Origin of the sequence: Pseudomonas pseudonitroreducens, assembly GCF_021603645.1 — a bacterium.
Lineage (GTDB): Bacteria > Pseudomonadota > Gammaproteobacteria > Pseudomonadales > Pseudomonadaceae > Pseudomonas > Pseudomonas pseudonitroreducens.
In genome coordinates this window covers 1-57671 of the sequence record NZ_BQHJ01000015.1, presented here as the reverse complement: position 1 = coordinate 57671, position 57671 = coordinate 1, and the positions used below count along the sequence as shown (strand labels likewise).

The following is a 57671-nucleotide window of genomic DNA, read 5'->3' as shown; positions in this document are numbered from 1 at the left end:
CTGCGGGCGCCTGCAGCGCTTGTGCCGGAGCGGACGGGGCGCGGTCAAGCGACGCGGCGCTGGCAAGCACGCCGATGTCGCCCACAAGCCGCCGGCACTTCAAACCTGCGCGGCTTCCCTCTACAGTCTGGCGACCCGCCAACGGCGACAACGGTGATCCATGGACAGGTTTCAGGAAATGACAGTGCTGCTGGCCGTGGCCGAAGCCGGCAGCCTCGCCGCCGGCGCCAGGCAACTGGGCCTGTCGCCGCCCAGCGTGACCCGCGCCATCGCCGCGCTGGAACAACGCCTGGGCACCCTGCTGCTGGCCCGCAGCACACGCAGCGTGCGGCTGACCGAAGCCGGCCAGCGCTACGTCGAGGACTGCCGGCGCATCCTGCAGGAGCTCGAGGACGCCGAGGAACTGGCCTCCGGCAGCGCCCTGCGCCCGCGGGGCAACCTGACGGTGACCGCGCCGGTACTGTTCGGCGAGCTGTACCTGATCCCGCTGATCGCCAGCTACCTGGACTCCCACGCCGCGGTGACGGTCAACGCGCTGCTGGTCGACCGCATGGTGCACATGCTCGACGAGGGTATCGACGTCGCCGTACGCATCGGCCAGTTGCCCGAGGGCAGCCTGAGCGCGCTGAAGGTCGGCGAAATCCGCCCGGTGGTCTGCGCCGCCCCCGCCTTCCTCAAGCGCCACGGCCGCCCGCAGCACCCCAATGATCTGCTCGACGCACCCGTGGTGATGGCCGCCACCAGCGTGCTGCTCACCGACTGGCAGTTCACCACCGCCGACGGGTCGTTGACCCTGCGCCCACCGTCGCGCTTCGTGGTCAGCTCGAACAATGCGGCCATCCACGCCGCGCGTCTGGGCGGGGGCTTCACCCGGGTGCTCTCGTACCAGGCGGCCGAAGCCGTGGCACGCGGCGAGCTGGAGATCGTCCTGGAAGAGTTTTCCACGGCGCCGCTGCCGATCCACCTGCTCTACCAGGACGGTGCAAGGCTGCCGGCAAAGGTTCGCAGCTTCGTCGAGCACTGCGCCGAACGCCTGCGTGCCGACCCGGCGCTGCAAGCCGCGAAGCCGTGAGTCGCTACCGGGAAATGCAGGCGTTCGACGCCGTGGCGCGCGCTGGCAGCCTTGCGGCGGGCGCGCAGTGCCTGGAGCTGTCCACGGCAACGGTGATGCGTCTGGTGGCCACGCTGGAGTCGCGTCTGCAGTGCGAGCTGCTGCTGCGCGGCCCGCGGGGAATCGGGTTGAGCCCGCGTGGCGAAGCGTTCGCCGCCAGTTGCCGGCAGATTCTCCAGGACATCGAGGACACAGAGAGCTCGCTCGGCGGCCTGCAGGCGCACCCGGCCGGACAGCTGAACCTCTCGCTGCCATTGCTGATGGCCGACCGTATCTTCGCCCCCATCGCGCTGGACTACCTGGCCGCCTTTCCTGAGGTGCGCCTGGTCAGCCGGCACCGGGAAGACCTGCCGCGCCTGCTCGAAGACGGCATCGACGTCGCTCTGGTGATAGGCGCCCTGCCCGACTCCTCCGGCTTCGCCCTGCCAGTGGGCACGGTGCGGCCACTGATCTGCGCAGCACCGGAATACCTCGCGCGCCATGGCGTGCCACAGGCCCCGGAAGACCTCAAGGCACACCACATCATCGCTCCCGGCAGCCTGGGAGCGATCAGCGAGTGGCGCTTTCGTCACCAGGGCGCGGCGCGCTCGGTGCGCCTGGCCCCGCGACTTGCGTGCAGCACCACCCCCGCGGCGATCCGCGCCGCCAGCCTCGGGCTCGGGCTGACCCGCTGCATGAGCCACGAGGCGCATGCCGAACTGAGCAGCGGACAGCTGCAGGTCGTGCTGCAGGACTACGCCGCACCCGCCCTGCCGGTGCAGCTGATCTACCGCGAAGGCCGCCGCGCGGCGGCGCGCGTGCGCACCTTCCTCGACTTCGCGGTGCCGCGCTTGCGGGCGCATCCGGCGTTGCGCGGGTAAGTCGTCCAAAACCTGAAACACCGTCGCTCGGTCCGTCGCAGGCATGGCCAGCTCCTACAGGCAGGCCCGCCGCACCCATGTAGGAGCAACTGTCTTCTTCAGGTCAGTCCGTGCCAGCGTCTTCCCCTCACCCCAGCCCTCTCCCAGGGGGAGAGGGAGCCGCCCGTGCCGGCGGACGACAAGGTGTCATCCTGCACCGAACAGTCCCCTCTCCCCCTGGGAGAGGGCTGGGGTGAGGGTTGATCCGAGTACAGGGCTGTCGGGTAGGAGCGGGCCACGCCCGCGATCCGCCGGCAAGGCCGGCGCTTCCATTTCGCGCGAACCCGACCGGCACTCGACCGCCCCTTCGATTCTTCCGCATTCTGAAACGCTGGATTGTCCGCCCTGGTGATTCTGCGCGCCGGCCATCGGGCGCAGCATTCACCCATCAGCTCGAGCAAGCCGCCACGGAGCGACTCGCGCTGCCACCCCAACCCAGCCAAGGAGTCACCGTCATGTCCCACACCATCAAACTGTTCCGCCACCCGCTGTCCGGCCACGCCCATCGCATCGAGCTGATGCTCGCGCTGCTGCAGCTGCCCGCCGAACTGATCGATGTCGACCTTGCCAAGGGCGCGCACAAGCACCCGGACTTCCTCGCCCTGAACAGCTTCGGCCAGGTGCCGGTGATCGATGACGAAGGCATCATCGTCGCCGACTCCAACGCCATCCTCGTCTACCTGGCGAAAAAATACGGCAACGGCCGCTGGCTGCCGGAAGACCCGTTGGGCGCCGCCCGCGTGCAGCGCTGGCTGTCGGTGGCTGCCGGGCAGGTGGCGTTCGGCCCCGCCGCCGCGCGGCTGGTCACGGTGTTCGGCGCGGCCTTCAACGCCCAGGAAGTCATCACCCGTGCCCACGCGCTGTTCCAGGTGATGGAGCTGGAACTGGCCAGAACGCCGTTCCTGGCCGGCCACGAGGCGACCATCGCCGACGTGTCCAACTACTCCTACATCTCCCACGCACCGGAGGGCAACGTGTCCCTGCAGGAGTACCCGAACCTGCGCGCCTGGCTGGCCCGCGTAGAAGCCCTGCCCGGCTTCGTGCCGATGCAGCGCACCGCCATCGGCCTGCAAGCCTGATGCAACCCTCGCCGCCGGGCTGACCCGGCGGCACCTTCTGCGAGGTGCCCGTCATGTTCCAGTTGCCCAAACACCGCAACTCCCCCTGGCACGCCGGCGAGAAGGCGATCCAGCAGCGTGTCGGCGTGGCCGAACGCATGGAGGTGCATGGCCAGAAAGTCATCCGCGACTACATGCCCGACCAGCACCGCGAGTTCTACCAGCAACTGCCGTTCATCATCGTCGGCGCCGTGGATGAGCAGGGCCGGCCCTGGGCGACCCTGCTCGAAGGTGCGGAAGGCTTCATCACCTCGCCCGATCCGAAAAGCCTTCTGCTGGAGACCGTGCCCGACAATCAGGACCCCACCGCCAGTGGCCTGCAAGCCGGCAAGGCCATCGGCCTGCTGGGCATCGAACTGCACACCCGCCGGCGCAACCGCATGAATGGCGTCCTCCGCGAGGTCGACGGCGGCCTGCTGACGGTGGCCGTCGAGCACTCCTTCGGCAACTGCCCGCAGTACATCCAGAAACGCGACTGGAGCCGCGACGAACAGCGCTATAGCCAGCGTGCCCCACGCGAGGACTTCGCCTTGCTGAACGAGGAGCTGGCCGCCATCGTCCGCAACGCCGATACCTTCTTCGTCGCCAGCTACGTGCAGCATGAGGATGGCCAGCGCTCGGTGGACGTCTCCCACCGCGGCGGCCGCCCTGGCTTCGTGCGGGTCGAGGGCAACCGCCTGACCATCCCCGACTACGCCGGCAACCTGCACTTCAACACCCTCGGCAACCTGCAGGCCAACCCGCAGGCCGGGCTGCTCTTCGTCGACTTCGCCAGCGGCGACGTGCTGCAAATCCACGGCCGCAGCGAAATCCTCTTCGACAGCCCGCTGCTGAGCGCCTTCGAGGGCGCCGAGCGCCTGTGGACGCTGGACGTCGAGCACGCCGTGCTGCGCCGCAGCGCCCTGGCGCTGCGCTGGAGCTTCCGCGAGTACTCGCCCACCAGCCTGATGACCGGCACCTGGACCGAGGCCGAGGCCAAGCTGCGGGAACGCGAGCAGCGCCAGCACTGGCAGGACTGGCAAGTGCTGCGCGTGGAGCAGGAAAGCGCGGACATTCGCTCGTTCTACCTACAACCGCCGGCCGGCGCCGCCGTGAATTTCGCGCCGGGCCAGCATCTGCCGGTACGCCTGGTAGTCGGCGAACAGGCGCTGATCCGCACCTACAGCCTGTCCAGCGCGCCGTCGGACGGCGAACTGCGCATCAGCGTGAAGACCCAGGGCCCGGCGTCCCGTCATCTGCATGAGCAGGTGGGTGTCGGAGACCATCTGCAGGTCCGCGCGCCCATGGGCAGCTTCACCCTGAACAGCGACAGCGCGCGCCCGGTCGTGCTGATCGGCGCGGGCGTCGGCATCACCCCGCTACTCTCGATGCTGCGTGAACTGGCGGCCGGCGCGGTGCGGCGCGTGCATCTGTTCCAGTCCGCACGGACGCTGGACCAGTTGCCGTTCCAGCGGGAAATCACCGAACTGCGCCAGCGCACGCCGCAACTGCAGGTCCACCGCGCGCTCAGCCGCCCCGAAGCGCAAGCCGTGCTCGGCCGCGACTTCGAACAGGTCGGGCGCCTGGACATCGAGGCGCTCAAGGCGCGGCTGCCGCTGGACGATTACGACTTCTATGTTTGCGGCCCCGGGGAGTTCACCCAGGCGATCTACGATGGCCTGCGCGGCCTGAACATTGCCGACGCGCGCATCCACGCCGAGACCTTCGGCCCCTCGACGCTCAAGCGCCGGGGCGACAGTCAGGCACCCGCGCTGGTGCAACCGCCCGCCGCCACCGAGCCGGTGCCGGTGTACTTCGCCGGCTCGGCCAAGGAAGCCCGCTGGAAACCCGACAGCGGCAGCCTGCTGGAGCTGGCCGAAGCGCGCGGACTGTCGCCCGACTTCAGCTGCCGCGGCGGCTCCTGCGGCACCTGCCGGACGAAGATCGTCAGCGGCCAGGTGCACTACCCCAACCCGCCGGCGGAACTGCCCGAAGCCGGCAGCGCACTGATCTGCTGCGCCATCCCGGCGCAGGACGAAAACGGCGTGCAACCGCTGGTGCTGGACCTTTAGGGAGGCGAGTCGACGATGAACACACTGAACTCATTCGAGAGTGGCAGCGCGCGCTTTCCGCGTTGGCACGAGGAGTTCGCCGAATCGGCCGAAACCGGTTTCTGCGGGCCCAGCGAGGCGGAGGTGGGCTTCCTGCTGCCGCAGCTGATCTCGACGCCGGGCTGCCCATCACGCTCGCGCGCCGTGGAATTCGGCGCGGCGCTGGTGCGTTGGTTCAAACGCATCCGATAGGCGCTGTTCGCGAGCAAGCTCGCTCCTACAGGCTGGGCTCGGGTTCAATTGCAGGAGCGAGCTTGCTCGCGAACTGAACCCCCACTCGCGCCAAATTACAACCGCGCAGGGCGGATAACCCGGAACGGGTTATCCGCCGATGCCATAACGACGAATAACGCTGGCGCGTTATGCATCCTACGGAACTGTCCAACAACCAACAGCGACGCATGAGGGAACACAAACGTAGGATGGGTGGAGCGCAGCGATACCCATCAATCCGTGCCTGCGATACAGCATGGGTATCGCAGGCTCCACCCATCCTACGTGTGCATTTCCCGAAGGATTTGGGAGCTCGGGATCACTCGTCTTCCCGCGCCGGAATCCACCACTCCTCGCCACGCACCGTGCGGATGTACTCCGGCCAACGGAAGCGGTGCGGGACCTTGAAGTCCTTCGGCAGCAACGGCGCCTGCCACTGTTCGCCGCCGATGCCGCCGCCGGTGCGCCGGTTGAACTCAGCAGTCGCCTCGGCCAGCAGATCGGCATCGGTGAACAGCTCGATCAAGGTGCTGCCGATGGTCTTCGACGCCACGTCGATCATCGGGTCGATGGTTTCGCGTATGCCGCCCAGGGCGTTGGACACCCAGTCCGGATAGGTGAAGCCGGCCGGCGCGCTGAGCATCGGCCGGGCCACGTAGAGGCGCACGGTCGGGCAGTGCCAGGTGTATTCCGGGTAGTCGTCGGAGGTCAGGTACTTCTGCCAGGCCGGCATCTGCAGGCGCATCTGCCGCTCGCATTCCTGCGGCTCGATCAGTGCCTGAGTAGCCGGCAGGAAGGGCTCGTCCATGGGATCGAGGCCGAGGTTCGCCTGGATTTCCCGCGCCACGGCGATGGCCTTTTCGCCCCAGGTCGGCGCGCCGATGGCGGCAAGGTTGTCGTAGCAGGCCTGCGCCAGCGCATGGTTGGCCAACCCGCCGCGGGATTTGCAGACCCAGGTCTTCTTCCACTGGCAGCCGGTGGCCATGGCCGCGGCGGCGGCGTTGTTGTCCATCACCGTGGAGATGGTCTCGGCCTGCTCGATGGAGTCGCAGCGCAGCAGGTACTGGATCTGCGAGATGTGCGGCGGCAGGTTGTCGGCGGTGGCCTGGCCGGCGGTGAGGATGGCCTCGTTGAAGCTCCACAGCCCGGTGAACGGCAGCGTGGAGCGGCGCAGGCTTTCGTTCAGCGTGTAGAAGTGCACCAGCGCATCGTTGGCGCCCGGCGCGCGAGCCGCGAGGTGGTTCTGCGGAATCGGGCTGTAGCGGTCGGCGGCAATCCAGTTCTGCGGGTCTTCGCAGGTGAAGGTGTAGATGTACGAGTAGGCGATGCCGCAGTGCGTGTCCCAGGTGGTGGTGTTGTTCAGCGGCAGCATGTAGGTGGGGTGGAAGCTGACGGCGGCGTCGAGGTCGTCGTAGTAGCCCTTGGCGGCGTGCACCGGCTTGGAGGCGCGGAGCTTTTCCGCCGGCTCGCCGAAGAACCTGATGGTGCCCTGGATGCCGAATTCCAGCATCGCCGCCTTGGCCGCCAGCACGCCGCCCAGGGCGCTGATGCCCAGCGCGGAATGCGGGTCGGTATGGCCCGGCGCGTACTTCGACAGCCCCTCGCGCGGCATCGGCCTGGTCGCCGCCGCCTGGCAGTTGCCGGGCACCGCATCGTATTCGGCATAGGTGGCGAGGATGGGCCCTTCGCCATTGCTGAAGGAGGCGACGAAGGCGGTGGGCATGCCGCCACTGCCCTCTTCCACCGTGAAGCCTTCGCGGCGCAGTAATTCCACGTACCAGGCGCAGGACTTGTACTCGCGGAAGGCCGGCTCGGCGAAATGCCAGATCACCTGGTGCCAGTCGGACAGCTGCTGGCGGTGCTCGTCGATCCACTGCTGGACGTAGGCCTTGAATTTCGACATGGCGGCTTCCTCATCGTTGCCTGTTGTTGTTGTCGTGTGGCCTAGTATTGGTGAAGCGGAATTTGCAACAAGCGCAGTATTTCGCCACCCCATGTCCGGTTAGTTTCACCAATACAATTTCACCAATAGAGCTTCACCCATCGAGAATTGGACCGCCCATGCACTTTCCTTCGATGACCGCCCTGCGCGCGCTGGATGCCGTGGCCCGGCTGGGCAGCGTGTCCGCCGCCGCCACGGAGCTGAACCTCACCCGCAGCGCTGTCAGCCACCGCATCGCCACGCTGGAGGAACGCCTGGGCTTCGCCCTGACCGAACGTACCGGGCGCGGCATCCGCCTGACCTATCGGGGCGAGAGGTATGCGCGCGACGTGCAGCGCATCCTCGCGGAGGTGCAACTGGCCGGCAGCAGCTTCGACGAGCAGCAGATCAGCGGGCCGCTGTGCGTGAGTTGCAACCCCGGCTTCGCCACCTACTGGCTGTGCCAGCACCTGGGCGATTTCCTCGCGCAATACCCGCAGGTGCAGTTGCACGTGGTGACGCCGCGCGTGCCGCAGGACACCAGCGCCAGTGACGCCGACCTGTTCATCGCCTATGGCAGCGGCGACTGGCCGAACCAGACCGTGGAGCAACTGGTCGCCCTGCACTTCTTCCCGGTGTGCAGCCCGCGCCTGATCCACTCGCGCGGCGGCCTTACGCAGCCGGCGGACCTGGCCCACTACACGCTGCTGCACATGAATGATTTCGCCGATTGGCGCCTGTGGCTCGGCGCGGTGGGCGCGAGCGCCATCGATCACCGCTCCGGCGTGCTGTTCGCCGACGCGCCCTGCACCATCGCCGCGTGCATTGCCGCCCAGGGCGTGGCCATCGGCGACAACCTGCTCAGTGGCGATGCCCTGGCGCGCGGCCTGCTGGTGCGCCCATTCGACATCACCATCCAGTCCAGCCGGGGCTACTTCCTGGTGACCGACCCGGTGAAGGCCGAGCGCCCGGTGGTGAAGGCCTTCAGCCAATGGCTCAAGGCCCGTGTCGCCGCCACCACGCAGAGCGCCAGCGACCTCAGCCGGCCGCCGCTGGCGATCCCCGATGAGGCGCGCTGAGCGTCAGGCGATGCGCCGCAGCCCTTTGCGCGCCTTGCCGGAGCGGGTGTAGCGGAACAGGTCCTTGGGATCGTTGTCCTCGTCCTCGCTCCACGGCACCAGGTCGATGCGCTCGCCGAGGTCCAGGCGGCTGGCCTGTTCGTTCACGTAGCGCAGTGCCGAGTAGTCTTCCAGGGCGAAGCCGACCGAGTCGAAGATGGTCACCTGCTCGGCGCTGTCACGCCCGCCGACCTGGCCGGCCAGTACCCGCCACAGGTCGGTTACCGGGAAGTCCGCCGGCATCTGCTGGATCTCGCCCTCGACGCGCGATTGCGGTTCGTACTCGACAAACACCTTGCCGGCGCGCAGGACGTCGGCGTGCAGCTCGGTCTTGCCCGGGCAGTCACCACCCACGCCGTTGATGTGCATGCCCGGCTCGATCATCTCCGGGGTGAGGATGGTCGCGTAGGACTTGTCGGCGGTCACCGTGGTGACGATGTCGGCGCCGCGCACCGCTTCGGCGGTGGAGCCGGCGCGGATGATCTTCAGGTTGGGGAAGTCCGCCAGGTTGCGGATCAGTTTTTCAGTGGCCTGCGGGTCGATGTCGAAGACGGCGATTTCCTCGATGCCCAGGTGGTGATGGAAGGCCAACGCCTGGAATTCACTCTGCGCGCCGTTGCCGATCAGCGCCATGCGTCGCGAGTCCGGACGCGCCAGTGCGCGGGCGGCCATCAGCGAAGTAGCGCAGGTGCGCAGCGCGGTGGCCACGGTGAGTTCGGAGAGCAGCACCGGATAGCCCGTCTCGACATCGGCCAGCACGCCGAAGGCCATGACGGTGAACAGCCCGCGCTGGGTGTTCTGCGGGTGGCCATTGACGTACTTGAAGGCATAGCGGGCGGTGTCGGACACCGGCATCAGTTCGATGACACCGATCTCGGAGTGGTTGGCGACGCGGGCGGATTTGTCGAAGGACTCCCAGCGCACGAAGTCCTGAGCGATGGTGTCGGCGAGTTCGCCGATGAAGCGGGCGACACCGATCTGCTGGACCAGTTGGGACATCGTGGGGACGTCGACGAAGCGGGTCATGGTGGGACCTCCGTTTGTTGTGATTGGCGTCTTCTGATTGGACTGCAGCCCGCCTCCGCCGTGTCTCGAACAGCGGGCACAACAAGGTTGCAGAGGCCCTGGAACAGGTCTGCACGTCAGAGAGGGGCAAGACGATTTTCCCACTCGTCGTGGCGAAAACCCGGCTGTAATACGGGCCCGCGCCGGCCGATCCGGCTGTATTGGCGAGCGGCAACAGCCGATTCGGCTGTGCGTCTAGCAGCCCTCGACAGGCCGATATTGCACGCGGGAAACCCAAGGAACTGGCGCCGCCGGAGGGGCGCCAAAGAGCTAGCTGACGGATTCCTTGATGGTCGTCAGCTCGGGATGGGCGACCAGCTTGTCGATGTGCAGGCTCTCGTCGTTGAGCCAGGTTTCGGTCAGCGCGCGGTAGTGCTCCATGTCCCGGCAGCGCATGCGCACGCTGTAGTCGAAGGTCCCGCTGATCAGCTGGCAGTGCAGCACTTCCGGGCAGGCGATGACGCGGGCCTCGAAGGCCTTCTGCGCGCTGCGGCCGCTCTGGTTCGACAGTGCGACCAGTACCAGCAGCGAGAGCCCGGCGGAAATCTTCTGCTCGTCGATGACGGCGCCGTAGCCACGGATGATGCCGTGTCGCTCCAGCTTGCGGACGCGCTCCTGGCAGGGGCGCGGGGTGAGGTGCACGAGGGCGGATAGCTTGCCGTAGGTGATGCGGCCCTGGTGACGGAGGATGCGGATGATCTCCTCGTCGATGCGGTCCAGGGTGAAGGGGCTGTCCTGATCTTTCCTGCTCATGATGCTTCGCGATGATTGGTCAGTCGTGCCGGCTTCCCTGCCCCGGCGAAAGCAGTCGGTGGAAACACTGCCCGCCACCGACCCGGATCTTTATGGGGCACGCCCCGCCGTCTGTCAAAGTGCGCCGTGACGTCTGCGACAGCACGGCGCACCCGGTCAGATTTCCCGCGCCAGCTCGCTGCCGTTGCCACGTCCGCTGAGCACCGCGAGGTACACCAGGCCGATGGCGATCCAGCCCACCCCCAGCTCCTGCGCTTCACGGCTCATGCTGAACAGCACGTAGGCGATGATCACCAGACCGACCAGCGGGAACACCAGGTGGCGCAGCACCCGGCCGCTCTTCTGGCGAATGAAGTAGTGGTTGATCACCGCGATGTGCAGCAGGCAGAAACCGGTCAGCGCGCCAAAGTTGACCAGCGAGGTGAGCACGTCCGGCGAGTCGAGGAAATAGATGCCGATGCCCAGCGACAACACGCCCACCAGGTACAGGCTGATGTGCGGGGTCTGGTACTTCGGATGCACCTTCGCCAGCACGCGCGGCAGCTTGCCGTCGCGGGCCATGGAGTACAGCAGACGGGAAACCGCAGCCTGCGAGGTGATCGACACGGTCACGCCCCAGGCCAGCGCAGTGGCCACCGCGGTCAGCGTCGACAGCCAGCTGCCGCCGGCCGCTTCGGCGATCTCGTAGAAGGCGGTGTCCGCCGACTTGAAGGTCATGCCGGCGGCAAGGTCGGTGGCCAGCCAGGTCTGCACGATGAAGATGGCGCCCATGACGAACAGCGCGATCAGCGAGGCGCGGCCAATCTGCTTGGCCGGATCGCCCTTGACCTCTTCGGCGAGGGTGGAGATCGCGTCGAAGCCGAGGAACGACAGCACCGCGATGGACACCGCCTTCATCACCAGGCCGAGGTTGAAATGCTCCGGTTGCAACAGCGGTTCCAGGGTCAGCCGGCCGTTGCCCATGCCACCCTCCAGCGCCTGGTAACCAACCACCAGGAAGATCGCCAGGACCACCAGTTCGGCGATCAGGAACAGCAGGTTGAAGCGTGCCGCCAGGGTGATGCCGCGCAGGTTGATGAGCGTGGCGGACACCAGGAAGATCAGCATGAAAGCAAGCTTGGGAATCGCCGGGAACAGGTGGTTCAGCGCCAGCGCGCTGAACACGTAGAGCAGCGGCGGGATCAGCAGGTAGTCCAGCAGCAGGACCCAGCCGGCGATGAAGCCGACATTGGGGTGGATGCCGCGCTGGGCGTAGGAGTACACCGAGCCGGCGATGGGAAACGCGCGGGACATCGCGCCGTAGCTGAGCGCGGTGAAGAGCATCGCCACCATGCCCACCAGATACGCCATCGGCACCATGCCGTGGGCATCCGCGTGGACCCAGCCGTAAACGCCGAAGGGCGCGATCGGGATCATGAAGATCATCCCGTAGATCACCAGGTCGCCGAGCGTCAGGCTGCGGCGGAGTTGTTGCTTGTATCCGAACTGTTCGATAGCCACGGGGCACTTCCTCTGGGAACGGCAGCTGTAAGGGTTCGGCGCTCATGCGCTGAATTGTTGTTGTTTTCAGAACCTGCCCGGCCGCTGCAGCACGCTTGCCATCAAATGGCCGGCCGGGCTTGGGTCCTCAGAGCCTGCCTACTACCTCGCGAGCTAGCGCCGTAGCAGGCGAAAAGCGCCCGAAGAGCGGGATTTACGAACCGTAAATGAGCATCTGAGGGCGCTTATCAACGCCCTGCGGCCGACGCGCAGCAGGTCGTAAACAGGCTCTCAGAGCCAGGGAGCCAGGCGTGTCGCCCAGGCTTCCACCCCTTGCGGGGTCCGCAGTCCGTCATTGCGGATTTCGATCAGCACGGCGTCCACGCCGCGTTCGTCGCCATGTACCGGGACGGTCATGTCCTCCAGCGGGTCGATCACATAGGGCTGGTTGGCGCCGATCTCTTCGCCGCTCTCCCGCAGCCCCGCCACCATGCGCTGGGCATAGGCTTCGGCCTTGGCGTAGAGCACCCCGGCGACCCACGGGCGAGGCTCGCCGCGATAGCTCGGGGTGAAGCTGTGCACACCCACCAGGCGAGTCGGCCGGGCGGCGGCCAGGCGCTCATCGAGCAGCGCAGTCAGCTGCTGGTGGAACGGCTCGAACAGCCGCGCCACCCTCTCCTGCCGGGCCGCCGCGCTCAGGTTGCAGTTGCCGGGAATCGGATAGATCTCGCTGTGCTCGGGAATCGCATCGGGCGCCGACAGCGGCCGGTTGAGGTCGATCAGCAGACGCGAGTAGTTGGCCACCAGCAGCGTGGCGTCCAGGCGCGCCGACAGCTCGCGGGCCAGCTCCAGCGCACCGATGTCCCAGGCGATGTGCTCGGCGGCCGCCGCGTCGTCCAGGCCCAGTTGCGCCAGCTCCTCGGGGATGTAGCGGCTGGCGTGCTCGCAGACCAGCAGCACCGGGCTCTTGCCCTGCGGGTTGACGATCTCGAACGGCGGGCGCCGGTAAAGGCCGGATTCAGTAGAACTTTGCATAGGATTCACAGAGTTGTTCTTCGCTGAGTTCACGGGTCAGGGCCAGTTCCTGGCGCTTCATGGCGACGTAGGTCTGCAGCAGGGCTGGCGGCAGCTGCGCGCAGAGTTCGCCATCGGCCAGCAGCAGGCGCTGGGCCTCCTCCAGCGAACCGGGCAGGGACTTGATGCCCAGTTCCTCGCGCTGCGCATCGCTGAGGCTGTGCGGATCGACATCGGTGACCGCCGACAGCGGCAGCTCCTGCTGCATGCCCAGGCGCCCGGCGATCAGCACCGCGGCCATGGCCAGGTGCGGGCTGGCGGTGGCGTCCATCGGGCGGAATTCCAGGTTGAACTGGCGCGCCTTGGGCTTGCCGCCGATCTCCACCACCGGGCAGATGCGCAGCGCCGCTTCGCGGTTGCGCAGCCCCAGGCAGGCATAGGCGGCGCTCCAGTGGTGCGGTTTCAGCCGCAGGTAGGACACCGCCGTCGGCGCGGTCAGCGCGCACAGTGCCGGCAGGTGGCGCAGCACGCCGGCGGCCCAGTGTTCAGCGAGCCTGGACAGATTGCTCGGCGCGGCCTCGTCATAGAACACCGGCGTGCCATCCAGGCGTTGCAGGCTCAGGTGCAGGTGCACGCCGTTGGTCACGGCGCCGGGCGCCAGCAGCGGCGTGAAGCTGCTGCGCCAGCCGAACTGGCGGGCGATCTCACGGGTGACTTCGCGGACGTTCACCGCGCGGTCCGCCGCAGCAACGCCCTGGGTCGGCCGGCAGGTGACCTCGTACTGGTTGCGGCCGTACTCGGGCAGGAACATTTCCGGCTCGGCGCCGATCTGCTCCAGCGCGCTCATCAGCCAACCGCCGAAGTTGCCGGTCTGCCGCTGCGCCTGCAGGGAAAAGGCGGCGGCATGCTCGTCCGGCAGGCCGAGCAGGTTGAATTCGTGTTCGAAGGCGGCGGTGACCTGCAGGCCCAGTTCGCGGTAACGGGCGATCTCTTCGCGCAGCAGCGTGCGCGGGCAGACCGACCACGGCGCACCCGCAGTCGTCACCAGGTCGCCGTGCAGGTAATCCAGCGGCGCGGCCTGGGAATCGGGGCCGTTTTCCAGGCGCACCCGGCTGCTCGGGTCGGGCAGCAGGCGCAGGTCGCCATGGCTGCCCCAGGGGTTGTCGTCGGCGATGACATCCTGCGGTGTCAGCGCGCTGTTGGCGGGTACCCAGCCGCAGCCGGTGGCCAATTGTTCGGCGACTTCCGATTCGGGAAGCGAGCGGCCGCGGGTGATGCCGCAGAGGTCGGTGGTGACGAAGCTGGTCAGGCGCATCGGAGCGGGATTGTTATTGTTCTGACTCATGGCGTTCTCCCGGCCTCAGGCCAGCGCGGCGATGCGGGCCAGCACGCTGTCGGTGTCGGCGATCCAGCAGTAGCCCTTGATCGCTTCCAGGCAGGCCTGGTGGCGTTCGGCGGTGTGGGTGGCGCAGGCGTCTTCGACCAGGGTGACGAGGTAGCCACGGTCGGCGGCGTCGCGTACGGCCATGTCCACGCACTGGTCGGTGACCACGCCGCAGATGATCAGGTGGCGGGTGTTGAGGTTGCGCAGCACGTAGTCGATGGCCGTGGAGTTGAAGACGCCCGAGGACGTCTTCGGCAGGACGATCTCGTTTTCCCGCGGCGCCAGGGCGTCGATCACCTGGGCATCCGGGCTGCCCTTGGGCAGGTGCATGTCGGAGAGCTTGTGGTCCAGCGAGCGGTCGCGGCCATCGGCGGTGAGGCTCTCGATGATGGTGTGCAGCACTTCCCCGCCGACCTCGCGCATGGCCGCCAGCAGGCGTTGCTGATTGGGTATCACCCTCGCCTCGACGCGCTCGTAGAAGTACCGGTGCGTCTGCGGATCGACATGCGCGTCGCGGCCGGGAATGACCCAGGCGTTCTGCATGTCGACGAACAGGATGGCGGTCTGGCCGCGGGTGAACGGCAGGTCACGGGGCGATTGGTGGGGCAAGCTGAACACGGTCATTCCTCGAGGATGTGGCTGCCGAAAGCAGCTCTCAGGTGGTCGATGCCTTCCAGGCGTTCGTCGAGCTGGCCGTCCATGCGCGCTACCAGGCTGGCGATCAGCGCCTCGACCTGGGCCATGGTCGGCACCAGGGTGTCGAAGGGCGATGGGGACTCCACCGGGGCGCTGATGATCAGGTCGGCGAACTCGCGCAGCGGCGAGTCGTAGATGTCGGTGAACAGTACTACCCGTGCGCCACGGGCCTTGGCCGCGCGGGTCACGCCCAGCGCCTGGGCCTGGTAGCGGCGGTAGTCGAACACCACCACCAGCGTCTGGCGGTCGATGTCGCCCAACTGGTCGGGCAGCGCGGCGCCGTCGTCCAGCAGCAGGCAGCCGCTGCGCAGCATGCGCAGGTGCGCCACCAAGTAACCGGCGAGGAAGCGGCTGAAACGGCCGCCGTGGCAAAGCACGCGCAGCTTGGGGTCGAGCAGCCAGTCGCCGAGCAGGCGGACGTCGTCGGCCTGGGTCAGCGCCAGGGTGCGCTGGATGCCTTCGCTGGAATCGCTCAGGTAATTCGACCAGACGTCGTCGCGGCTCATGCCTTCGCGGCGCCCGGCGAGCAGGGTGCGCGGCGACCGCAGGCGGTCATCCACCTCGGCCATCAGGGCATTCTGGAAGTCGCTGTAGCCGCTGAAGCCGAGTTTCTTCACCAGGCGCAGGATGCTCGGATCGCTGACGCCGGCCTGGCGCGCAAGGCGCGACATCGGCCCGAGGCCGCTGCGCGGGTAGTCGTCGAGCAAGGCGCGGAGGACTTTGCGCTCGGCCTTGGTGAGCTCGACTTCCGGGGTGTTCAGGCGATCCTTGAGTGTGAGCATGCGTGCGCCTCTTGTTGTGACAATATTTGTATAATGCGCTTCAGAAACTTTCAATACGTATTTTTTGTAGCATTCACTACAAACCAGCGACGCACACCTTTGACCTGCCGACGCAGAGGCCCGCGTGGCATTTATCACCTTGGGAACCGGCGCACTCGCTACGCGTCGAAGACCTTCCAGGCCGCCAGGAATCAACCCAGATGAACGAGCTGGAAAAAGCTGCCGCCGGGCTGCTCTACGACGCCAATCACGACCCGCAGGTGCTGCGCCAGCGCGCCGAGGCCAAGGCGAGACTCTTCGAGTTCAACCACAGCCACCCGGACGACCGGGCGCGCCGCGAGGCGATTCTCACAGGGCTGTTTGGCAGCATTGGCGAGGGTTTCGTCATCGAAGGCCCGCTGCACTGCGACTACGGCTTCAACATCGAAATCGGCGCGCGCTTCTACGCCAACGTCAACCTGGTGATCCTCGATGGCGCGAAGGTCAGCATTGGCAATGACGTGTTCATCGCGCCCAACGTCGGCATCTACACCGCCGGCCACCCGCTGGATGCCGAGCGGCGAAACCAGGGCCTGGAGTACGCGCACCCGGTGAGCATCGGCGACAACGTGTGGATCGGCGCGGGGGTGAACATCCTGCCCGGTGTGAGCATCGGCGCGAACAGCGTGATCGGCGCCGGCGCCGTGGTGACTCGCGACATCCCCGAAGGCGTGCTGGCAGCGGGCAATCCGGCACGGGTCATCCGCCCGATCACCGAGGCCGACCGCCAGCGCTATTGCTGAAGACTTCGGCCCGACGATCAGGCGCCTTCGAGGTGCCGGACCCAGCGCTCGGCCGCGTCGTGGGACGCCTGGAACGCCTCTTCGTGGGTTTCCCACGGGCCGACCACCACGTCCAGCGGCGACACGCCGGCCGGCACCTTGGCCAGCGACAACAGCACCTCAGCCACTTTGCCGGGGGCGATGTAACGCGGCGACATCAGCACGGCGATGCCTCTGGAAGTCAGGTACTCACTGGGAGCCATGAACTCCGGCTCGACTGACTGCTGCATGCGGTTCTCCCCCTGGCCTTGGCCGGCCCGTCAGCGCTGGATGGCAGCGACGAGGCGCACAACGCGCCCTCTCCCTGATTGCTGACCCGGCCGGGCGAATGACAGTTCCGGCAACCCCCGCCCTGCCACCGGGTAGCGGACAAACGGCCGTTTCAGGCTGGCACCGGCTCGTGGACCGGCATCGGCCGATCGAGCAGCGTGCCCACCAGCACGGCGAACACCAGGGCACCGATGCCCGCCACCAGCAGCACACTCTCGAACCCACCGATGAAGGCCTGGCGCACAGCAGGCGCGAGTACATCGCGTAGTGCCGGGTCCACCACCGCAAGCGCGGCATTGAAGTCGCCAGCCGCTGCACGGGTCGCCATCTCGGCAGCCTTGTCCAGTTGCGCGGGCGCAACCTTTGCCAGTGCATCACGCAGCAATTGCGCGCTGCGGGCAGACAGGATGCCGCCGAGAATGCCGATGGCCAGCACGATGGCAGCGAAGCGCGTGGTGGTGCTCAGGCCCGAGGCCATGCCGGTACGCTCGCGGGGTACGCAGGCCATGATGTTCTTCTGCGTATCGCCATTGAGCAGCCCCGCTCCGGCACCCAGTACCAGGCTGGCCAGGGCGAAGGCCAGGTAACCACCCTGCCCGGCTGCCAGCGCGCAGAGCAGATTGCCCATGCCCACCAGTACCAGGCCGGCTGCAAAGACCTGAGCCGGGCTGAAGCGCGCGCTCAGGCGCATGCCCCAGCGCGGCGTCAGCAACATCGCCAGGGCGAAGGGCAGCATCCCCGCACCCGCCGCCACCGCGGACAGTTGCAGGCCGTTCTGCAGGTACAGCGGCAGCAGCGTCATCATCACCTGGGCGCAGGCGGCGTAGGCGAACATGCCGAGCAAGGCGCCGATGAAGCGCCCGCTGCGCATCAGCCGCAGGTCGACCATCGGCCGCGCCTGGCTGCGCTCCACCATCACGAAGAGGCCCAGCAGGCCGCCGCTGAGCAGCAGGCGCGCGAGGGTCGGCGGACTGTCCCAGCCGACGCGGTTAGCGTCGATCAGCGCCCAGATCAGGTAACCCAGGCCACCGGCGAAGGTCAGGCTACCGAGCGGGTCGAGGCGCGCGGCGGCACTGTCGCGGGATTCCTCGATGCTGCGCAGCACCATGGCGCCCAGCAACACCACCAGCGGCAGGTTCAGGTAGAAGATCCAGCGCCAGCCCAGCGTCGCGGAGATCACCCCGCCCAGCAGCGGCGCGAAGGTGATGGTGGCGCCCATGCACGCGCCCCAGAAGGCCCAGGCGCGCAGGCGCTCTTCGGGCTCGTGGAAGCGGTGGCCGATGGCGGCCAGCGCCGAGGTCAGCAGCAGCGCCGCACCGACGCCCTTGGCCGCACGGGCAATGTCCAGGAACAACAGGCTCGGCGCCGCCCCGCAAGCCAGTGAGGCCGCGCCGAACAGCACCAGCCCGAGCAGCAGCATGCGCCGCCGGCCGAAGCGGTCGGCCAGGCTGCCGGCGGGCAGCAGGCAGGCGGCGAAAGCCAGCAGGTAGGCGCTGACCACCCACTCGATGTCGGCGAAGGAGCCGGACAGGTCGCGGGCGATGCTCGGCAACGAAACAGCGACGATATTGGTGTCGAGGATGATCAGCGCGCATACCGCCGAGGCGGTCAGCAGGGTGAAGCGGGCAGAGGCTCGCGGGCGATTGGCAGGGTCGGACATGGCAGGGCTTCCAGCGCGGGCCGACACGTCGGGTTTTGTCCTCGCCGCGCCAGCCTTGTAGTGTTGCCCCCACGGTAACGCCCGCGCGCGCCGGGCTTGTTAGCCACGGCGGCCTTCGTCATTAGCCTGCGACTAACGAACATGGAAATCCGTCATTTCCGCTACTTCCTCAGCGTCGCCCGCCACGGCCACTTCACCCGCGCGGCCGAGCAACTGGGCATCGCCCCGCCGACCCTGAGCCGACAGATCCAGGACATGGAGAAGGAACTGGGCGTGCTGCTGTTCCAGCGCAGCCAACGCGAGGTGCGCCTGACTGCCGCCGGTGAAGCCCTGCTGAGCGAAGCCGAACTGGCGGTGCGCCAGTTCGATGCGGCGCAACTGGGTGCGCAGCGCGCCGCCCGGGGCGAAACCGGGCATCTGCGCCTGGGCTACGTGGCCTCGGCGGCCTATTCCGGCGTGCTGCAACAGCATGTCGAGCAGTTCACCCGCGCCCTGCCGGCCGTGGATCTGGACATCAGCGAAGCGCCCATGGCGCAACTGCCGGCGCAGGTGCGCGACGGCGCGCTCGACCTCGCCTACGTGCGTTCACCGATGAACCTGCCGGAAGAACTGCAAGCCATCGCGCTGCAGGAGGAAGGCTTCGTCCTCGCCCTGCCCGCTGCCTCGCGCCTCAACGAGCTGCCGGAGATTCGCGCCGCACGGCTGAGCGAGGAAACCTTCATCCTCCCCGAGCAGATTTCCGGCACCCTGGAAGTGGCCAGCGCCGGCGGCTTTTCCCCGCGCCTGGGCCAGCAGCCGGGCAGCCTGGTCGCGGTGATCGCGCTGGTATCCCTTGGCCGGGGCATCGCCATCGTGCCGGAGTCGGTGGTACGCCGGGTACAGCTGCCACAGGTGAACTACCGCCCACTGGCCGACTGCGCGCCGCGCTCCTGGCTGTCGCTGCTGCACCGACGCTTCGAGAAGTCGCCGCTGGTGCGGCGCTACATCGAGCAGGTCCGGGCTCAGTCCGCCGACCACACCGCCAGCTCGTAGCCGTCCAGATCGATGAAGTGGAAGCGCCGGCCGCCGGGGAAGGCGAAGGTCGCGCGGCTGATACTGGCGCCGGCAGCCTCCAGGCGCGCCTGGGTCTGTTCCAGGTCTTCGGCGTAGAGGATCACCAGCGGGCCGCCGGGACGTACCGGCTCGCCCGTGGTGAAGCCACCGGTGAGGCGCCCGTCGCTGAATTCGCTGTAGGTGGGGCCGTAGTCGGTGAAACGCCAGCCGAAGGCGCTGCCGTAGAAGGCCTTGCTGCGCGCGATGTCGCTGACGTTGAACTCGATGTTGTCGATCTGACGGTCGTTTCCTCGGATACCCATAGTCGCCTCCTGGCAAGTCGTGTCCGGCTGATCCTACGGCAATTTCCTTTGCGCAACGCAGGTCGCCCCGGTCGACCTCGGGCAATTGGCCAATTCAAGCCGATTGAAGAATAATCATCGCGAACCAGCCAGATCCGCCGCCATGCTCAACATTCCCCTCGCCAGCGTCGATGACGTCGACCGCGCCGTGCTGGCCATCGGCACCGACTATCCGCTCGGCACCTTGCTCAAGCCCCACTCCCACCGTCGCGCGCAGTTCCTCTACGGCATGAGCGGACTGATGGAGGTTGAAACCGAGGACGGCGCCTGGGTGATCCCGCCCTACAGCGGCGTGTGGATTCCCGCCGGCAAGCAGCACCGGGTGCTGATGCGCGGGGTCAGCACGCGCAGCCTGTACATCGACCCGCAGCTACCGGTGCGCGACACCCGGCTGTGCCAGGCGCTGAGCGTCTCGCCGCTGCTGCATCAGCTGCTGCTGGCCAGCGTCGAAGTGCCGGCACTGCACGACGAAAGCGGTCGCGACGGCGACCTGATCCGCCTGCTGCTCCATGAGCTGCGCCAGGCTCCGAGCCTGCCGCTGTTCGCCCCGCTGCCGGCGCACCCGCGCCTGGCAGAGCTGTGCCGGGAGTTCCTGCGCACCCCGCAGATCGCGGTCACGGCGGACCTCTGGGCCGCCGAGCTGCATTGCAGCACGCGCACCTTCAGCCGCCTGTTCCGCCAGCAGACCGGCCTCTCCTTCGGCGCCTGGCGCCAGCAGGCCTGCCTGCTGGCCGCCGTCACCCGGCTCGCGGCGGGCCAGCCGGTCACCCGGGTGGCGCTGGAGCTGGGCTACGACAGCCCGAGCGCCTTCTCCAGCATGTTCCGTCGCCGCCTCGGCGTGGTGCCGAGCAGCTACCAGGCCTCGGCCAGCGCCTAGCGCCACTGGCCCAGGCCAGGCACACCACGGGCGTCGCGCGGGTGTTGCGGCAAAGCGGCCGGTGCAGGAGCCCAAAAGACCAGCGAAGGCGCTGCGATGTCCCTCGATCGCCCCTCAGGGCATCCACTCGTCGGCAATAATGGCTATCAGCCACCAGCCATACATTCCGCTGACAAGTATTTAACGCCGCCATAACTTTCCGGGCTCAACTATCGAGTCGTCCGCCGCCCGATCTCCGGAGAATGGCCATGGAGTTGAATTCCCTCTCGCTCGCCATGCTGGTCCTGACGTTCGTGGCCTCGCTGAAAGCCCGCTCCGAGCAACGCCCGGTGACCGGCTGGATCGAGGAAGTCCGCATCTACCCTGGCGCCATCGCGCTGAAGGCCAAGCTCGATACCGGCGCCCTCACCTCCTCCATGGACGCGCGGGACATTCGCTACTTTCGCCGCGGCTCACAGCAATGGGTCAGGTTTCGCATGGTCGGCAGGAGCCGCGAAACCGGCGAGCCCTTCAGCCAGGAGTTCGAACGCCCGCTGGTGCGCCGGGTAAGGCTGCGTGGCGCGGGTGGAGTCGATCACCGCCCGGTGGTGACCATGCAGGTGGGCATCGGCCAGCAGATGCTGGTCGAGGAGTTCTCCCTGCGCGACCGCAAGGACATGCTCTACCCCCTGCTGCTGGGCCGCCGGACCCTGGAGCGCATCGGCCCGGTGGACACCCGCCGGACCTTCACCCAGCAGCCCCGGCACTAGAGCTGGGCGGCCGGGATTCCGGCCATGTCGAGCAGCGCCGCCTGTTCATCGACCAGTTGGCGGAACAGTTCCAGCGAGCGCGAGCGCGAGTCGCTGCGCCAGATCAGCCAGGTATTCAGGCGGGCGAAGTCGCCGCCCATGGGCCAGGCGCTCACCGAGGCGCTGCCGGGCATGTTGCTCAGCATGCTGCGCGGCATCACCGCCAGGCCGCCGCCGGCGCTCACGCAGGCGAGCATGCTGTGGTAGGACTCCAGCTCGCGGATGGCCCCAGGGGCAGCGCCGTCGGCGGCGAACCAGCGTTCGAAATGGTGGCGGTAGGAGCAGTTGTCGCGGAACACGTAGATCATCTCGCCATCGGCATCGCGGCCACGGCGGATCGGCGCATGGTGCGACGGCGCGACCACCAGCATGTCCTCGTCGAACACCGGCACGCCCTCCAGCGCCGGGTGCCTGATCGGCCCGTCGACGAACGCGGCAATCAATTCGCCGGCGATCACTCCGTCGATCATCGCGCCCGAAGGTCCGGTGGACAGGTCCAGCTCCACCCTGGGGTACTGCTGATGGTAGTGCGCCAGCAAGCGCGGGATGCGCACCGCCGCCGTGCTCTCCAGCGAACCGATGGGGAAGCGCCCGCTGGGTTCCTTGCCCGAGACCACCACCCGCGCCTCGTCCACCAGGCCGAGGATGCGCGTGGCATAGACGAGGAAGTCGTGCCCGGCCAGCGACAGGCGCAGGCGGTTGTTCTCGCGGATGAACAGCTCGGCGTCCAGGTCCGCTTCCAGTTGCTTGATCCGCGTGGTCAGGTTGGACGGCACGCGGTGCATGGCCTGGGCGGCGGCGGCAATACTCTTGTGGGCGGCCACGGCGCAGAAGATTTCCAGCTGGACCAGGTCCATTTCATTCTCCAAACGAGAGCGTAATCGTCATTATTATTCAGTTTTCATAAGCATGGTTCAACGCGACACTGGCCTCACTCCCCTCCCATTCCACCGTCCAGGAGCGAGCCATGAGCATCACCCCGCAGACCCACGCGATCTCCCGCAACCCCGCCACCGGCGAGGTGATCGACAGCTACGCGTTCGAGACCGCCGCCACGCTGGAGCAGTCCCTGGCCCGTGCGACACAGGGCTACGCGACCTGGAGGCGCACCCCGCTGGAGCAACGTGCCGCCGCCCTGGTGCGCCTCGGCCAGGCCCTGCGCGCCAATGCCGAGGAGCTCGCCGCAAGCATCACCGCCGAGATGGGCAAGCCCATCGCCCAGGCCCGTGGCGAAGTGGAAAAGTGCGCCGGCCTGTGCGACTGGTACGCCGCCAACGGCCCGCAGATGCTCACCGCCGAGCCGACCAGCGTGGAGCACGAGCGCGCCTGGATCGAATACCGCCCGCTGGGCCCGATCCTCGCGGTGATGCCGTGGAACTTCCCGATCTGGCAGGTGCTGCGCGGCGCCGTGCCGGCTCTGCTGGCGGGCAACACCTATGTGCTCAAGCACGCGCCGAACGTCATGGGCAGCGCCTACCGGATGCTGCAGGCGTTCCAGCAGGCAGACTTCCCGGCGGGCGTGTTCGAGGTGATCAACGTCGGCAACGACCTGGTCTCCGAGGCCATCCGCGACGAGCGCATTGCCGCCGTCACCGTGACCGGCAGCGTGCGCGCCGGCTCGGCCATCGGCGCCCAGGCCGGCGCTGCGCTGAAGAAGTGCGTGCTGGAACTGGGCGGCTCGGACGCCTTCATCGTGCTCGCCGACGCCGACCTCGATGTGGCGGTCAAGGCCGCCGTCGCCGGGCGCTTCCAGAACTCCGGGCAGGTCTGCGCGGCGGCCAAGCGCTTCATCATCGAGGACAGCATCGCCGACGCCTTCACCGAACGCTTCGTTGCCGCCACCCGCGAACTGGTGATGGGCGATCCGACCCAGGTGCAGACCTACGTCGGCCCCATGGCCCGCTTCGACCTGCGTGACGAACTGGACGACCAGGTGCAACGTACCCTGGCCGAAGGCGCCAGCCTGCTGCTGGGCGGCGGCAAGGTCGACGGCGTGGGCAACTTCTACCAGCCCACCGTGCTGGCGGACGTGACGCCGGCAATGACCTCCTTCCGCGAGGAGCTGTTCGGCCCGGTGGCCTCGATCATCCGTGCGAAGGATGCCCGGCATGCGCTGGAACTGGCCAATGACAGCGATTTCGGCCTGACCGCCACGGTGTTCACCGCCGACCTCGCCCGCGCCCGGCAGATGACCGCCGAACTGGACGTCGGCGGCGTGTTCATCAACGGCTACAGCGCCAGCGATGCCCGTGTCGGTTTTGGCGGCGTGAAGAAGAGCGGCTTCGGCCGCGAGCTGTCGCACTTCGGCGTGCGCGAGTTCTGCAACGCGCAGACCGTGTGGGTGGATCGCCGCTGAGCGCTGAAAACACAACGGCCCTCCTTCGCGGTGGGCCGTTGTGGTTGCGCCGTGGCAATCAGATGGTGCGCGAGTAGCGCTCCTGCTGCCCGCCGCCCAGGTAGGCATCGAAGGCCATGGCCACGCTGCGCATCATCAACTGGCCCTGCGGCAGCAGTACCAGCGCATCGTCGCGCAGCTCGACCAGGCCATCGCCGACCTGTTCCTGGAGTTGCCGCAGCGAGCTCTCGAAGTAGTCGCGGAAGCGAATGCCGTGGCGCTGCTCCAGCGCTGCGTAGTCCACCCGGCCATGGCACATCAGCGCGCTGATCACCTCGCGGCGCAGGCGGTCGTCGTCGGTCAGCTGGTAGCCCCGATGCACCGGCAGCAGGCCTTCGTCGATCCGCGCGTAGTACTGCGACAGCTCCTTCACGTTCTGCCCGTAGGTGTCGCCGACCTTGCTGATGGACGACACGCCGAGGGCGATCAGGTCGCAGTCGGCGTGGGTCGAGTAGCCCTGGAAGTTGCGTTGCAGGGTGCCGTTGCTGCGCGCCACGCTGAGCTCGTCGTCGGGCAGGGCGAAGTGGTCCATGCCGATATAGACGTAGCCCGCCGCGGTCAGGCGGCGGATGGTCAGCTCCAGCAATTCGAGCTTACGCTCCGGCGGCGGCATGTCTTCGCGGCGGATCAGCCGTTGCGCGCGAACCCGCTCGGGCAGGTGGGCATAGCTGTAGGCGGCGATGCGGTCGGGGCGCAAGGCGATGATCTTGCCGAGGGTGGTGTCGAAGCTGGCCACGGTCTGCAGCGGCAGGCCGTAGATCAGGTCCACGGAGACCGACTTGAACTTCGCCTCGCGGGCCGCCTGCACCAGGTCGAAGACCTGTTGCTCGCTCTGCACGCGGTTGACTGCTTCCTGCACCTTCTCGTCGAAATCCTGCACGCCGAAGCTCAGGCGGTTGAAGCCCTGCGCGCGCAACTCGGCGATGCGCTCGCGGCTGATGGTGCGCGGGTCGACTTCGATGGAAAACTCGTGGGCGTCGCTCTCGTCGAGGTTGAAATGCTCGCGCAGGCTGCCCATCACCTCGCCGAGCTGCTCGCTGGTCAGGTAGGTCGGCGTGCCGCCGCCCAGGTGCAGCTGGGTGAGCTTGCGCGTGCCGTCGAACAGGGCCGCCTGCATGGCGATCTCGCGCTTGAGGTACTCCAGGTACTCCACGGCGCGGTGGGTCTTCTGGGTGATGATCTTGTTGCACGCGCAGTAGTAGCAGAGGCTCTTGCAGAACGGGATATGGATGTACACCGAGAGCGGCTTGGCCGCGCTCTCGTTGCCGCGATGGTTGCTGCGCTGGGCGGCCGCGCGATAGTCGTCGGCGGCGAAGGCGCCATGGAACTGCGGCGCGGTGGGATAGGAGGTATAGCGCGGGCCGGGACGGTCGTACTTCTCCACCAGCGCGCGGTTGAAACTCATCGATTCGGGCATGACACGGGCTCCTGAGGCGCTGGCAGTCTGTCGCTGCGAGTCGCCGCCGCACGATACTCCGCTCACGTTACGCGCCTCCTGCGCGGGATCAAGAAGTTCAGCTGCGCAGGAAAAATCCCTGCACTCCTACAACGCTTGCCGATTGGCGATCTGCTGGCCTGCCGCGCAATGGCAAACCAATGGCCATCGTTATTTACTTTTCCATACACCGAAAAGCAAAGTCCTGCACGTTCACCACAAGATGCCGCCGCGTTTTGGTAATCCGCCTGATCTGCGTCTAGGCTGAGCCGCTACAGCACCGCTGAGTGCCAAGACAACCAGAAACACCCTATGCCTTACCGTGATTCGGCTAATGACAACGCGAGCGAGCGCAGGCGTTAACTGACCTGACCCGGCGTGGTTACGGCTGGATGGAACAAACCGTTGCTGACGGTACCTTCAAGGGACTGCGTGCAGAATGGCTACTTCAAATCCAGCCGGCGACCGCTATCGCGCGCTCGGCCTGTCGACCCTGGCCTTTACCCTGTGCTTCGCCGTCTGGACGCTGTTCTCCATCCTCGGCCTGCAGATCAAGAACGAATTCGCCCTCAGCGATACCCAACTCGGCCTGCTGATGGCGACGCCGGTACTGACCGGTTCGATCTCGCGCATCTTCCTCGGCCTGTGGACCGACCGCTACGGTGGCCGCTGGGTGTTCGGCCTGCTGATGCTGGTCTCGGCCGTCTGCGTCTATCTGCTGACCTTCGCCAACAGCTTCCCCATGCTGCTGGTCGCCGCGCTCGGCGTCGGCCTGGCCGGCGGCGGCTTCATCGTCGGCACCGCCTACACCGCCACCTGGTTCGAGCCCGGCCAGCAGGGCACCGCGCTGGGCATCTTCGGCGCCGGTAACGTCGGCGCGGGCCTGACCAACCTCGCCGCCCCGCTGCTGATGCTGGCCCTAGGCTGGCGCGGCGCCGCGCTGGTCTATGCGCTGGTGCTGGGGGCCATGGGCATCCTGTTCATCCTGCTGGCCAAGACCGACCCGCAGGCCGCGACCCGCCAGGCCAAGGCCATCCCGCTGGCGGAACAACTCGCGCCGCTGGCCGAGCTGCGCGTGTGGCGCTTCTCGCTCTACTACTTCTTCGTCTTCGGCGCCTTCGTCGCGCTGGCCCTGTGGCTGCCGCACTACCTGATGGAGGTGCACGGCCTGGGCCTGGCCGCCGCCGGCTTCGTCGCCGCGCTGTACACCGTGCCGGCCTCGCTGTTCCGCATCCTCGGCGGCTGGCTGTCCGACCGCTACGGCGCGCGCCGTGTGATGTACTGGACGTTGAGCCTGTCGGTGATCTGCACCTTCCTGCTCAGCTATCCACCCACCCGCTATGTCGTCACCGGCGTGCGCGGCGAAGTGGCGTTCGCCATGCACCTGGGGCTGATCGGCTTCGCCGCGATCATCATCGTGCTGGGCTTCTTCATGTCCCTGGGCAAGGCGGCGGTGTTCAAGCACATCCCCACCTACTATCCGCAACACGTCGGCGTGGTCGGCGGGCTGGTGGGGATGATGGGCGGGCTGGGCGGCTTCCTCCTGCCGCTGACCTTCGGCATGCTCAACGACGTGGTCGGCATCTGGCAAAGCTGCTTCATGCTGCTGTTCCTGATCGCCGCCGGCGCGCTGGCCTGGATGCACTACTCGATCCGCATGGCCGAGCGCGTGGAATGGGCGCAGAGCAATCCTTCCCGCGACCTGCCGGAGCTGTCCACGCCGAGCAGCTTCGTGCTGCGCGAATGGCATCCGGAAGACCCGACCTTCTGGGAACAGACCGGCAAGAGCATCGCCACCCGCAACCTGTGGATCTCGATTCCCTGCCTGCTGCTGGCCTTCGCCATCTGGATGGTCTGGTCGGTGGTGGTGGCCAAGCTGCCGCTGGCCGGCTTCAACTACAGCGCCAACCAGCTGTTCTGGCTGGCCGCCCTGCCCGGCCTGTCCGGGGCTACCCTGCGCATTTTCTACAGCTTCATGGTGCCGATCTTCGGCGGCCGGCGCTGGACGGCGCTGTCCACCGCCTCGCTGCTGGTGCCGGCGCTGTGGATCGGCTTTGCCGTGCAGAACCCCAACACCTCCTACCTGGTGATGCTGATCCTCGCGCTGCTCTGCGGCCTGGGGGGCGGCAACTTCTCCTCGAGCATGGCGAACATCTCGTTCTTCTTCCCCAAACAGGCCAAGGGCGCCGCCATGGGCCTGAACGCAGGGCTGGGCAACCTTGGCGTGAGCGTCATGCAGTTCGCCGTACCGCTGTGCATCACCTTCGCGGTGTTCGGCGGCCTCGGCGGCGAGCCGCAAACCACCAGCAGCGGCACGCCGCTGTGGCTGCAGAACGCCGGGTTCATCTGGGTCCCGTTCATCATCGTCGCGACCATCGCCGCCTGGTTCGGCATGAACGACATCGCCAGCGCCAAGTCCTCGTTCGCCGACCAGATGGCGATCTTCAAGCGCAAGCACACCTGGCTGATGAGCGTGCTCTATACCGGCACCTTCGGCAGCTTCATCGGCTTCTCCGCCGGTTTCCCGCTGCTCGCCGGGCACCTGTTCCCCGGTGTCGACGTGCTCAAGTTCGCCTTCCTCGGCCCGCTGATCGGCGCCCTCGCCCGCGCCTTCACCGGTGGCCTGGCGGACCGCTTCGGTGGCGGACGGATCAGCCTCTGGGTGTTCGTCGCCATGGCCGCGTGCGTCGGCGGCGTGCTGTTCTTCATCGCCGGCAAGGACCAGCCCGGGGCGTTCTGGGGCTTCCTGGTGATGTTCCTGCTGCTGTTCTTCTTCTCCGGCGTGGGCAATGCCAGCACCACGCAGATGATCCCGGCGATCTTCCGCACCATGACGCCGCGCCTGTTCCCCAGCCTGCCTGCCGAGCAGCAGGGGCTGCAGAGCGAGAAGGAGTCCGCCGCCGCAGTGGGCTTCATCTCGGCGGTGGCGGCCTACGGCGGCTTCTTCATTCCGAAATCGTTCGGCAGTTCGTTCGACCTCACCGGGGGCCCGGAATGGGCTCTCTACGGGTTCATCGTGTTCTATGGGCTGTGTATCGCGCTGACCTGGTTCTTCTACACCCGCAGCAATGCCGAAGTGCGTTGCTAAAGAGTTGCGTTAGCGGCGCGCTGCCAGCTCTGGCTGCGCGCCCTGCCAAGGAGGAGAAACATGAGCTTCTTCATCGACCGCCTGCGCTACCTGGTCAAGCGCCCACCGGAGTTCGCCGGCGGCCACGGCGAAACCCGCGATGAGAGCCGCGACTGGGAAGACGGCTACCGCCAGCGCTGGCAGTTCGACAAGATCGCCCGCTCGACCCACGGGGTGAACTGCACCGGCTCCTGCAGCTGGAAGATCTACGTGAAGAACGGCCTGGTGACCTGGGAAACCCAGCAGACCGACTACCCGCGCACCCGCCCCGACCTGCCCAACCATGAGCCGCGCGGCTGCCCGCGCGGCGCCAGCTATTCCTGGTACCTGTACAGCGCCAACCGGCTGAAATACCCCATGGTGCGCAAGGCGCTGGTGCAGCTCTGGCGCGAGGCCCTGGCGACCCACAAGGACCCGGTGCTGGCCTGGGCGAGCATCGTCGAGGACCCGCAGAAGGCCAGGCAGTACAAGTCCATCCGTGGCCGTGGCGGCTTCGTCCGCGCCGACTGGGACGAGATGCAGACCCTGGTCGCCGCCGCCAACGTCTACACCGTGAAGACCTATGGCCCGGACCGCGTCGTCGGCTTCTCGCCGATCCCGGCGATGTCGATGGTTTCCTATGCCTCGGGCACCCGCTACCTGTCGCTGATCGGCGGCGTCTGCCTGTCCTTCTACGACTGGTACTGCGACCTGCCGCCCGCCTCGCCGCAGGTGTGGGGCGAGCAGACCGACGTGCCCGAGTCCGCCGACTGGTACAACTCCGGCTACATCATCGCCTGGGGTTCCAACGTCCCGCAGACGCGTACCCCTGACGCGCACTTCTTCACCGAGGTGCGCTACAAGGGCACCAAGACCATCGCCATCACCCCGGACTATGCGGAGATTTCCAAGCTCTGCGACGAATGGATGAGCGCCAAGCAGGGCACCGACTCCGCGCTGGCCATCGCCATGGGCCATGTGATCTTCAAGGAATTCCACCTGGAGAAACCCAGCGCCTACTTCACCGACTACATCCGCCGCTACACCGACATGCCGATCCTGGTGGAGCTGGAACAACGCGACGACGGCAGCCTGGTGCCGGGCAAGCAACTGCGCGCCAGCGACTTCGACGGCAACCTGGCACAGGCCAACAACCCCGAATGGAAGACCGTGGCCTGGGACGAAAGCGGCGAGCGCCTTGTCGTACCGCGCGGCTCCATCGGTTTCCGCTGGGGCCAGAGTGGCCAGTGGAACCTCGAGCAGGTCGACGCCGATGGCCAGGAAGTCAGCCTGCGCCTGTCGCAGCTCGGCCATCACGATGAAGTGGCGCGCGTCGCCTTCCCCTACTTCGGCGGCATCGAGCGCCAGCACTTCCCCAACGTGAAGGTGCGCGACGTCATCTACCACCACGTACCGGCCAAGCGCCTGCAACTGGCCGATGGCCGCGAGGTGCTGGTAGCCACCGTGTTCGACCTCAGCGCCGCCAACTACGGTATTGACCGCGGCCTGCAAGCCACCATCGGCGGCACGGGCGAGGACGATGGCGCCAACGACTACGGGCAGATGAAGCCCTACACCCCGGCCTGGCAGGAGGCGATCACCGGTGTCCCGGCGGCGCAGATGATCCGCATTGCCCGCGAGTTCGCCAGCAACGCCGACAAGACCCACGGCCGCTCCATGATCATCGTCGGTGCCGGGATGAACCACTGGTACCACATGGACATGAACTACCGCGGGCTGATCAACATGCTCATCCTCTGCGGTTGCATCGGCAAGAGCGGTGGCGGCTGGTCGCACTATGTCGGCCAGGAAAAGCTGCGCCCGCAGACCGGCTGGACGCCGCTGGCCTTCGCGCTCGACTGGCACCGCCCGCCGCGCCACATGAACGGCACCTCGTTCTTCTACAACCACTCCAGCCAGTGGCGCTACGAGAAGCTGGAGGTGAAGGAACTGCTCTCCCCGCTGGCGCGCCCGCAGGACTTCAGCAGCAGCCTGGTGGACTTCAACGTGCGCGCCGAGCGCATGGGCTGGCTGCCCTCCGCGCCGCAACTGGGGATCAACCCGCTGCGCCTGGCCGCCGCCGCCCAGGCTGCCGGCAAGAGCACGGTGGACTATACCGTCGAGCAGTTGAAGAGCGGCCAGCTGCGTTTTGCCAGCGAGGACCCGGACAACCCGCAGAACCATCCGCGCAATCTGTTCGTCTGGCGCTCCAACCTGCTCGGTTCCTCCGGCAAGGGCCACGAGTACATGCTCAAGTACCTGCTGGGAACCAAAAACGGCCTGCTCGGCAAGGACCTCGGCGAGACCGGCAGGAAGCCCGAGGAAGTCGTCTGGAAGGACGAGCCCATCGAAGGCAAGCTCGACCTGCTGACCACCCTGGACTTCCGCATGTCCACCACCTGCCTGTATTCGGACGTGGTGCTGCCCACCGCCACCTGGTACGAGAAGGACGACCTCAACACGTCCGACATGCACCCCTTCATCCACCCGCTGACCGCCGCCACCGATCCGGCCTGGGAAGCACGCAGCGACTGGCAGATCTACGACGGCATCGCCCGCGCCTTCGCCCGCCTGTGCGTCGGCCACCTGGGCGAAGAGACCGACCTGGTCACCCTGCCCCTGCAGCACGACAGCCCCGGCGAACTGGCCCAGCCGCAGGTGCTGGACTGGAAGAAAGGCGAGTGCGAGCCGATCCCCGGCAAGACCATGCCCTCGCTCATCGAGGTCAAGCGCAACTACCCGGAAACCTACGAGCGCTTCAGCTCCGTCGGCCCCCTGCTGGACACCATCGGCAACGGCGGCAAGGGCATCGCCTGGAACACCGAAAGCGAGGTCGACCTGCTCGGCAAGCTCAACTACCGCAAGCTCGAAGGCTCCGCCGAAGGCCGGCCGAAGATCGACTCGGCCATCGACGCCGCCGAGATGATCCTCGCCCTGGCGCCGGAGACCAACGGCCAGGTAGCGGTGAAGGCCTGGGCGGCGCTGTCGAAGATCACCGGGCGCGACCACACGCACCTGGCGCGGCCCAAGGAAGAAGAGAAGATCCGCTTCCGCGACCTCGTCGCGCAGCCGCGCAAGATCATCTCCAGCCCCACCTGGTCGGGCCTGGAAGACGAACACGTGAGCTACAACGCCTGCTACACCAACGTCCACGAGCTGATCCCGTGGCGCACCGTCACCGGCCGCCAGCAGTTCTACCAGGACCATCCGTGGATGCGCGCCTTCGGTGAAAGCCTGATGGTCTATCGCCCGCCCATCGACACCAAGGCCGCCACCAGCGTCGCCGCGCCGAAGAGCAACGGCAACCCGGAGATCGCCCTGAACTGGCTGACCCCGCACCAGAAGTGGGGCATCCACTCCACCTACAGCGACAACCTGCTGATGCAGACCCTGTCGCGCGGCGGGCCGATCGTCTGGCTCTCCGAGGACGACGCACGCGCCATCGGCGTCGAGGACAACGACTGGATCGAGCTGTACAACGCCAACGGCGCGATTGCCGCCCGCGCGGTGGTGAGCCAGCGCGTGCGCCCGGGCATGGCGATGATGTACCACGCCCAGGAACGCATCCTGAACATCCCCGGTTCGGAGATGACCGGCACCCGCGGCGGCATCCACAACTCGGTCACCCGGGTCTGCCCCAAGCCGACCCACATGATCGGCGGCTACGCGCAGCTCTCCTACGGCTTCAACTACTACGGCACCGTGGGTTCCAACCGCGACGAGTTCGTCATCGTGCGCAAGATGCAGCGTATCGACTGGCTCGATGGCGAAGGCAACGACTACCAGCAGGAGGCCGTGAAATGAAGATTCGTTCCCAGGTCGGGATGGTCCTGAACCTCGACAAGTGCATCGGCTGCCATACCTGCTCGGTCACCTGCAAGAACGTCTGGACCAGTCGCGAAGGCATTGAGTACGCCTGGTACAACAACGTCGAGACCAAGCCCGGCATCGGCTACCCCAAGGAGTGGGAGAACCAGAAGAAATGGAACGGCGGCTGGGTGCGTAACGCCGACGGTTCGATCAACCCGCGCATCGGCGGCAAGTGGCGGGTACTAGCGAACATCTTCGCCAACCCGGACCTGCCGGAGATCGACGACTACTACGAACCCTTCACCTTCGACTACCAGCACCTGCACAGCGCCAAGCAGAGCGAACACCAGCCGGTGGCACGGCCTCGCTCGCTGATCTCCGGGCAGCGCATGGACAAGATCGAATGGGGCCCGAACTGGGAAGAAATCCTCGGCACCGAGTTCGCCAAGCGGCGCAAGGACGTCAACTTCGACCAGATCCAGGCGGACATCTACGGCCAGTTCGAAAACACCTTCATGATGTACCTGCCGCGCCTCTGCGAGCACTGCCTGAACCCGGCGTGCGTGGCCTCGTGCCCGAGCGGCGCGATCTACAAGCGCGAGGAAGACGGCATCGTGCTGATCGACCAGGACAAATGCCGCGGCTGGCGCATGTGCATCAGCGGCTGTCCGTACAAGAAGATCTACTACAACTGGAAAAGCGGTAAGTCGGAGAAGTGCATCTTCTGCTACCCGCGCATCGAGTCCGGCCAGCCCACCGTCTGCTCGGAAACCTGCGTCGGGCGTATCCGCTACCTCGGCGTGCTGCTCTACGACGCCGACCGTATCGAGGAAGTGGCCGCCTCCAAGGACGACCGCGACCTCTACCACCGCCAGTGCGAAATCTTCCTCGACCCGCACGACCCGGCGGTGATTGCCCAGGCGCGCAAGGACGGCATCCCCGACAACGTGATCGCCGCCGCCCAGGCCTCCCCCGTGTACAAGCTGGCCATCGACTGGCAGCTGGCCCTGCCGCTGCACCCGGAATACCGCACCCTGCCGATGGTCTGGTACGTGCCGCCGCTGTCGCCGATCCAGTCCGCCGCCGAAGCCGGACACGTGGAGTTCGACGGCGTACTGCCCAAGGTCGAATCGCTGCGCATCCCGGTGCGCTACCTGGCCAACATGCTCACCGCCGGAGAAGAGGCGCCGGTGGTACTGGCGCTGAAACGGCTGATGGCGATGCGCGTGTACATGCGCGCCAAGCACGTCGACAAGGAACTCAATACCGAGGTGCTGCAGCAGGTCGGCCTGACCCAGAACCAGGTCGAGGAGATGTACCGCTACCTGGCCATCGCCAACTACGAGGATCGCTTCGTCATCCCCACCGGCCACCGCGAGCACATCCCCGAGGCCTATGCCGAGCGCAGCGGCTGCGGCTTCACCTTCGGCGACGGCTGCAATGGCGGCGGCAACAGCCAGGTCAGCCTGTTCGGCGGACGCAAGAACACCACCACGCTGGTCAAGCCGGTCGAGACCTTCGACCCGGTGGAGGACAGCCGCCATGGGTAACTACGAGGCTATCCGCGACGCCCACCAGGGCCCCATCGTCGGCCTGCTCAGCCTGCGCGTGCTGGCGCGCCTGCTCGACTACCCCAGCGCCGAACTGCAGGCCGCCAGCGTCGAAGCGGTGGAGATTCTCGACGCCGAGGATCGCCTGCCGCTGGCGCTGCGCACCGAGCTCGCGCAATGGTGCCGGGAGCTGGCGGGCGGCGAACTGCTCGACCTGGAGGAAGCCTACGTCGAACTGTTCGACCGCGGCCGCGCCACCTCGCTGCTGCTGTTCGAGCACGTGCACGGCGAGTCCCGCGATCGCGGCCAGGCGATGGTCAACCTGCTGGCCGAATACGAGGCCGCCGGCTTCCAGCTCGACGCCCGTGAGCTGCCGGACTACCTACCGCTGTTCCTGGAATACCTGTCGACCCGCAGCCACGAGGAAATCGGCCAGTGGCTGGGCGACATCCAGCACATCCTCGCCCTGCTCGCCGCCCGCCTGGAAGAACGCGACACCCGCTACGCGCTGGTGCCGCGTGCCCTGCTCGCACTGATCGGCGCCAGCGCGGCGATCGACGAACAGCGCCCGGTGGCCGCCGCGGAGGAGCCGGACAACACGCCGCAGGCGCTGGATGCGGTGTGGGAGGAAGAAGCCGTGCGCTTCAACGCCGAAACCGACAAGGACTGCAGCCTGCAGTCCGCCGAAGGGCGACGCCTGGCCGAGCGCAAGTACGAGGCGCTGCCCCAGGTCGTGCAGATCATGCCGCCAGAGCGCCCCTGAACCCGGCAAAGAATGAACGGAGGCCCATCATGTTCGAGGATTACCTGCTCCAATTCATCTACGGCATCTACCCCTACCTCGCCGGCACCGTGTTCCTGATCGGCAGCCTGATGCGCTACGACTACGGCCAGTACACCTGGAAGACCGGCTCCAGCCAGATGCTCTCGACCAGGCACATGCGGCTGGCGAGCAATCTGTTCCACATCGGCATCCTGGCGATCTTCTTCGGCCACCTGGTCGGCCTGCTGACCCCGCACTGGGTCTATGCGCCGTTCCTCTCGGCCGGGCACAAGCAGCTGATGGCGATCATCTTCGGCGGCATCGCCGGGGTGCTATGCGTGATCGGCGGCGCCATGCTGCTCTGGCGCCGGCTGTTCAATCCGCGCGTGCGTGCTTCCTCCAGCGTGATGGACAACCTGATCATCGCCCTGCTCCTGCTGCAGGCGTGCCTCGGCCTGACCACCATCTTCGCCTCGCTGGACCACCTGGACGGCGGCATGATGCTGGCGCTGGCCAACTGGGCGCAGGCCATCGTGTTCTTCCGCGGTGACGCGGCCGGCTTCGTGATGGAAGCGCCGCTGATCTTCAAGCTGCACATCTTCATCGGCCTGACCATCATCCTGCTGTTCCCCTTCACCCGCCTGGTGCACGTGTGGAGCATCCCGTTGGGCTACTTCGGCCGTAACTACCAGATCGTCCGCCGCCGCGGCTAAGGAAGTACGCAGATGGACATGATTGCCGTCGAGAACCTCCCCGATATGCCGATCCCGGTGATCCGTGTCGGCGACACCGAACTGACCGAGGCGGACATCGCCAGGGAAACGCCCTTCCATCCCTCCGCCTCCCTCGCCGAGGCGCAGCGCAGCGCCGTGCGCGCCCTGATCGTGCGCGAACTGCTGGCGCAGCGCGCGGCCATGCTCGGCCTGACGGCGAGCAACGAGGATGAAGACCAGGCGGTGGCGACGCTGCTGGAGCGCGAACTGAACGTCCCGGAGCCGGACGAAGCCAGCTGCCGGCGCTACTTCGACACCCACCCCGAACGCTTCTGCGAACCCACCCGCCTGCGCGTGCGGCACATCCTGCTGCCCGCCGCCCCCGAGGACGCCAAGGCCCGCGACGCGCATTACCGCCTGGGCGAAAAGCTGCTGCGGGAACTCGGCGAGCACCCGGAGCGCTTCACCGAACTGGCCCAGCGGCATTCCGCCTGCCCGTCGAAGGATCAAGGCGGCGAGCTGGGCTGGCTGACCTCCGGGCAGACCGTCGCCGAGTTGGACCAGGCCCTGCAGCGCCTGCCGCCGGGACTGCACGAGCGACCATTGGCATCGCGCTATGGCTGGCACCTGGTGAGCATCGACGAACGCCTGGAGCGCAAGCCGCTGCCCTACGCCCAGGTAGCCGGCCGCGTGCACCACAGCCTGCGCGAGGAATCCACGCGCCACGCCCTGCGCCAGTACCTGCTGGCGCTGGAGAAGGAATTCGGCGTCCAGGGCTTCAGCCTGGATGAAGACCCCATCGAAGGCTCCGGCAACCGGCGTAGCGATATCGGGCTCTGACGCAGCGGGTGACTCAGCTGTCGTGCGTGCGCCTGCCGGCCCAGCCGGAGGCCCGTCCGGGCGAGCAGGATCAGGAGCGCTCGCGGCGCACGGTGGAGAGCAGGCTGGTCGGAATCGACATCAGCAGGATATACGCCGAGACGGCGAGCATCAGGCCGCCACTGCCCAGCAACAGGTAACGACGCTCCTTCACCACGGTCATGTCCAGGCCACCGGAAAAGAGAATCCAGCCCAGACCGGCCAGGGCCACGGTGAACAGGATGGCGATCAGGTAGCTGGCGGCAACGATCAGGAACCACAGCGGGCTCCAGCGCCTGCGTGTCGGCTTTTCCATGGCTTCGGGCCTCCCAGCCCCACAGCGAGTGCGTTCGAACTTGCGCAGTCTGATGGCTACTAGCCACACTGGCAATCAGACCAAAGCGCAAGAAGCGCTTTCCAGACGCGACCGAACGGGTGCAAACCCGACCGGAAGCACCCGGCCGACATACCGGAAAACCAGCAAGGGCGCTTACAATCACGCTTTTTCACCGCAAGTGCAGTACGGTTCAGGAAATGGCGCTCGATCCACCCACCATGTTGACTATTTCGGTCGCCCTCGCGGCGGCCGCAGCGCTGTATCTGGCCATCGAATGGCGCAGCGTGCGCGAACGCTCGCTGCTCTACTGGAGCGCCGGTTTCGCCACCATCACCCTCGGTTCCACCCTCGCCCTGCTGCGCATGAGCGGCTATCTGCTGGTCGGCGTCTGGTTCGCCAACGGCCTGCTGGTGCTGGCGCACTGGTTCTTCCTCAGCGGGGTGGCGAAGTTCACCGAAGCACGGCTGTCACGGGGCTGGTTGCTGGTCCCGCTCATCTGGATAGCGCTGCTGGCGCTGCCCGACGGTGGCCCGCTGTGGTCCAAGCTCATGCTGCTGGCCAATTCCTGGCTGGTCGCCCTGCTCTCCCTGCGCGCCAGCTACCTGCTGCGGCCCCACGGCAAATCCCTCAGCGTCGGCGCGGTGCAGCTGCGCTACGTGATGCTGGTGCATGGCGCCTTCTACCTGGCCAAGGGCGCGACCGTGATCATCCCCGGCACGCTGATCGACCTGGCCGCCTTCCGTGGCGAGATCATCCAGATATCCCTGGTGGAGGGCGCGATGGCGATCATGCTGATCGCCCTGTCGATGACCGGCACCGAACGCTACCGCCGCGAAAAGCGCATCGCCCGCCTCGCCGCGCGCGACCCGCTGACCGCCCTGTACAACCGCCGCGCGCTGGAAATGCGCGCCCCCCGCGTATTCGAGGAAATCTCCCCGGAACGCCCCGGCGCGCTGCTGCTGATCGACATCGACAACTTCAAGCAGGTCAACGATCTGCACGGACACACCGCCGGCGACCGCCTGCTGGTGGCGCTCAGCGAGATGATCCGCGCGGCGCTGCCCGAACGGGCCGTGGCGGCGCGCCTGGGCGGTGACGAGTTCGTCATCCTGCTGAGCAATGTCCGCGGCGAACAGGTGATGGCGCTGGCCGGCAAGCTGCGCGAGCAGTTCCAGAGCACCTCCACGCAGAACTTCGCCACGCCCCAGGCGGTCACCCTGAGCATCGGCGCCAACCTCTTCGACCAGCCGCCTGCCAGCCTCGCCGCGCTGATCGAACAAGGCGATGCCGCCCTCTACGAGTCCAAGCGCGGCGGCCGCGACAGCATCCGCCTGATGGATCGCACCCTGGCCGGCGGCGATCCGCTGCGGCTGGGCTGATACAGCAGGCCGAACACTCTTCACTCAAGAAAGAACGCCGCAGTTCCTGCTGGAGCTGCGGCGTTTTCTTGGGGCGAAGAATTGGCTTGCTCCGAGAAGTTCATACCTATGCATCCCCCTCACCCCAACCCTCTCCCTCAGGGAGAGGGGGCAGTCCGTGCCGGCTGACGCGGTAGTTTCATCCTGCGCCGAACGGTCCCCTCTCCCGCGTGCGGGAGAGGGTTAGGGTGAGGGCTCGTACAGTTCAAAACGCTCAAGCGAACAGTATTACGCGCAGCGCGAGCCACTCAGCCGCGGCGCGCCGGCGCCGCGTACTGGGGCATGGTGATGCAGCCGATGTTGCCGCCGCCCAGGAGGATTTCCCGCGAGTTGTCGATGCCGATCACGCACTTGTCCGGGAACAGCTCGGCGAGCACGCCCTGGGCGATACGGTCGTTGGGGTCGTTGAAGAACGGCATGACGATGGCCGAGTTGCCGGTGTAGAAATTGATGTAGGAGGCACAGATCTTCGTGCCCTCCTGGCGATCGAAACTGCCATCGACCTGGTCCAGGCCCTCGGCTTCGGCGGCGGTCCACTCCAGCACCCGCGGCTGTGGCAGCTTGTGCACCTGCAGCGGATTGCCACGGGCGTCGCGGGCGCTGCGCAGCGCGTCGTAGGCCTCCTGGTAGATCTCCCATTGCGGGTCGTCGCGGTCGTCGGTCCACTGCATCACCACCACGCCCGGCCGCACGAAGCACGCCAGATCGTCGACGTGGCCATCGGTTTCGTCGAACTTGCAGCCCCGCGGCAACCAGATCACCTGCTCGGCGCCCAGGTAATCGCAGAGTCGGCGAGTGACTTCCTGCTTGCCCAGGTGAGCGTTGCGATTAGGGTTGAGCAGGCATTGCTCGGTGGTCAGCAGAGTGCCCTGGCCATCGCTGCGAACACTGCCCATCTCGGCGATGATCGACGCGCGATAACGGTCGAAGCCCTCGATCTCGAGGATTTTCTGCGCGATCTGGTCATCCTTGTCCCAGGGATAGTAAAGGCCGCCATCGAGGCCGCCGTAGGCGTTGAACTGGAAATCCACGCCACGCATCTCGCCCGTCGCGTCATTGATCAGGAAAGCCGGGCCACTATCGCGGAACCAGGTGTCGTTGCAGGTCATTTCCACCACCCGCACCTGCTCGGGGAGCATGCGCCGGGCATTGGCGTACTGCGCGGCGGAGGCGCAGACGGTCACCGGCTCGCTGCTGGCGATGGCGCTGACCACCTCGACCCAGACCTTCTGCGCCGGCTTGCCGCCGTTGCGCCAGACGTCCGGCCGCTCCGGCCAGCCCAGCCAGCAGCGGGCCTTGGGTTCGAACTCGCCGGGCAGGCGAAAGCCATCGGCCTTGGGCATTGTCGAGTGGGTACGGGACATCGTGACGCTCCAGAGTCAGGGAGGGGAATGGCCCAAGGTTGCCGGCCCGGAGCGGTGGAAACCAATGATGAATTTCGCGGAATACCTGAACTGGATTCATCATTCACCTCAACAAACGATGAATTTCCATGCGGCGTAGGAGCGGACTCCGTCCGCGATCGACTGACCGCCGCTCCAATGTGCCAGGGAACTGGGCGGGACCATCGCGGACGGAGTCCGCTCCTACGCGATATCCAGCGGCATCACCTGTCGTCGAGCTGCTCGGTAAACCACTCGATGAAACCCGCCACCGCCGGCTTTTCCAGGCGCAGGCGCTCGCAGACCAGGGCGTACTGCCCCAGGGAAGTGATCTGCGCGGCGAACGGCCGGACCAGCCGGCCGCTGGCCAGATCCTCGGCGCTGGTGAGGTTGTCGCCGATAGCCACGCCCTGGCCACGTACCGCCGCCTCCATGGTCAGCCCGGCGTGGCCGAGGTAGACGTGCCGGCTGGGGCGGATGTCGCTGGCGTGGGTGGTCAGCCAGGCAGTCCAGGACTTGCCGTCCTGGTCGTCGTGCAGCAGGCAGTGCCGGGCCAGGTCGCGCGGGTGCTTGAGCGGCGACTGGTTGAACAGTCCGGGGCTGCACACCGGGAAGAACTGCAGGGTCCGCAGCGGCCGCACGAAATAGCTGCTGGCGTCCGCCGGACCGGTGCCGTAGGTGATCGCCAGGTCGATATCGGCCCCCGGCCCCGGCGCCTCCAGCGGCTGCTCGTGCAGGTGCAGGATGATTTGCGGATAACGTTCGGCGAAGTTGGCCAGCCTGCCCACCAACCACTTCTGCGCCAGCTCCACCGTCACGGCGATGTGCAACTGCGCCTGTGAACCCGGGTCGCGCAGTTCATCGCACGCCGTGCCGATCAGCTCGAAAGCCTGTTGCAGGCTGCGCAACAGGCGCCGCGCCTGGGCGGTGGGCCGAACCTGGCGCCCCTGGCGCTCGAACAGCGGCGCCCCCAGTTGCTCTTCCAACTGGCGAATCTGGTGGCTGACCGCACTGTCGGTGACGCACAGCTCGGCCGCAGCGCGGCCAAAGTGAGCATGTCGGGCGGCGGATTCGAAGGTGCGCAAGGCTGTGAGCGAAGGCAGGCGGCGCATGGCGGTGTGTCTTTTTCGAAGAATGGCGGCCGGCATGCTGACCGAGGCGCCGCCCCTGGCGCAAGGCGCTGGCCAGCGGCGATTGTCCAGCGGCGCTGGACAGTCCATCCCGGCAGCACGGAATTATCTTCGCCGCCAGCCCCTCTAGACTCAGGCGTGCCTTCAACCAAGCAGGACTGATGACCATGGCCGACCATTCGATCCAGGGGAAAGTGGTGCTCATTGCCGGGGGAGCAAAGAACCTCGGCGGGCTGATCGCCCGCGACCTCGCCGCACAGGGAGCCGCCGCCGTGGCGGTGCACTACAACAGCGCCGCGAGCAAGGCCGAGGCCGACAAGACCGTTGCCGCGCTGCAGGAACTGGGCGCCAGGGCCGTCGCCCTGCAGGCCGACCTCACCCGCGCCGGCGCGGTGGAGAAGCTCTTCGCCGATACGCTCGCCGCCGTCGGCAAGCCGGACATCGCCATCAATACCGTCGGCAAGGTGCTGAAGAAACCCATGGCCGAGATCAGCGAAGCCGAGTACGACGAGATGATGGCGGTGAACGCCAAGTCGGCGTTCTTCTTCATCAAGGAAGCCGGTCGGCACCTCAACGACAACGGCAAGATCTGCACCATCGTCACCTCCCTGCTGGGTGCCTTCACGCCCTTCTACGCCGCCTATGCCGGCGGCAAGGCGCCGGTGGAGCACTTTACCCGTGCCGCCGCCAAGGAGCTGGGCGAGCGCGGCATCTCCGTTACCGCCGTGGGTCCGGGCCCGATGGATACGCCGTTCTTCTACCCCGCCGAGGGCCAGGATGCGGTGAACTACCACAAGACCGCCGCGGCCTTGTCGCCCTTCTCCAGGACCGGCCTGACCGACATCGAGGATGTGGTGCCGTTCATCCGCCATCTGGTCAGCGACGGCTGGTGGATCACCGGGCAGACGCTGCTGATCAATGGCGGCTATACCACCAAGTAACCGAGCTTGCCGGACCAACCACCAGCGCCCGCCCGAGCCACCGTTGCGGGCGGGCGCCCGGATTCCCCCGAGGTGCCATGGAGCGCATCGAGCAGTACCGCATCTTCGTCCAGGTCGCCGAGCTGGGCAGCTTCATCCAGGCCTCGCGGGTACTCAAGCTGCCGCGCGCCTCGGTGTCCGCCGCCGTCCAGCAACTCGAGGCAGCGGTCGGCACGCGCCTGCTGCACCGCACCACACGCAAGGTCAGCCTGACGGCGGACGGCCTGCAATTGCTGGAGCGGGCCCGCCAGTTGCTGCAGGAGTACGACGAAGTCGACCAACTGTTCCAGACGCACCCGCAGCAGATCAGCGGGCGCCTGGACGTCGACGTACCGAGCCGCATCGCCCGGCGCCTGCTGATTCCCGCACTGGCGGAATTTCTCCGCCAGTATCCGCGCCTGCAACTGGGGCTGGGCTCCACCGACCGGCTCATCGACCCGGTGAGCGAGGGCGTCGATTGCGTCATCCGCTTCGGCCGGCTGGCCAGCAGCAGCCTGGTGGTGAAACCGCTGGGGCAGGTGCTGCTGGTCAACTGCGCGAGCCCCGCCTACCTCGCCGAGCACGGCGTGCCACGCCAACCGGACGACTTGCACAAGAACCACCAGTGCATCGGCTACAGCCCGTCCACCGGTGGCCAGGCGCTGCCCTGGGAGTATGTGGCCGAGGGCAGCGAACACAGCATCGAGCTGCCCAGCCGGGTGATCGTCAACAACGTCGAGAGTTACATCGCCAGCTGTTGCGCCGGGCTCGGGCTGATCCAGGTGCCGCTGTTCGACGTGCAGCACCTGCTCGATGCCGGCGCGCTGGTGGAAGTCCTGCCCGAGCATCGCCCCGCGCCCATGCCGGTGTCGATGCTCTACCCCAACCGCCGCCAGCGCTCGCGTCGGCTGGCGGTTTTCCTGGACTGGTTCGGCGCGCAGATGCAGCCCTTCCTGGCGCCCTGATGAGAGGCCCTGCGCAGCGCTTTTACCCTGAGGAATGCCCTGAGGAATGCCCCGAGGATTGCCCTGAGGCCGGGCATTCGGTTATTTTGATAATAATTCGCATTTGCACAACTCTCCTCGCCTGGCCTCCCATGACCCGACCCATCGCCTGCGTCCATCGTGCCCAAGTGGCCAGCCTCTATCGCGAGAACCACGGCTGGATCCAGCAATGGATCAATCGCCGCCTGGGCAACGCCAGCGACGCCGCCGAGCTGGCCCAGGACGTCTTCGTGCGCCTGCTGGCCCAGCCGCGCGAATTCGACAGCGACGTGCACGCCCGTGCCTACCTGAGCCGCATCTCGCTGCACCTGTGCGTCGACTTCTGGCGCCGCAAGCAGTTGGAGAAAGCCTGGCTCGAAGCCCTGGCGCAGGTGCCGGAAAGCCATTGGCCGTCCCAGGAGCACCAGGCGATCATCCTGGAAACCCTCGGCCAGCTGCAGGACCTGCTGGAGCGCCTGCCGCCCAGGGTGGCCGCCGCCTTCAGCCTGTCGCAACTGCACGGCCTGGGCTACCGGGAGATCGCCGAGGAGCTGGGTGTTTCCGTGCGCACGGTGACCAAGTACATCGCCCAGGCCATGCTCCACTGCGCCCTGCTCGAAGCGGAGCTGGACGGAGTGCTGCAGTGAGCGCGAAACCCGGCCTCGACCACGCCACGCTGGAATCTGCCGCCGACTGGTTCGCGCGCCTGCAGGAGGCGCCCAACGACGCCGAGCTTCACGCCCAATGGCGCCGCTGGCTGGACCAGGGCGAGGCGCAGCGCCTGGCCTGGAGCTACATCGAACGGATCAGCCAGCGCTTCGCCGGTATCCAGCAGCAAGGTCCCGCCGCGCACCGGACGCTGACCACCCTGCGCAACGGCAAGCACACGCGCCGCCGGCTGCTCAGCCAGTTCAGCGTGCTGGCAGGTGCCGGCCTGTTCGGCTGGCTGGGTTGGCGGGCCAATCCCATCGACAGCCTGCACGCCTGGCGCGCGGAGTACCGCACGGCGGTCGGCGAGCGCCGCAGCGAACGGCTCAGCGATGGCACGCAACTCTGGCTCAACAGCGGCAGCGCGCTGGACGTGCAGTTCGACGCGACCCGCCGCGAGCTGCTGCTGTACGCCGGAGAAGTACTGATCGAGACCGGGCACGGCGACAGCCGCCCCTTCCAGGTGCGTACCCGCGCCGGCCTGCTGCAACCGCTGGGCACCCGTTTCAGTGTGCGCGAGCTCGGCCCACGCACCCAGCTCAACGTCTACCAGGGCGCGGTGCGCACCACCCTGCAGGACAGCGGCGCCAGCCTCACCCTGCAGGCGGGCCAGGGCGTCATCTTCGATGCCACTACGGCCGGTGCGCTGACGCGCGCAGAAGCCCGCCGCGAAGCGTGGAGCCGTGGCCTGCTGCTGGCCGAAGACATGCCGCTGGACGAATTCATCGCAGAGCTGCGCGGCTACCGGCGCGGCCACCTCGGCGTCGACCCGAGCGTAGCGCGCCTGCGCGTCATGGGCAGCTTCCCGCTGGCCGACACCGACCAGGTCCTGGCGCAGCTGGAAGAAGCACTGCCGGTGCGCGTGCAGCGGCGATTCGACTGGTGGCTGACGGTGGTACCGCGCAGCTAACCGAGCAGGCACCTCTGTTCGCGAGCAAGCTCGCTCCTACGAAGAGCGCGACTCCACCTGTAGGAGCAAGCTCGCTCCTACGAAGAGCGCGACCCCACCTGTAGGAGCAAGCTCACTCCTACGAAGAGCGCGACCCCACCTGTAGGAGCAAGCTCACTCCTACGAAGAGCGCGACCCCGCCTGTAGGAGCAAGCTCGCTCCCACGAAGAGCGCGACCCCACCTGTAGGAGCGAGCTTGCTCGCGAACCGCCCTGCGGCCCACCAGCCCAGGCAGCTCGCACCCAGAAAAAGTTTTCGAGAATGGTTCCGATTTTCCGTTCTGTTTCGGATTACTAGGAAACACCCCTAATAACCGGACGCCAAGGAACCGGAATGCCACGCCAAGACCAGCACTTCCCGAGCAAAAAACATCCTCTGTTTCTCGCCATTGCCCTGAGCCTGGCCGCCGTCGGCCCGCTCTCGGTCTCCGCCGTCGCGGGCGCCGAGCAAGCCCAGCGGCAGAGCTTCGACATCCCCGCCGGCCCGCTGGCCCGCCAGCTCACCGAGCTGGCCGCACAGACCGGCCTGCTGCTGGCCGCCGACGCCGAGCTGACCCGCGACCGCCAGAGCCAGGCCGTGCGCGGCAATTACAGCGCCGAGGAAGCGCTGGACCTGATGCTGATGGGCAGCGGCCTCAGTGCCCAACGCAGCACGGCGCAGGGCAACGGCAAGCGCTACCAGCTGGTGCTCATCCCGCAGGACGACGCCGCGCTGGAAATGAGCGAAACCACCATCATGGGCCAGGGCATGGGCCAGGCCACCGAGAACAGCGGCAGCTACACGCCGGGCCTGACCAGCGTCGGCTCGAAGACCCCAACCTCGCTGAAGGAAACCCCGCAGTCGGTCTCGGTGATCACCCGCCAGTTGATGGACGACCGCCAGATCGCCGACCTCAACGACGCCATGAAGGCCGTGCCGGGCATCACCGTGCAGAGCAACACCTTCCGCATCCAGGACTTCTACTCGCGCGGCTTCGCCATCCAGAACATCCAGCTCGACGGCGCGGCGCCCATGGCGCTGGGCACCACCGCCGGCTCCTTCTACTCCTCCAACGTCTACGACATGGCCGAGTTCGACCACGTCGAAGTACTGCGCGGCAGCTCCGCGCTGTTCGGCGGCACCGGCGACCCCGGCGGCATCATCAACCTGGTGCGCAAGCGCCCGCTGGATACCTACCAGCTCAAGTTCAGCGCCTCCGCCGGCAGCTGGGACAACTACCGCAGCGAGTTCGATGTCACCGGCCCACTCGGCTTCGACGGCAAGCTGCGCGGGCGCGCGGTGGTTGCCTACCAGGACCGCCAGTACTTCACCGACAACCGCGCCACCGACAAGCCGATCTTCTACGGCGTGCTGGAAGCCGATGTCACCGACGACACCCTGCTCACCGCCGGGCTGCGCTTCAACAAGGTCCACGAAACCGGCACCGCCAACGCCGTACCACGCTACAGCAACGGCGTTGATCTCGGCCTGCCGCGCCATACCGGCCTGTCCACGACCTGGGCCTACGCCGACGGTTTCTCCCGCGAGTACTTCGCCAAGCTCGACCAGCGCCTGAACGACGACTGGAAGCTCAACCTCAGCTACACCAACATCTACGACACCATCGAGACCAACAACGCCACCACCCTGGGCTCGGTGAACCCGGTCACCGGCGCCGGCGTCACCCGCTACGGCACCTGGATTACCCAGTGGAGCGAGCAGAACCTCTGGGACGCCAACGTCTCGGGCAACTTCAGCCTGTTCGGCCTGAATCACCAGCTCACCGTCGGCGGCGACTACCAGGACATCGACAGCCGCTGGCAGGGCACGCCGCGCTTCAGCACGGCCGGTGGCGCGGTAAACGTGTTCGACCCGAACTCCACGCCCTGGAACGACCCCGGCGAGCGCCCGGACGTTACCCGCAACTACAGCCCCAACAGCCAGACCCAGTACGGCCTCTACTCCAGCCTGCGCCTGCAGTTGGCCGAGCCACTGCACCTGATCCTCGGCGCGCGGGTGCAACGCTACAAGTTCGACCAGACCTACCAGACCCTGGCCAATGGCACCTGGGGCGTGCAGTCGCGCGTCGACATGCGCGAACCGACCAGGACCACACCGTTCGGCGGCATCGTCTACGACCTCAGCGACGAGTGGGCCGCCTACGCCAGCTACGCGGAAATCTTCAAACCGCAGCAGAACCTCATGGCCGGCCCGCTGGGCAGCGGCAGCACCCTCGACCCCATGACCGGCAAGACCTACGAAACCGGCCTGAAGGGCGAGTTGTTCGACGGCAAGCTGAACACCAGCGTGGCGCTCTACTACACCAAGCGCGAAGACCAGGCCGTGCTCGACCCGCAGTACGAGGCCACCTCGGTGCTGTTCGGCGGCAACTGCTGCTACGTCAACGGCGGCGAGGTGACCAGCAAGGGCATCGACATGGAAATCTCCGGCGAGCTGCTGCCGGACTGGATGGTCATGGCCAGCTACACCCTCAACCTCAACAAGAACCGCACCGTCGGCGGTGAGCTGAGCACCATCACGCCCAAGCACCTGGCCAAGCTGTTCACCACCTACCGCCTGCCAGGCGACTGGTCGAAGTTCCGCGTCGGCGGCGGCGTCGATATCCAGAGCGCGACCAAGGTCAGCGGCACCGCCTCCACCTACGACAGCAACGGCAAGGTGACGCAGGCCGACGTGCCATTCGACTACCAGCAAAGTGGCTACGCGGTGTGGAACGCCCTGGTCGACTACCAGCTGGACGAACACTGGAACGTCGCGCTCAACGGCAACAACCTGTTCGACAAGAAGTACTACCAGACCGTCGGCACCTCGACCTACGGCAACGTCTACGGCGACCCGCGCAACTTCATGCTGACCGTGCGGGCGACCTACTGAGGATCGCGCCTTCATCAAAGCTTAATCTCGCGCCGGCAGACTGAAGCCAGTCACCAATGGTGCGTGACCCATGAATGCTGCCTGATCCAGGCAGCATTTTTTTTGCCCGGAAAAACCTCCACGCCTGCGCTGGAGCCCGGACAACCTGGCCGTTAGCTGCTATATGCCTTGAGGCACGCGCCGCAACCGCGCGGCCGCCTCACTTGCAGCTTCGTATGGACACCGGCATGCCGATCCACCGCTCCAGCACCATCCTGGCCAGCAGCCTGGGCCTGACTGCCGCCATCAGCGCCCTGTCGCTCTGGGCCATCCTGGAAATGCGCCAGGACGCGCTGGAAGTCGCCAGCGCCAATGGCCACAACATCGCCCTGCTGGTGCAGCGTGATATCCAGCGCAACCTCGACCTCTACGACATGACCCTGGAAGCGGTGGTGCACGCCCACGCCGAGCCCGAGGTGCGTGCGCTGTCGAGCACGGTGCGCGACTCGCTGCTCAAGGACTACACCGCACCGACCCGCGGCATGGGCTCGGTATTCATTACCAATGCCGATGGCGTGGCGACCTTCAGCTTCGGCAAGGAAATCCCCCCGCGCCTGGATCTCTCCGGCCGCGAGTACTTCCAGGCGCAGCGCGAGGCCAGGGGCAATGCACTGCTGATCAGCCATCCCTACATCCCCTATTCCAGCAATGCGCGCAGCAGCATCGCCCTGAGCCGGCGACTGGAGCGCGCCGATGGCAGCTTCGCCGGGGTCGTCGGCGCCAATCTGGAGCTGAACTACTTCCACGACCTGTTCAGCGGCCTCAACCTGGGCGAAGGCGGCAGCGTCAGCCTGCACATGCGCGACGGCACGTTACTGGCGCGCTGGCCCGACTCGCCGCCCACCGAGCCCCTGGGCGGAGCGCTGGAGCGCTACCTGGCCAGCGGCGAGGAGACCTTCTTCGACCTCGGCAGCGACGGTGTCAAACGCTGGCACGACTTCCGCCCCGTGGAGGGCTACCCGCTGGTGTTCAGCGTGGCCCTGCCCTCCAGCGAGATCTACGAGGACTGGTACTGGCGCGGCGGATTGATCGCCCTGCTGGGTCTCGCCCTGGATGGCACGGTGATCGGCCTGGCACTGATCGCCCTGCGCCAGATGCGCCAGCGCGACCGCAAAGAAGCCGAGCTGCAGATGGCGGCCAGCACCGACCCGCTGACCGGGCTGAACAACCGCCGCGCCTTCGACCTGCGCGCCGGCCACGAGTGGTCGCGATACCAGCGCAGCGGTGCGGCACTGTCGGTGATGCTCATGGATATCGACAAGTTCAAGGCCTACAACGACCGCTACGGTCACCCCGCCGGCGATGCGGCGCTCAGGACCGTGGCCCAGGTGATCGCCGAGTGGACCCGGCGCCCGGCCGATTGCGCGGCGCGTTTCGGCGGCGAGGAATTCGTCGTATTACTGGGCGACAGCGAAGAAGCCGATGCGCTGGAACTGGCCGAACACATCCGCGCCAGCCTGCAGGGCCTCGCCGTACCGCACGAACATGGCCCGCTGGGCGTAGTCACCCTGAGCATCGGCGTCGCCAGCACCTCGCGCTTCAGCCCGGCGAACTGGGCCGAGTTGCTGCAATCTGCCGACAGCGCGCTATACCAGGCAAAGAATGGCGGGCGCAACCGCGTGGTCGGCTTCCACCCCGCCGAGGTCGAGTCGTCCTAGCCTCGACCGCCGCGCAGGCTCAGCAGCTTCAGTTCGCATTCGAAGAGAAACTCGAACGCCTCGACCTGGCGCAACGCATCGCTCATCCGTGCGCCCCAGGTGTACAGGCCATGGCCGCGAATCAGGTAACCGGGGCAATCCGGGTGCGCATCCAGCCAGGGCTGCACCCTGGCGGCCAGGCGGGCGATGTCCTGGTCATTGTCGAAGATCGGCACGGTGACACGGCCTTCATGGGTGGTGACACCGCTGAAGGCCTTCTGCAGTTCGTAGTCTTGCAGCTCCAGGCGGTAGCCCACGGTCAGGCGCGAGAGCACCGTGGCGTTGACCGAATGGGTGTGCAGCACCGCACCGATCTCCGCGCGCCAGGCGTAGAGCTGGGTGTGCAGCAGGGTTTCCGCCGAGGGCTTCTTGCCCGGCTCCAGGCTGTTACCGGCGAGATCGGTTTCCAGCACGTCGTCCTCGCCGAGCTGGCCCTTGTGCTTGCCCGAAACCGTGAGCAGTGCGCGGTCAGCCGCCAGGCGCGTGGAATAGTTGCTGCTGGTGGCGGGCGACCAGCCGCGCTGGTAGAGGAAGCGGCCGGCGTCGATGATCTGCCGGGTGAGTTGCTGGCGGGTGTCAGTCATGCGAGCGCCGGTGCTGTTGGAAGAGGTCGCCACTCTAGCCATGCGCACCTGCGGCTAGAAATACCTTAATCGCATGAGGTCATAACTCGCGCACGCCCGCGCCAGAGCGATCCATCGCAACGACGACACCTGGCAGCGAGCTATCTGCCCGCCGCCCGCTGCCGAGGAGTTATTATTCGTTAAGGTTATAAAAACCTGTGAAATTCATATTGGTATATACCAATTGTTCTGCCTTGGAATACGCCCCATCGCAGTCATCGGCCGCTGGCCGTTTTGGAGAAAGGCTTCATGTTCGCCCTGAGGGTCATACTCGAATACTTCCACCCCTGGCCCAATTCGGCCGGCTTCTACCTCGCCCGCGAACGCGGCTGGTACCGCGAGGCGGGGCTGGACGTGGAACTGGTGGTGCACGACCCCTACCACGGCGACACCCTCGACCACCTGCTGCGCGGCGCCGCCGCGTTCGGCGTGTTCCCCAGCAATCGCCTGCTGGTGCGCCGTGAACTCGGCCAGCCACTGCTCGGCGTGGCGGCGATCAACCATCGCGGCCTGGAATCGATCCAGACTCTCACCGACAGCGGCATCCGCCGCCCCCGCGACCTGCAGGGCAAGCGCCTGGCGCTCAACCCGACGCCGCGCGGCCTGGCCATGGTGCGCCACCTGGTGAGCCAGGACGGCGGCGATCCCGATACCGTGGAACTGGTGGACGCAGGTTTTCGCGAATTGCGCCCGGAAGACCTGGCCGCCGGCGTCGCCGATGCCAGCTTCGGCGGCTACTGGGCCTGGGAAGCGCTGCTGCCCAGCCCCATCGCCGATGAGCGCCGCGTGGTGTTGCCGGTGGACGAGATCGGCGCCCCGCCCTATCACAGCTATCTGCTGGGCGCGCGCGAAGACTGGCTCGATGCCAACGTTGAGATCGCCCGACGTTTCCTTGCTGTCACCGCGCGGGGATTCCTCGCGGCGGCAGCCGAGCCGGAAGCCGCGTTGCCGGTCTACGAACGCACCATTCCCTACTTTCCCCGCGAGATGCTGGCAGAATCCCTGCGGCGCATCGCGCCCAGCTGGCTGCATCAGGGCCGCTGGGGCGAACAGCGCGAAGCACTGCTGCAGCCCTACGCCCAGTGGCTGCATGAATACGGTGTGCTGCGCGACCCGGAGGTCTGGCGCGGCGCCACCAGCAATGCCTGGCAAGTGGAGACCCCAGCATGAGCAAACGCCTGAGCCACGGCATGGGCCTGGAGCCGGTGGAAGCCGACTGGCCGGCGCTGACCGAAGCGGAGGTCGCCGCGCTGCTGCAAGACTTCCCGCAGGCCGGCGCCGAAGCCCGCCTGACCTGGCACAGCCCACGGCCTTTCTCCGCTGCCGCGCTGGTGGAAACCGCCAACGGCCCGCTGTTCGTCAAGCGTCACCATCCCAGCGTGCGCACGGCTGACTGGTTGAAGGAAGAGCACACCTTCCTCGATCACCTGGCCCAACGCGCTGCACCAGTGGCGCAGGTGCTGCGCGACCGGCACGGCCGCAGCGCCATCGAGCGCGACGGCTGGACCTATGAAGTCCACCGGAAGGCCGAGGGGCTGGACCTGTACCGCGACGCGCTGTCCTGGACACCGTTCCAGCACAACGCCCATGCCTTCGCCGCTGGCGCCGCGCTGGCGAAACTGCACCGCGCCGCCGAAGGTTTCGCCGCGCCCTCGCGCAGCGCCGGTGTGCTGCTGAGCAACCTCAAGCTGTTCGGCGCGCCGGACCCGCTGGCCGCCATCGAAGCGACCTTCGCCCAGGCACCCGCCCTCGCCGAGTACCTGCAAGCGCGCCCCTGGAAGGAAACGCTCAGCGAACTGCACCTGCCGCTGCAACGCGCACTGCTGCCCTATCTGCAACGCCAGCCGACGCTGTGGACGCACAACGACTGGCACGCCTCCAACCTGCTATGGAGCGAGGAAGGCCCGCAGGCGCAGGTGGTCTCGGTGCTGGACTTCGGCCTGAGCGACCGCAGCTTCGCGCTGTTCGACCTGGCCACCGCCATCGAGCGCAACCTGGTGCCCTGGCTGGAGCTGGACCAGGGCCGCGCCGCCGTCGCCGACCTCGATGCACTGGACGCCCTGCTGCAGGGCTACACCAGCGTGCGCCCGCTGGGTCGCGACGACCTGCTCGCCCTGGCCGCGCTGCTGCCACTGGTGCACGCGGATTTCGCGCTGTCCGAGGTCATCTACTTCCACGGCATCCTCGGCTCGGCCGAGAGCGCTGCGCTGGCCTACGACAACTACCTGATCGGCCACACCCGCTGGTTCCTCGACGCCGAAGGCCAGCGTCTGCTCAAGCACATTCGCCAACTGGCTGCGAAGGTGAATTGAGATGAGCGAACCACTGGTCACAGCACACTGGCTGGCCGCCGCGCTGGACGACCCGCGCCTGTGCCTGCTGGATGCCAGCGTGGAGCTGGCCACCGCCGAATTCGATGGCGACTATCGGGTCAAGAGCGGCTACGCCGGCTGGCTCGCCTGGCACATTCGCGGCGCACGCCATGCGGACCTGCTGACCGAACTGGCCGATCCGCAGGCGTCTTTCAGCTTCGCCCTGCCGCAGGCACATGCAGCGCTGGATGCCTTGCAGAAACTGGGCATCCGCGACGACTCAAGGATCGTCATCTACGACCGCAGCGACGGTTTCTGGGCGGCGCGCCTGTGGTGGATGCTGCGCAGCCTGGGCATCGATGCAGCCGTGCTGGATGGTGGACTGCGCGCCTGGATCGCCGCCGGCTTTACGCTTGAACAAGGTGAATCGCCTGCCGCACAACGCGGGGCACTATCGGCCCCGGCGCAGTACCGGGACGGCTTCTGGATCGACCGCCAGGGTGTTGAAAAAGTCGTGGCAGGTGACGCTGAAGGCACGCTGGTCTGCGCCCTCTCCGCCGCCCTCTTCGACGGCAGCGCCGTCACCCGTTACGCCCGCCGCGGGCACATTCCCGGCAGCGCCAACCTGCCCGCGCGCAGCCTGTTCGACGACGACGGCTGTTACCGGCGCGGCGCGGCCCTGAGCGAGGCACTCGCCGCGCTGCGGCAGGCCGAGGCGCCACTGCTACTGTACTGCGGCGGCGGTATCTCCGCCGCCGCCCTGGCGCTGGCCCTGACGCTGGCCGGGGAAACCCGGGTCGCGATCTACGACGGCTCGCTGCAGGAGTGGGCCGCAGAGCCTTCCCTGCCATTGACCACCGGAGCAGCTCCGGCCTGACCGCCCGTTAACGGGCACTCACGTTTCACATCCAAGGCCATCCGTTTCGCGCGGGAGGGGCTCGGCCCCGTGCATTCCCGGCGCACGCCCCGGCGATTTTCAGGAGCGTTCCATGCACTACCTGCCGCGCCCCGCGCGCACGCGATTTCCCCTCAGCCTGCTGACCCTGGCCGTGCTGCTGGCCAGCGGCCCCGGCCACGCCGAAGACACCGCGACCCTGGATACCGTGACGGTGATCGGCCACGACACCGAGAGCTACGCCAGCGGCCGCGCCTCGGTCGGCGGCTTCGGCGAGGCACCGTTGCTCGACACGCCCGCCTCCATCTCGGTGTTCAACCAGGCGCTGCTCAAGGACCAGCAGGCGCGCCTGCTCAGCGACGTGCTGAAGAACGATGCCTCCACCGGCGAGGCCTACGCACCGGTGGGCTACTACGAGAACTTCGAGATCCGCGGCTACTCGCTCAACGCCGCCAGCAGCTACAAGATCAACGGCCGCACCATCACCGGCGAGCAGAACGTGGCGCTGGAGAACAAGGAGCAGGTCGAGGTGCTCAAGGGCTTGTCCGGCCTGCAGAGCGGCGTGTCCGAGCCCGGCGGGCTGATCAACTACGTCACCAAGCGCCCGCAGGACGTGCGCTCGGTGACGCTGGGCAGCGACGATGAAGGCGGCCGCTACGTCGCCACCGACGTCGGCGCCTGGCTGGATGGCGAGCAGACCGTCGGCGTGCGGGTCAACCTGGCCCACGACGACCTGCGCTCCTACATCGACCACACCGACGGCCAGCGCGACTTCGCCTCCCTGGCACTGGACTGGAACCTCTCGCCCAACGCCCTCTGGCAATTCGACGCCGAATACCAGAACCGTCGCCAACCCTCGGCACCCGGCTACCAGCTGCTTGGCGGCAGCGAGCTGCCCCACGGCATTGACCCGCACGACCGCCTCGGCTACCAGAGCTGGGCCGATCCGGTGCGGATCGAATCGCTGAACCTCAACACGCGCTTCGAGTACCGCTTCGACGACGCCTGGACCGGCACCCTCAATGCCTCGCGCAGCCGCGTGGTGATCGACGACTACAGCGCCTTCCCCTGGGGCTGCTACGGCGCCGCCAGTTGCGCCGATTCCGCCGTGCCGAATTACTTCAGCCCCGAAGGCGACTACGATCTCTACGACTTCCGCAGCCCCGACGACACCCGCCGCAACGACGAGCTGGAAGCCGCCCTGCACGGCCAGTTCGCCACCGGCTGGCTGCGCCACGAGCTGACCGTCGGCACTTCGGCCTTCCGCCGCGTGCTGGACAGCCGCCCGGAGCTCAACGAGTGGGTCGGCAGCGGCAACATCTACACCGGCATCGGCGCCGTGAAGCCCTTCGACGGCGAGCCCGGCCACAGCTATCGCCACCTCGACAGCCGCCAGTACGGCCTGTTCGCCAGTGACCGCATCGCCTTCAATGAGCAGTGGCAGGTCGTGCTGGGCGGGCGCCAGGTGCGCCTGGACGAGCGCACCTTCGACAGCGACGGCGACACCACCCGGCATACCCGCCGCGCGGAATTCCTGCCCAATGGCGCGCTGATCTTCAAGCCACGTGCGGACATCTCCATCTACGGCAGCTACAGCAAGGGCCTGTCCCTGGGCGGCGAGGCACCCTGGTTCGCCAGCAACGCCGGCGACACCCTGGCGCCCACCTCCTCGCGCCAGGTCGAGTTCGGCATCAAGCAGGAGCTGCCCGGCTTCGACTGGAGCGCCGCGCTGTTCCAGATCCACCAGGCCTACCAGTTCGCCCGGCCCAACGGCGACGGCAGCTTCACCTACGTGCAGCAGGGCCAGCAGAAGAACAGCGGGCTGGAGTTGTCCGCCAGTGGCCGGGTAACCTCCGCGCTGCAATTGAGCGGTAGCCTCGCGGCGATCCGTTCGCGGGTGGTGAACAGTGGCACCGACGACTACGAAGGCCACCAGGCGATCAACGTCCCGCGCCTGCGCGCGAGCCTGCAGGCGGACTACGCGCTGGCCGAAGTGCCGGGGCTTTCGCTGCTCGGCGCGGCACGCTACAGCGGCGCCAAATATGCTGACCGCGATGGCGCAGTGGAAGTCGGCGGCTACACCCTGTATGACGCCGGCGCACGCTTCAGCACTCGCATCGGCGACTACCCGACCGTGCTGCGGCTGAGCGTCGACAACCTGTTCGACAAGCGCTACTGGCGCGATGTCGGTGAATATTTCGGCGACGGCTACCTGTTCCAGGGTGCGCCGCGCACGGCTCGCCTGACGGCGAGCGTCAACTTCTGAGGTAAGCGCGAATGTCTGCTCTGGAAATCATCGCGGTGATCGTCAACGTGCTCGGCGTCTGGCTCACCGCAAGGCGCATCCGCTGGTGCTGGCCGGTGAACGTGGTGGCGGTGCTGCTCTATGCGTGGATCTTCTTCAGCGTGAAGCTCTACTCCGACATGCTTCTGCAACTGGTCTTCGTGGTCCTGCAGTTCTACGGCTGGTGGCAATGGAGCAAGGGCGGCAGCGACCACGGCAAGGTGCGCGTCGAACGCCTGCCCCTCTCCACCGCCATCAGCAGTTGCCTGGCCGGTGCCGTGGGCGCCTTCGCCCTGGGCTGGGCGATGCACACACACACCGACGCCGCCCTGCCCTGGATGGACGCCGCGCTGACCGCCTTCAGCCTGGTGGCGAGCTTCTGGGCGGCGCGCAAATACGTCGCCAGCTGGTGGCTGTGGATCATCCTCGACGTGCTCTACACCGGGGTCTTCCTCTACAAGGCGCTGTACCTCACCGCCGGGCTCTACGCCGGCTTCGTGGTACTGGCGATCTACGGCCTGCTGGCCTGGCAGCGCGAACTGGATGACGAACCGCCCAGCGCTCCGGCACTGGCCGGCAACTCCTGAGAGCCGCCATGCTCTACCAGGCCATCCCGCCGCACTACGCGCGCATCCGCGACCAGTTGGCCGCGGACATCGCCCAGGGGCGCTTCCTCGCCGGGCAGAAGCTGCCACCCGAGCGCGACCTCGCCGAGCGCTTCGAGTGCACCCGCGTGACCTTGCGCCAGGCCCTGCAGCAACTGGAAACCGAGGGCCTGATCTACCGCGAGAACCGCCGTGGCTGGTACCTCAGCCCGCCGCGCATCGACTACGACCCGACGCGTCTGGTCAGCTTCATGGACTACGTGCGCCTGCAGGGTCGCGAGCCGCTCACCGAATGCCTGAGCGCCGAACGCCGCCGCGCCGGCGCCTGGCTGGCCGCGCGGATGAACCTGCCCTCGCCGGACGAGCCGGTGTTCCGCCTGCACCGCCGCCGGCTGATCGACGGCCGCCCGGTGCTGGTGGAGATCAACACCCTGCTCGCCAGCTGGTGCCCGGACCTGCTCGACGCACGCCTGGACCGCTCGCTGACCACCGTGCTGCGCGAGCGCTTCGGCAAGCTGCAGACGCGCTGCACGCTGAACCTGCGCCTGGGCACGGTGAATGACGATCACGCCGAACTGCTGCAACTGGCCTCCGGCGCCAGCAACCTGGTGCTGGAGCGCCTGAACTACGCCGAGGACGGCCTGCTGGTGGAATTCGACCAGGAATTCTGGCGGCCGGATGCAGTGTCTGTGGCCGTGCAGGCGGATTTTCCGTCGCGGCCGTTATAGCTTAATAAGTAATTACCAAATGCTAATTCAGTATTTCTGGTTCTAACAGAATCAACGCTAGGCTAGCTCCAACTTCACCGCCACCGGCTTGACTGCGAGCCTTCTGGAGCCGCCATGGACCGCACCGACAACATCATCGACCTCGCCCGCCACCGCACGCGCCGTCAGGCACGCCGCCAGGCCGAGCTGATGTGGATGCTGTACGCACAGCGTGCCGGCTACGACGCCCTCCAGATCGTCCAGCAGAGCCGCGACAGCGGCCGCCGCGAGGCCTGATCCATGGGCCTGCCGCTCGCCACGGAGCTGCCCGCCGTGGCGTTTGATCCCGCGCCCGACACGCCCGAAGACCCCATCGGCGAGCGCGTCGCCAGCAACCTGCTGCGCCTGCGCGCCAAGCGCAACCTCTCCCTCGACGGCCTCGCGCGGCTCAGCGGCGTGAGCCGTACCATGCTCGCGCAGATCGAATCCGGCCGCAGCGTCCCGTCGATCAAGGTGCTGTGCAAGATCGCCCAGGGCCTGAAGGTCTCGGTCGCCGCCTTCCTCGACGACCGCGCCTTCGAAGGCGTGGCCGTACTGCCCGCGCGCGACAGCAAGCGCCTGGTCAGCGGCGACGGCGCCTTCGTCAGCCGCGCGCTGTTCCCCTTCGACGTCTCGCGCCAGGTGGAATTCTACGAACTGCGCCTCAAGGGTCTGGCCACCGAACACTCCACCGGCCACGCGCCGGGCACCCAGGAAAACCTGGTGGTCGCCCAGGGCGTGCTGGAAATCAGCGTGAACCAGGAACGCTTCCTCCTCGGCACCGGCGACTCCATCCTGTTCTACGCCGACCAGCCGCACAGCTACCGCAACCCGGCGGACAGCGAGGCGGTGGCGTATCTGGTCACTACCTATGCGGAGCGGTTGGACTGACGCTAACGCAGACCGAAAAAGGGGCGCCTCAGGCGCCCCTTTTTATTTGCTGCCGCCAGAACGCGGCAAGTCGCTGAGTGCGCGGCGGAATCCAGCGCGCAAGTCTGACAGGGGCTGCAAGATCGAGAGGAAGTGCTGAAAGTTCTACATCCCGATCCGTGATGACATCAGGAAATATCCCAACCATCTCAGCGGAGCTGTACCTACCCCTCATCGAACTCCCAAGGTAAGCGACTCAGAGCTGTTCCATCGTCGCGCGCCACAGGGATGCACCGCCATGTACAACGCTCCAACGCCACCTGTTGACCCTGCAAATCGCACCGTTGAAATCCCCCCAACCACGTTTGAGACCGGGGAGAGAAACGATGCTCAGTGAACTCCGCACCTTCTTCGACCACAGCCGGCACACCGTCACCGTGGATGGCCAGGGCGCGCTGCTGGACGTGCTGGCCTTCTCCGGTACCGAAGCGCTCAGCGAAACCTTCTGCTACGCCATCGAAGTCACCAGCCCCAACCTCGATATCGCCGCTGAAACGATGCTCGGCAAGGACGCCAGCTTCAGCCTGCACGCCGCACCGCCCTCGCTGAGCATTCGCGGCTTCACCCCGCCGGCGCTGGCGCCGCTGCGCACCCTGCACGGCGTGGTCACGCGCTTCCGGCGCTTGTCCGCCTCCCGCGACGAGGCGCGCTATGAACTCACCCTCGAGCCGCACCTGGCCCTGCTCGACAAGGGCCAGCAGTTCCGCATCTACCAGA

Annotated in this window: 50 protein-coding genes; 33 read left to right on the top strand and 17 right to left on the bottom strand. The window is 67.0% G+C overall.

The window, feature by feature from the left end; translation table 11 throughout:
• The first annotated feature begins 160 nt into the window (after window positions 1-160).
• The 5 genes from L6D89_RS28735 to L6D89_RS28715 all read left to right on the top strand — a co-directional run bounded on the left by L6D89_RS28735 (window position 161) and on the right by L6D89_RS28715 (window position 5410).
• Complete coding sequence (locus L6D89_RS28735; RefSeq protein ID WP_236201886.1) at window positions 161-1072, top strand: LysR family transcriptional regulator; 912 nt, start codon at window positions 161-163, stop codon at window positions 1070-1072.
• Entirely contained in the window at window positions 1069-1971 is a 903-nt protein-coding gene (locus tag L6D89_RS28730; RefSeq protein ID WP_236201885.1) for a LysR family transcriptional regulator, read from the top strand. The genes L6D89_RS28735 and L6D89_RS28730 overlap by 4 nt, the downstream gene beginning before the upstream one ends.
• Window positions 1972-2465: 494 nt before the next feature.
• Entirely contained in the window at window positions 2466-3089 is a 624-nt protein-coding gene (locus L6D89_RS28725; RefSeq protein WP_236201884.1) for a glutathione S-transferase family protein, read from the top strand.
• A gap of 53 nt (window positions 3090-3142) precedes the next feature.
• Entirely contained in the window at window positions 3143-5179 is a 2037-nt protein-coding gene (locus L6D89_RS28720; protein WP_236201883.1) for a pyridoxamine 5'-phosphate oxidase family protein, read from the top strand.
• Between the two features lie 15 nt (window positions 5180-5194).
• Window positions 5195-5410 carry a hypothetical protein gene (locus L6D89_RS28715; RefSeq protein WP_236201882.1) on the top strand — a complete coding sequence of 72 codons (216 nt, stop codon included), beginning with the start codon at window positions 5195-5197 and terminating at the stop codon, window positions 5408-5410.
• Window positions 5411-5750: 340 nt separating this feature from the next.
• On the opposite strand, the gene L6D89_RS28710 is transcribed toward L6D89_RS28715, so the two are convergent.
• Window positions 5751-7334: a zinc-binding metallopeptidase family protein gene (locus L6D89_RS28710; RefSeq protein WP_236201881.1), complete on the bottom strand. Its 1584-nt coding sequence runs from the start codon at window positions 7332-7334 to the stop codon at window positions 5751-5753.
• Between the two features lie 158 nt (window positions 7335-7492).
• Here L6D89_RS28710 and L6D89_RS28705 point away from each other — a divergent pair, with 158 nt between their 5' ends.
• Entirely contained in the window at window positions 7493-8431 is a 939-nt protein-coding gene (locus tag L6D89_RS28705) for a LysR substrate-binding domain-containing protein (protein WP_236201880.1), read from the top strand.
• A 3-nt stretch (window positions 8432-8434) separates the two neighbouring features.
• On the opposite strand, the gene L6D89_RS28700 is transcribed toward L6D89_RS28705, so the two are convergent.
• The 7 genes from L6D89_RS28700 to L6D89_RS28670 form a co-directional block, all read right to left on the bottom strand.
• Window positions 8435-9496, bottom strand: a complete 1062-nt coding sequence (locus L6D89_RS28700; RefSeq protein WP_236201879.1) for an ornithine cyclodeaminase — start codon at window positions 9494-9496, stop codon at window positions 8435-8437.
• A gap of 309 nt (window positions 9497-9805) precedes the next feature.
• The gene (locus tag L6D89_RS28695; protein WP_236201878.1) at window positions 9806-10288 is read right to left on the bottom strand and encodes an Lrp/AsnC family transcriptional regulator; all 483 of its coding nucleotides are present in this window, start codon (window positions 10286-10288) and stop codon (window positions 9806-9808) included.
• Window positions 10289-10444: 156 nt separating this feature from the next.
• The gene (locus tag L6D89_RS28690; protein ID WP_236201877.1) at window positions 10445-11788 is read right to left on the bottom strand and encodes an APC family permease; all 1344 of its coding nucleotides are present in this window, start codon (window positions 11786-11788) and stop codon (window positions 10445-10447) included.
• 270 nt (window positions 11789-12058) lie between these two features.
• Window positions 12059-12802 (bottom strand): N-formylglutamate amidohydrolase, encoded by a 744-nt coding sequence (locus L6D89_RS28685; protein WP_236201876.1) that lies wholly within the window; start codon window positions 12800-12802, stop codon window positions 12059-12061.
• Window positions 12786-14126, bottom strand: a complete 1341-nt coding sequence (locus L6D89_RS28680) for a glutamine synthetase family protein (protein ID WP_236201875.1) — start codon at window positions 14124-14126, stop codon at window positions 12786-12788. The genes L6D89_RS28685 and L6D89_RS28680 overlap by 17 nt, the downstream gene beginning before the upstream one ends.
• A 15-nt stretch (window positions 14127-14141) precedes the next feature.
• Window positions 14142-14783 carry a cysteine hydrolase family protein gene (locus tag L6D89_RS28675; protein ID WP_236201874.1) on the bottom strand — a complete coding sequence of 214 codons (642 nt, stop codon included), beginning with the start codon at window positions 14781-14783 and terminating at the stop codon, window positions 14142-14144.
• A 2-nt stretch (window positions 14784-14785) separates the two neighbouring features.
• Window positions 14786-15643, bottom strand: coding sequence for a MurR/RpiR family transcriptional regulator (locus L6D89_RS28670; protein ID WP_236201873.1), 858 nt, complete (start codon window positions 15641-15643; stop codon window positions 14786-14788).
• A gap of 200 nt (window positions 15644-15843) precedes the next feature.
• Between L6D89_RS28670 and L6D89_RS28665 the strand changes: the two genes are divergently transcribed.
• Window positions 15844-16425: a sugar O-acetyltransferase gene (locus L6D89_RS28665; protein ID WP_236175257.1), complete on the top strand. Its 582-nt coding sequence runs from the start codon at window positions 15844-15846 to the stop codon at window positions 16423-16425.
• Between the two features lie 17 nt (window positions 16426-16442).
• Here L6D89_RS28665 and L6D89_RS28660 read toward each other — a convergent pair whose 3' ends face one another.
• Both L6D89_RS28660 and L6D89_RS28655 read right to left on the bottom strand, forming a co-directional pair.
• Window positions 16443-16694 carry a hypothetical protein gene (locus tag L6D89_RS28660; protein ID WP_236175256.1) on the bottom strand — a complete coding sequence of 84 codons (252 nt, stop codon included), beginning with the start codon at window positions 16692-16694 and terminating at the stop codon, window positions 16443-16445.
• 152 nt (window positions 16695-16846) lie between these two features.
• Complete coding sequence (locus tag L6D89_RS28655; protein ID WP_236201872.1) at window positions 16847-18394, bottom strand: MFS transporter; 1548 nt, start codon at window positions 18392-18394, stop codon at window positions 16847-16849.
• A gap of 141 nt (window positions 18395-18535) precedes the next feature.
• On the opposite strand from L6D89_RS28655, the gene L6D89_RS28650 reads away from it, so the two are divergent.
• Window positions 18536-19426, top strand: coding sequence for a LysR family transcriptional regulator (locus L6D89_RS28650; RefSeq protein WP_236175254.1), 891 nt, complete (start codon window positions 18536-18538; stop codon window positions 19424-19426).
• Here L6D89_RS28650 and L6D89_RS28645 read toward each other — a convergent pair.
• Window positions 19396-19749 carry a VOC family protein gene (locus L6D89_RS28645; RefSeq protein WP_236201871.1) on the bottom strand — a complete coding sequence of 118 codons (354 nt, stop codon included), beginning with the start codon at window positions 19747-19749 and terminating at the stop codon, window positions 19396-19398. The genes L6D89_RS28650 and L6D89_RS28645 overlap by 31 nt on opposite strands.
• 142 nt (window positions 19750-19891) lie before the next feature.
• Between L6D89_RS28645 and L6D89_RS28640 the strand changes: the two genes are divergently transcribed.
• Both L6D89_RS28640 and L6D89_RS28635 read left to right on the top strand, forming a co-directional pair.
• On the top strand, window positions 19892-20665 hold the full coding sequence (locus L6D89_RS28640; RefSeq protein ID WP_236201870.1) for an AraC family transcriptional regulator: 774 nt from the start codon (window positions 19892-19894) through the stop codon (window positions 20663-20665).
• Between the two features lie 248 nt (window positions 20666-20913).
• On the top strand, window positions 20914-21414 hold the full coding sequence (locus tag L6D89_RS28635) for an ATP-dependent zinc protease family protein (RefSeq protein WP_236175251.1): 501 nt from the start codon (window positions 20914-20916) through the stop codon (window positions 21412-21414).
• Here the strand turns inward: L6D89_RS28635 and ptrR are convergent.
• A complete protein-coding gene (ptrR, locus tag L6D89_RS28630) occupies window positions 21411-22310 on the bottom strand; it encodes a putrescine utilization regulator PtrR (protein ID WP_236201869.1) in 900 nt (299 codons plus the stop codon). The genes L6D89_RS28635 and ptrR overlap by 4 nt on opposite strands.
• Before the next feature lie 110 nt (window positions 22311-22420).
• Here ptrR and L6D89_RS28625 point away from each other — a divergent pair, with 110 nt between their 5' ends.
• Window positions 22421-23809 carry an aldehyde dehydrogenase family protein gene (locus L6D89_RS28625; RefSeq protein ID WP_236201868.1) on the top strand — a complete coding sequence of 463 codons (1389 nt, stop codon included), beginning with the start codon at window positions 22421-22423 and terminating at the stop codon, window positions 23807-23809.
• A gap of 58 nt (window positions 23810-23867) precedes the next feature.
• Here the strand turns inward: L6D89_RS28625 and hemN are convergent, their stop codons facing one another.
• A complete protein-coding gene (gene hemN / locus L6D89_RS28620; RefSeq protein ID WP_236201867.1) occupies window positions 23868-25265 on the bottom strand; it encodes an oxygen-independent coproporphyrinogen III oxidase in 1398 nt (465 codons plus the stop codon).
• Between the two features lie 457 nt (window positions 25266-25722).
• On the opposite strand from hemN, the gene L6D89_RS28615 reads away from it, so the two are divergent.
• The 6 genes from L6D89_RS28615 to L6D89_RS28590 are packed head-to-tail and all read left to right on the top strand — an operon-like array spanning window position 25723 to window position 36065.
• Window positions 25723-28371 (top strand): nitrate/nitrite transporter, encoded by a 2649-nt coding sequence (locus tag L6D89_RS28615; protein ID WP_236201866.1) that lies wholly within the window; start codon window positions 25723-25725, stop codon window positions 28369-28371.
• A 60-nt stretch (window positions 28372-28431) separates the two neighbouring features.
• Window positions 28432-32193, top strand: coding sequence for a nitrate reductase subunit alpha (locus L6D89_RS28610; RefSeq protein WP_236201865.1), 3762 nt, complete (start codon window positions 28432-28434; stop codon window positions 32191-32193).
• A complete protein-coding gene (gene narH / locus L6D89_RS28605) occupies window positions 32190-33749 on the top strand; it encodes a nitrate reductase subunit beta (protein WP_236201864.1) in 1560 nt (519 codons plus the stop codon). The genes L6D89_RS28610 and narH overlap by 4 nt, the downstream gene beginning before the upstream one ends.
• Window positions 33742-34512, top strand: a complete 771-nt coding sequence (narJ, locus tag L6D89_RS28600; RefSeq protein WP_236201863.1) for a nitrate reductase molybdenum cofactor assembly chaperone — start codon at window positions 33742-33744, stop codon at window positions 34510-34512. The genes narH and narJ overlap by 8 nt, the downstream gene beginning before the upstream one ends.
• Window positions 34513-34541: 29 nt before the next feature.
• Window positions 34542-35225: a respiratory nitrate reductase subunit gamma gene (gene narI / locus L6D89_RS28595; RefSeq protein ID WP_236201862.1), complete on the top strand. Its 684-nt coding sequence runs from the start codon at window positions 34542-34544 to the stop codon at window positions 35223-35225.
• 12 nt (window positions 35226-35237) lie between these two features.
• Window positions 35238-36065, top strand: coding sequence for a peptidylprolyl isomerase (locus L6D89_RS28590; protein ID WP_236201861.1), 828 nt, complete (start codon window positions 35238-35240; stop codon window positions 36063-36065).
• Between the two features lie 70 nt (window positions 36066-36135).
• Here L6D89_RS28590 and L6D89_RS28585 read toward each other — a convergent pair whose 3' ends face one another.
• Window positions 36136-36399 (bottom strand): hypothetical protein, encoded by a 264-nt coding sequence (locus tag L6D89_RS28585; RefSeq protein ID WP_236170538.1) that lies wholly within the window; start codon window positions 36397-36399, stop codon window positions 36136-36138.
• Between the two features lie 218 nt (window positions 36400-36617).
• Here L6D89_RS28585 and L6D89_RS28580 point away from each other — a divergent pair, with 218 nt between their 5' ends.
• Entirely contained in the window at window positions 36618-37799 is a 1182-nt protein-coding gene (locus L6D89_RS28580; protein ID WP_236201860.1) for a GGDEF domain-containing protein, read from the top strand.
• A 287-nt stretch (window positions 37800-38086) separates the two neighbouring features.
• Here the strand turns inward: L6D89_RS28580 and aguA are convergent, their stop codons facing one another.
• Window positions 38087-39202 carry an agmatine deiminase gene (gene aguA, locus L6D89_RS28575; RefSeq protein ID WP_236201859.1) on the bottom strand — a complete coding sequence of 372 codons (1116 nt, stop codon included), beginning with the start codon at window positions 39200-39202 and terminating at the stop codon, window positions 38087-38089.
• A 242-nt stretch (window positions 39203-39444) separates the two neighbouring features.
• Window positions 39445-40332, bottom strand: a complete 888-nt coding sequence (locus L6D89_RS28570) for a LysR substrate-binding domain-containing protein (protein WP_236201858.1) — start codon at window positions 40330-40332, stop codon at window positions 39445-39447.
• A 185-nt stretch (window positions 40333-40517) separates the two neighbouring features.
• On the opposite strand from L6D89_RS28570, the gene L6D89_RS28565 reads away from it, so the two are divergent.
• The 6 genes from L6D89_RS28565 to L6D89_RS28540 all read left to right on the top strand — a co-directional run bounded on the left by L6D89_RS28565 (window position 40518) and on the right by L6D89_RS28540 (window position 48520).
• Window positions 40518-41291, top strand: a complete 774-nt coding sequence (locus tag L6D89_RS28565) for an SDR family oxidoreductase (RefSeq protein WP_236201857.1) — start codon at window positions 40518-40520, stop codon at window positions 41289-41291.
• A gap of 77 nt (window positions 41292-41368) precedes the next feature.
• Entirely contained in the window at window positions 41369-42274 is a 906-nt protein-coding gene (locus L6D89_RS28560) for a LysR family transcriptional regulator (protein WP_236201856.1), read from the top strand.
• 131 nt (window positions 42275-42405) lie between these two features.
• Entirely contained in the window at window positions 42406-42939 is a 534-nt protein-coding gene (locus L6D89_RS28555) for a sigma-70 family RNA polymerase sigma factor (protein WP_236170544.1), read from the top strand.
• Entirely contained in the window at window positions 42936-43910 is a 975-nt protein-coding gene (locus tag L6D89_RS28550; RefSeq protein WP_236201855.1) for a FecR domain-containing protein, read from the top strand. The genes L6D89_RS28555 and L6D89_RS28550 overlap by 4 nt, the downstream gene beginning before the upstream one ends.
• 372 nt (window positions 43911-44282) lie before the next feature.
• Entirely contained in the window at window positions 44283-46823 is a 2541-nt protein-coding gene (locus tag L6D89_RS28545) for a TonB-dependent siderophore receptor (RefSeq protein WP_236201854.1), read from the top strand.
• Between the two features lie 227 nt (window positions 46824-47050).
• Window positions 47051-48520: a sensor domain-containing diguanylate cyclase gene (locus L6D89_RS28540; protein ID WP_236201853.1), complete on the top strand. Its 1470-nt coding sequence runs from the start codon at window positions 47051-47053 to the stop codon at window positions 48518-48520.
• Here L6D89_RS28540 and L6D89_RS28535 read toward each other — a convergent pair.
• The gene (locus L6D89_RS28535; RefSeq protein WP_236201852.1) at window positions 48517-49143 is read right to left on the bottom strand and encodes a methylthioribulose 1-phosphate dehydratase; all 627 of its coding nucleotides are present in this window, start codon (window positions 49141-49143) and stop codon (window positions 48517-48519) included. The genes L6D89_RS28540 and L6D89_RS28535 overlap by 4 nt on opposite strands.
• Before the next feature lie 288 nt (window positions 49144-49431).
• Between L6D89_RS28535 and L6D89_RS28530 the strand changes: the two genes are divergently transcribed.
• The 9 genes from L6D89_RS28530 to L6D89_RS28490 all read left to right on the top strand — a co-directional run.
• The gene (locus L6D89_RS28530; protein WP_236201851.1) at window positions 49432-50352 is read left to right on the top strand and encodes an ABC transporter substrate-binding protein; all 921 of its coding nucleotides are present in this window, start codon (window positions 49432-49434) and stop codon (window positions 50350-50352) included.
• The gene (locus L6D89_RS28525) at window positions 50349-51494 is read left to right on the top strand and encodes a phosphotransferase enzyme family protein (RefSeq protein ID WP_236201850.1); all 1146 of its coding nucleotides are present in this window, start codon (window positions 50349-50351) and stop codon (window positions 51492-51494) included. The genes L6D89_RS28530 and L6D89_RS28525 overlap by 4 nt, the downstream gene beginning before the upstream one ends.
• Before the next feature lies 1 nt (window position 51495).
• Window positions 51496-52371, top strand: coding sequence for a sulfurtransferase (locus L6D89_RS28520; protein ID WP_236201849.1), 876 nt, complete (start codon window positions 51496-51498; stop codon window positions 52369-52371).
• Between the two features lie 112 nt (window positions 52372-52483).
• Window positions 52484-54655, top strand: a complete 2172-nt coding sequence (locus L6D89_RS28515; RefSeq protein ID WP_236201848.1) for a TonB-dependent siderophore receptor — start codon at window positions 52484-52486, stop codon at window positions 54653-54655.
• Window positions 54656-54666: 11 nt separating this feature from the next.
• Window positions 54667-55260 (top strand): nicotinamide riboside transporter PnuC, encoded by a 594-nt coding sequence (gene pnuC, locus L6D89_RS28510; RefSeq protein WP_236201847.1) that lies wholly within the window; start codon window positions 54667-54669, stop codon window positions 55258-55260.
• An 8-nt stretch (window positions 55261-55268) separates the two neighbouring features.
• Complete coding sequence (locus L6D89_RS28505) at window positions 55269-56006, top strand: UTRA domain-containing protein (protein WP_236201846.1); 738 nt, start codon at window positions 55269-55271, stop codon at window positions 56004-56006.
• Window positions 56007-56120: 114 nt separating this feature from the next.
• Window positions 56121-56282 carry a hypothetical protein gene (locus L6D89_RS28500; protein WP_089285704.1) on the top strand — a complete coding sequence of 54 codons (162 nt, stop codon included), beginning with the start codon at window positions 56121-56123 and terminating at the stop codon, window positions 56280-56282.
• Window positions 56283-56285: 3 nt separating this feature from the next.
• A complete protein-coding gene (locus L6D89_RS28495) occupies window positions 56286-56915 on the top strand; it encodes a helix-turn-helix domain-containing protein (RefSeq protein WP_236201845.1) in 630 nt (209 codons plus the stop codon).
• Window positions 56916-57280: 365 nt separating this feature from the next.
• Window positions 57281-57671 (top strand): contractile injection system protein, VgrG/Pvc8 family (locus L6D89_RS28490; protein WP_248285747.1); only part of this gene is annotated, 391 nt, incomplete at its 3' end.

Coding starts and splice junctions, on each gene's coding strand:
- L6D89_RS28735 (WP_236201886.1), top strand. CDS start 161: ATGGACAGGTTTCAGGAAATGACAGTGCTGCTGGCCGTGGCCGAAGCC.
- L6D89_RS28725 (WP_236201884.1), top strand. CDS start 2,466: ATGTCCCACACCATCAAACTGTTCCGCCACCCGCTGTCCGGCCACGCC.
- L6D89_RS28720 (WP_236201883.1), top strand. CDS start 3,143: ATGTTCCAGTTGCCCAAACACCGCAACTCCCCCTGGCACGCCGGCGAG.
- L6D89_RS28715 (WP_236201882.1), top strand. CDS start 5,195: ATGAACACACTGAACTCATTCGAGAGTGGCAGCGCGCGCTTTCCGCGT.
- L6D89_RS28710 (WP_236201881.1), bottom strand. CDS start 7,334: ATGTCGAAATTCAAGGCCTACGTCCAGCAGTGGATCGACGAGCACCGC.
- L6D89_RS28705 (WP_236201880.1), top strand. CDS start 7,493: ATGCACTTTCCTTCGATGACCGCCCTGCGCGCGCTGGATGCCGTGGCC.
- L6D89_RS28700 (WP_236201879.1), bottom strand. CDS start 9,496: ATGACCCGCTTCGTCGACGTCCCCACGATGTCCCAACTGGTCCAGCAG.
- L6D89_RS28695 (WP_236201878.1), bottom strand. CDS start 10,288: ATGAGCAGGAAAGATCAGGACAGCCCCTTCACCCTGGACCGCATCGAC.
- L6D89_RS28685 (WP_236201876.1), bottom strand. CDS start 12,802: ATGCAAAGTTCTACTGAATCCGGCCTTTACCGGCGCCCGCCGTTCGAG.
- L6D89_RS28680 (WP_236201875.1), bottom strand. CDS start 14,126: ATGAGTCAGAACAATAACAATCCCGCTCCGATGCGCCTGACCAGCTTC.
- L6D89_RS28670 (WP_236201873.1), bottom strand. CDS start 15,643: ATGCTCACACTCAAGGATCGCCTGAACACCCCGGAAGTCGAGCTCACC.
- L6D89_RS28665 (WP_236175257.1), top strand. CDS start 15,844: ATGAACGAGCTGGAAAAAGCTGCCGCCGGGCTGCTCTACGACGCCAAT.
- L6D89_RS28660 (WP_236175256.1), bottom strand. CDS start 16,694: ATGCAGCAGTCAGTCGAGCCGGAGTTCATGGCTCCCAGTGAGTACCTG.
- L6D89_RS28655 (WP_236201872.1), bottom strand. CDS start 18,394: ATGTCCGACCCTGCCAATCGCCCGCGAGCCTCTGCCCGCTTCACCCTG.
- L6D89_RS28650 (WP_236175254.1), top strand. CDS start 18,536: ATGGAAATCCGTCATTTCCGCTACTTCCTCAGCGTCGCCCGCCACGGC.
- L6D89_RS28645 (WP_236201871.1), bottom strand. CDS start 19,749: ATGGGTATCCGAGGAAACGACCGTCAGATCGACAACATCGAGTTCAAC.
- L6D89_RS28640 (WP_236201870.1), top strand. CDS start 19,892: ATGCTCAACATTCCCCTCGCCAGCGTCGATGACGTCGACCGCGCCGTG.
- L6D89_RS28635 (WP_236175251.1), top strand. CDS start 20,914: ATGGAGTTGAATTCCCTCTCGCTCGCCATGCTGGTCCTGACGTTCGTG.
- ptrR (WP_236201869.1), bottom strand. CDS start 22,310: ATGGACCTGGTCCAGCTGGAAATCTTCTGCGCCGTGGCCGCCCACAAG.
- L6D89_RS28625 (WP_236201868.1), top strand. CDS start 22,421: ATGAGCATCACCCCGCAGACCCACGCGATCTCCCGCAACCCCGCCACC.
- hemN (WP_236201867.1), bottom strand. CDS start 25,265: ATGCCCGAATCGATGAGTTTCAACCGCGCGCTGGTGGAGAAGTACGAC.
- L6D89_RS28615 (WP_236201866.1), top strand. CDS start 25,723: ATGGCTACTTCAAATCCAGCCGGCGACCGCTATCGCGCGCTCGGCCTG.
- L6D89_RS28610 (WP_236201865.1), top strand. CDS start 28,432: ATGAGCTTCTTCATCGACCGCCTGCGCTACCTGGTCAAGCGCCCACCG.
- narH (WP_236201864.1), top strand. CDS start 32,190: ATGAAGATTCGTTCCCAGGTCGGGATGGTCCTGAACCTCGACAAGTGC.
- narJ (WP_236201863.1), top strand. CDS start 33,742: ATGGGTAACTACGAGGCTATCCGCGACGCCCACCAGGGCCCCATCGTC.
- narI (WP_236201862.1), top strand. CDS start 34,542: ATGTTCGAGGATTACCTGCTCCAATTCATCTACGGCATCTACCCCTAC.
- L6D89_RS28590 (WP_236201861.1), top strand. CDS start 35,238: ATGGACATGATTGCCGTCGAGAACCTCCCCGATATGCCGATCCCGGTG.
- L6D89_RS28585 (WP_236170538.1), bottom strand. CDS start 36,399: ATGGAAAAGCCGACACGCAGGCGCTGGAGCCCGCTGTGGTTCCTGATC.
- L6D89_RS28580 (WP_236201860.1), top strand. CDS start 36,618: ATGGCGCTCGATCCACCCACCATGTTGACTATTTCGGTCGCCCTCGCG.
- aguA (WP_236201859.1), bottom strand. CDS start 39,202: ATGTCCCGTACCCACTCGACAATGCCCAAGGCCGATGGCTTTCGCCTG.
- L6D89_RS28570 (WP_236201858.1), bottom strand. CDS start 40,332: ATGCGCCGCCTGCCTTCGCTCACAGCCTTGCGCACCTTCGAATCCGCC.
- L6D89_RS28565 (WP_236201857.1), top strand. CDS start 40,518: ATGGCCGACCATTCGATCCAGGGGAAAGTGGTGCTCATTGCCGGGGGA.
- L6D89_RS28560 (WP_236201856.1), top strand. CDS start 41,369: ATGGAGCGCATCGAGCAGTACCGCATCTTCGTCCAGGTCGCCGAGCTG.
- L6D89_RS28555 (WP_236170544.1), top strand. CDS start 42,406: ATGACCCGACCCATCGCCTGCGTCCATCGTGCCCAAGTGGCCAGCCTC.
- L6D89_RS28545 (WP_236201854.1), top strand. CDS start 44,283: ATGCCACGCCAAGACCAGCACTTCCCGAGCAAAAAACATCCTCTGTTT.
- L6D89_RS28540 (WP_236201853.1), top strand. CDS start 47,051: ATGCCGATCCACCGCTCCAGCACCATCCTGGCCAGCAGCCTGGGCCTG.
- L6D89_RS28535 (WP_236201852.1), bottom strand. CDS start 49,143: ATGACTGACACCCGCCAGCAACTCACCCGGCAGATCATCGACGCCGGC.
- L6D89_RS28530 (WP_236201851.1), top strand. CDS start 49,432: ATGTTCGCCCTGAGGGTCATACTCGAATACTTCCACCCCTGGCCCAAT.
- L6D89_RS28525 (WP_236201850.1), top strand. CDS start 50,349: ATGAGCAAACGCCTGAGCCACGGCATGGGCCTGGAGCCGGTGGAAGCC.
- L6D89_RS28520 (WP_236201849.1), top strand. CDS start 51,496: ATGAGCGAACCACTGGTCACAGCACACTGGCTGGCCGCCGCGCTGGAC.
- L6D89_RS28515 (WP_236201848.1), top strand. CDS start 52,484: ATGCACTACCTGCCGCGCCCCGCGCGCACGCGATTTCCCCTCAGCCTG.
- pnuC (WP_236201847.1), top strand. CDS start 54,667: ATGTCTGCTCTGGAAATCATCGCGGTGATCGTCAACGTGCTCGGCGTC.
- L6D89_RS28505 (WP_236201846.1), top strand. CDS start 55,269: ATGCTCTACCAGGCCATCCCGCCGCACTACGCGCGCATCCGCGACCAG.
- L6D89_RS28500 (WP_089285704.1), top strand. CDS start 56,121: ATGGACCGCACCGACAACATCATCGACCTCGCCCGCCACCGCACGCGC.
- L6D89_RS28495 (WP_236201845.1), top strand. CDS start 56,286: ATGGGCCTGCCGCTCGCCACGGAGCTGCCCGCCGTGGCGTTTGATCCC.